This window comes from Paraburkholderia sp. FW306-2-2C-D06C, from assembly GCF_058781505.1.
The window spans coordinates 1-57,671 of record NZ_JBYSWU010000027.1; the positions used below are offsets into that span (position 1 = coordinate 1).

At 64.3% G+C, this 57,671-nt stretch carries 48 protein-coding genes and 1 pseudogene (1 of these 49 running past the window's edge); 17 read left to right on the forward strand and 32 right to left on the reverse strand.

Going from position 1 to position 57,671, the window contains the following annotated elements:
* Positions 1-73: 73 nt before the first annotated feature.
* The 7 genes and pseudogenes from AC3WLT_RS20685 to AC3WLT_RS20715 all read right to left on the reverse strand — a co-directional run.
* Positions 74-700: a HupE/UreJ family protein gene (locus tag AC3WLT_RS20685; protein WP_492593550.1), complete on the reverse strand. Its 627-nt coding sequence runs from the start codon at positions 698-700 to the stop codon at positions 74-76.
* A 3-nt stretch (positions 701-703) separates the two neighbouring features.
* On the reverse strand, positions 704-1,318 hold the full coding sequence (locus AC3WLT_RS20690) for a HupE/UreJ family protein (RefSeq protein ID WP_492593551.1): 615 nt from the start codon (positions 1,316-1,318) through the stop codon (positions 704-706).
* Positions 1,319-1,735: 417 nt separating this feature from the next.
* Positions 1,736-2,239, reverse strand: coding sequence for a hypothetical protein (locus AC3WLT_RS20695; RefSeq protein WP_492593552.1), 504 nt, complete (start codon positions 2,237-2,239; stop codon positions 1,736-1,738).
* 521 nt (positions 2,240-2,760) lie between these two features.
* Positions 2,761-3,231, reverse strand: coding sequence for a hypothetical protein (locus tag AC3WLT_RS20700; RefSeq protein WP_492593553.1), 471 nt, complete (start codon positions 3,229-3,231; stop codon positions 2,761-2,763).
* A 523-nt stretch (positions 3,232-3,754) separates the two neighbouring features.
* Positions 3,755-3,973: a hypothetical protein gene (locus tag AC3WLT_RS20705; RefSeq protein ID WP_492593554.1), complete on the reverse strand. Its 219-nt coding sequence runs from the start codon at positions 3,971-3,973 to the stop codon at positions 3,755-3,757.
* Positions 3,970-4,410 carry an SET domain-containing protein gene (locus AC3WLT_RS20710; RefSeq protein ID WP_492593555.1) on the reverse strand — a complete coding sequence of 147 codons (441 nt, stop codon included), beginning with the start codon at positions 4,408-4,410 and terminating at the stop codon, positions 3,970-3,972. The genes AC3WLT_RS20705 and AC3WLT_RS20710 overlap by 4 nt, the downstream gene beginning before the upstream one ends.
* 213 nt (positions 4,411-4,623) lie before the next feature.
* Positions 4,624-4,911 (reverse strand): annotated as a pseudogene (locus AC3WLT_RS20715) (HU family DNA-binding protein); the annotation flags it as partial.
* Positions 4,912-5,202: 291 nt separating this feature from the next.
* On the opposite strand from AC3WLT_RS20715, the gene AC3WLT_RS20720 reads away from it, so the two are divergent.
* The 5 genes from AC3WLT_RS20720 (at position 5,203) to AC3WLT_RS20740 (ending at position 15,089) form a co-directional block, all read left to right on the forward strand.
* Complete coding sequence (locus AC3WLT_RS20720; protein ID WP_492593628.1) at positions 5,203-5,346, forward strand: DUF2442 domain-containing protein; 144 nt, start codon at positions 5,203-5,205, stop codon at positions 5,344-5,346.
* A 509-nt stretch (positions 5,347-5,855) separates the two neighbouring features.
* Positions 5,856-6,692 (forward strand): IclR family transcriptional regulator, encoded by an 837-nt coding sequence (locus AC3WLT_RS20725; protein ID WP_492593556.1) that lies wholly within the window; start codon positions 5,856-5,858, stop codon positions 6,690-6,692.
* 486 nt (positions 6,693-7,178) lie between these two features.
* A complete protein-coding gene (locus AC3WLT_RS20730; RefSeq protein WP_492593557.1) occupies positions 7,179-8,633 on the forward strand; it encodes an MdtA/MuxA family multidrug efflux RND transporter periplasmic adaptor subunit in 1,455 nt (484 codons plus the stop codon).
* 18 nt (positions 8,634-8,651) lie between these two features.
* Complete coding sequence (locus tag AC3WLT_RS20735; RefSeq protein ID WP_492593558.1) at positions 8,652-11,774, forward strand: MdtB/MuxB family multidrug efflux RND transporter permease subunit; 3,123 nt, start codon at positions 8,652-8,654, stop codon at positions 11,772-11,774.
* A gap of 3 nt (positions 11,775-11,777) precedes the next feature.
* Positions 11,778-15,089, forward strand: a complete 3,312-nt coding sequence (locus tag AC3WLT_RS20740; protein WP_492593559.1) for an efflux RND transporter permease subunit — start codon at positions 11,778-11,780, stop codon at positions 15,087-15,089.
* Between the two features lie 867 nt (positions 15,090-15,956).
* Here the strand turns inward: AC3WLT_RS20740 and AC3WLT_RS20745 are convergent.
* Together AC3WLT_RS20745 and AC3WLT_RS20750 are read right to left on the reverse strand one after the other, a co-directional pair.
* A complete protein-coding gene (locus AC3WLT_RS20745; protein ID WP_492593560.1) occupies positions 15,957-16,520 on the reverse strand; it encodes a peroxiredoxin in 564 nt (187 codons plus the stop codon).
* A 171-nt stretch (positions 16,521-16,691) separates the two neighbouring features.
* A complete protein-coding gene (locus AC3WLT_RS20750) occupies positions 16,692-18,041 on the reverse strand; it encodes an EAL and HDOD domain-containing protein (RefSeq protein WP_492593561.1) in 1,350 nt (449 codons plus the stop codon).
* A gap of 428 nt (positions 18,042-18,469) precedes the next feature.
* Here AC3WLT_RS20750 and AC3WLT_RS20755 point away from each other — a divergent pair, with 428 nt between their 5' ends.
* Positions 18,470-20,284, forward strand: coding sequence for a putative bifunctional diguanylate cyclase/phosphodiesterase (locus AC3WLT_RS20755; protein WP_492593562.1), 1,815 nt, complete (start codon positions 18,470-18,472; stop codon positions 20,282-20,284).
* A gap of 88 nt (positions 20,285-20,372) precedes the next feature.
* The gene (locus AC3WLT_RS20760; protein WP_492593563.1) at positions 20,373-21,830 is read left to right on the forward strand and encodes an HDOD domain-containing protein; all 1,458 of its coding nucleotides are present in this window, start codon (positions 20,373-20,375) and stop codon (positions 21,828-21,830) included.
* A gap of 129 nt (positions 21,831-21,959) precedes the next feature.
* On the opposite strand, the gene AC3WLT_RS20765 is transcribed toward AC3WLT_RS20760, so the two are convergent.
* Positions 21,960-23,360 carry an EAL and HDOD domain-containing protein gene (locus tag AC3WLT_RS20765; RefSeq protein WP_492593564.1) on the reverse strand — a complete coding sequence of 467 codons (1,401 nt, stop codon included), beginning with the start codon at positions 23,358-23,360 and terminating at the stop codon, positions 21,960-21,962.
* A 282-nt stretch (positions 23,361-23,642) separates the two neighbouring features.
* On the opposite strand from AC3WLT_RS20765, the gene AC3WLT_RS20770 reads away from it, so the two are divergent.
* Positions 23,643-24,380, forward strand: coding sequence for an acetoacetate decarboxylase (locus AC3WLT_RS20770; protein ID WP_492593565.1), 738 nt, complete (start codon positions 23,643-23,645; stop codon positions 24,378-24,380).
* A gap of 156 nt (positions 24,381-24,536) precedes the next feature.
* On the opposite strand, the gene AC3WLT_RS20775 is transcribed toward AC3WLT_RS20770, so the two are convergent.
* Both AC3WLT_RS20775 and AC3WLT_RS20780 read right to left on the reverse strand, forming a co-directional pair.
* Positions 24,537-25,331 (reverse strand): ABC transporter substrate-binding protein, encoded by a 795-nt coding sequence (locus AC3WLT_RS20775; protein ID WP_492593566.1) that lies wholly within the window; start codon positions 25,329-25,331, stop codon positions 24,537-24,539.
* Positions 25,332-25,689: 358 nt separating this feature from the next.
* Positions 25,690-26,598 (reverse strand): LysR family transcriptional regulator, encoded by a 909-nt coding sequence (locus AC3WLT_RS20780; RefSeq protein WP_492593567.1) that lies wholly within the window; start codon positions 26,596-26,598, stop codon positions 25,690-25,692.
* Between the two features lie 126 nt (positions 26,599-26,724).
* Here AC3WLT_RS20780 and gstA point away from each other — a divergent pair, with 126 nt between their 5' ends.
* Entirely contained in the window at positions 26,725-27,345 is a 621-nt protein-coding gene (gene gstA / locus AC3WLT_RS20785; RefSeq protein ID WP_492593568.1) for a glutathione transferase GstA, read from the forward strand.
* A 71-nt stretch (positions 27,346-27,416) separates the two neighbouring features.
* Here the strand turns inward: gstA and astE are convergent, their stop codons facing one another.
* The 19 genes from astE to AC3WLT_RS20880 form a co-directional block, all read right to left on the reverse strand.
* Positions 27,417-28,454, reverse strand: coding sequence for a succinylglutamate desuccinylase (gene astE / locus AC3WLT_RS20790; protein ID WP_492593569.1), 1,038 nt, complete (start codon positions 28,452-28,454; stop codon positions 27,417-27,419).
* 7 nt (positions 28,455-28,461) lie between these two features.
* Positions 28,462-29,802 carry an N-succinylarginine dihydrolase gene (gene astB, locus AC3WLT_RS20795; RefSeq protein WP_492593570.1) on the reverse strand — a complete coding sequence of 447 codons (1,341 nt, stop codon included), beginning with the start codon at positions 29,800-29,802 and terminating at the stop codon, positions 28,462-28,464.
* A gap of 9 nt (positions 29,803-29,811) precedes the next feature.
* Positions 29,812-31,275, reverse strand: a complete 1,464-nt coding sequence (astD, locus tag AC3WLT_RS20800) for a succinylglutamate-semialdehyde dehydrogenase (protein WP_492593571.1) — start codon at positions 31,273-31,275, stop codon at positions 29,812-29,814.
* 2 nt (positions 31,276-31,277) lie between these two features.
* On the reverse strand, positions 31,278-32,309 hold the full coding sequence (gene astA, locus AC3WLT_RS20805; RefSeq protein ID WP_492593572.1) for an arginine N-succinyltransferase: 1,032 nt from the start codon (positions 32,307-32,309) through the stop codon (positions 31,278-31,280).
* Complete coding sequence (gene aruF / locus AC3WLT_RS20810; protein WP_492593573.1) at positions 32,306-33,364, reverse strand: arginine/ornithine succinyltransferase subunit alpha; 1,059 nt, start codon at positions 33,362-33,364, stop codon at positions 32,306-32,308. Before aruF ends, astA begins: the two co-directional genes overlap by 4 nt.
* Before the next feature lie 55 nt (positions 33,365-33,419).
* Positions 33,420-34,655 (reverse strand): aspartate aminotransferase family protein, encoded by a 1,236-nt coding sequence (locus AC3WLT_RS20815; RefSeq protein ID WP_492593574.1) that lies wholly within the window; start codon positions 34,653-34,655, stop codon positions 33,420-33,422.
* Between the two features lie 216 nt (positions 34,656-34,871).
* Entirely contained in the window at positions 34,872-35,921 is a 1,050-nt protein-coding gene (locus AC3WLT_RS20820; protein WP_492593575.1) for a GlxA family transcriptional regulator, read from the reverse strand.
* A gap of 37 nt (positions 35,922-35,958) precedes the next feature.
* Positions 35,959-36,750: an ABC transporter ATP-binding protein gene (locus AC3WLT_RS20825; RefSeq protein ID WP_492593576.1), complete on the reverse strand. Its 792-nt coding sequence runs from the start codon at positions 36,748-36,750 to the stop codon at positions 35,959-35,961.
* A 99-nt stretch (positions 36,751-36,849) separates the two neighbouring features.
* Positions 36,850-37,563, reverse strand: a complete 714-nt coding sequence (locus AC3WLT_RS20830; RefSeq protein ID WP_492593577.1) for an ABC transporter permease — start codon at positions 37,561-37,563, stop codon at positions 36,850-36,852.
* 4 nt (positions 37,564-37,567) lie between these two features.
* Positions 37,568-38,257, reverse strand: a complete 690-nt coding sequence (locus AC3WLT_RS20835; RefSeq protein ID WP_492593578.1) for an ABC transporter permease — start codon at positions 38,255-38,257, stop codon at positions 37,568-37,570.
* A gap of 315 nt (positions 38,258-38,572) precedes the next feature.
* The gene (locus AC3WLT_RS20840) at positions 38,573-39,526 is read right to left on the reverse strand and encodes a patatin-like phospholipase family protein (RefSeq protein WP_492593579.1); all 954 of its coding nucleotides are present in this window, start codon (positions 39,524-39,526) and stop codon (positions 38,573-38,575) included.
* Positions 39,527-39,573: 47 nt separating this feature from the next.
* Positions 39,574-40,125: an outer membrane protein assembly factor BamE domain-containing protein gene (gene bamE / locus AC3WLT_RS20845; RefSeq protein WP_492593580.1), complete on the reverse strand. Its 552-nt coding sequence runs from the start codon at positions 40,123-40,125 to the stop codon at positions 39,574-39,576.
* Positions 40,126-40,795: 670 nt separating this feature from the next.
* Positions 40,796-41,986, reverse strand: coding sequence for an acyl-CoA dehydrogenase family protein (locus AC3WLT_RS20850; RefSeq protein WP_492593581.1), 1,191 nt, complete (start codon positions 41,984-41,986; stop codon positions 40,796-40,798).
* A 20-nt stretch (positions 41,987-42,006) separates the two neighbouring features.
* Positions 42,007-43,005: an ABC transporter substrate-binding protein gene (locus tag AC3WLT_RS20855; protein ID WP_492593582.1), complete on the reverse strand. Its 999-nt coding sequence runs from the start codon at positions 43,003-43,005 to the stop codon at positions 42,007-42,009.
* A 166-nt stretch (positions 43,006-43,171) separates the two neighbouring features.
* The gene (locus AC3WLT_RS20860) at positions 43,172-44,773 is read right to left on the reverse strand and encodes a rhodanese-related sulfurtransferase (protein ID WP_492593583.1); all 1,602 of its coding nucleotides are present in this window, start codon (positions 44,771-44,773) and stop codon (positions 43,172-43,174) included.
* On the reverse strand, positions 44,770-45,390 hold the full coding sequence (locus AC3WLT_RS20865; RefSeq protein ID WP_492593584.1) for a cysteine dioxygenase family protein: 621 nt from the start codon (positions 45,388-45,390) through the stop codon (positions 44,770-44,772). Before AC3WLT_RS20865 ends, AC3WLT_RS20860 begins: the two co-directional genes overlap by 4 nt.
* 40 nt (positions 45,391-45,430) lie before the next feature.
* Positions 45,431-46,513, reverse strand: coding sequence for an ABC transporter substrate-binding protein (locus AC3WLT_RS20870; RefSeq protein WP_492593585.1), 1,083 nt, complete (start codon positions 46,511-46,513; stop codon positions 45,431-45,433).
* Between the two features lie 12 nt (positions 46,514-46,525).
* Positions 46,526-47,359 carry a class II aldolase/adducin family protein gene (locus AC3WLT_RS20875; RefSeq protein ID WP_492593586.1) on the reverse strand — a complete coding sequence of 278 codons (834 nt, stop codon included), beginning with the start codon at positions 47,357-47,359 and terminating at the stop codon, positions 46,526-46,528.
* 11 nt (positions 47,360-47,370) lie between these two features.
* The gene (locus tag AC3WLT_RS20880; RefSeq protein ID WP_492593587.1) at positions 47,371-48,450 is read right to left on the reverse strand and encodes an LLM class flavin-dependent oxidoreductase; all 1,080 of its coding nucleotides are present in this window, start codon (positions 48,448-48,450) and stop codon (positions 47,371-47,373) included.
* On the opposite strand from AC3WLT_RS20880, the gene AC3WLT_RS20885 reads away from it, so the two are divergent.
* Positions 48,434-48,577 carry a hypothetical protein gene (locus AC3WLT_RS20885; protein WP_492593588.1) on the forward strand — a complete coding sequence of 48 codons (144 nt, stop codon included), beginning with the start codon at positions 48,434-48,436 and terminating at the stop codon, positions 48,575-48,577. The genes AC3WLT_RS20880 and AC3WLT_RS20885 overlap by 17 nt on opposite strands.
* Positions 48,578-48,756: 179 nt before the next feature.
* A complete protein-coding gene (locus AC3WLT_RS20890) occupies positions 48,757-49,752 on the forward strand; it encodes an LLM class flavin-dependent oxidoreductase (protein WP_492593589.1) in 996 nt (331 codons plus the stop codon).
* 60 nt (positions 49,753-49,812) lie between these two features.
* Here the strand turns inward: AC3WLT_RS20890 and AC3WLT_RS20895 are convergent, their stop codons facing one another.
* Positions 49,813-50,820: an alpha/beta fold hydrolase gene (locus tag AC3WLT_RS20895; protein WP_492593590.1), complete on the reverse strand. Its 1,008-nt coding sequence runs from the start codon at positions 50,818-50,820 to the stop codon at positions 49,813-49,815.
* Here AC3WLT_RS20895 and AC3WLT_RS20900 point away from each other — a divergent pair.
* The 6 genes from AC3WLT_RS20900 to AC3WLT_RS20925 all read left to right on the forward strand — a co-directional run.
* The gene (locus tag AC3WLT_RS20900) at positions 50,792-51,514 is read left to right on the forward strand and encodes a hypothetical protein (protein WP_492593591.1); all 723 of its coding nucleotides are present in this window, start codon (positions 50,792-50,794) and stop codon (positions 51,512-51,514) included. The genes AC3WLT_RS20895 and AC3WLT_RS20900 overlap by 29 nt on opposite strands.
* A gap of 78 nt (positions 51,515-51,592) precedes the next feature.
* Positions 51,593-52,858 (forward strand): glucose-1-phosphate adenylyltransferase, encoded by a 1,266-nt coding sequence (gene glgC, locus AC3WLT_RS20905; protein ID WP_492593592.1) that lies wholly within the window; start codon positions 51,593-51,595, stop codon positions 52,856-52,858.
* A gap of 89 nt (positions 52,859-52,947) precedes the next feature.
* On the forward strand, positions 52,948-54,408 hold the full coding sequence (gene glgA / locus AC3WLT_RS20910; protein WP_492593593.1) for a glycogen synthase GlgA: 1,461 nt from the start codon (positions 52,948-52,950) through the stop codon (positions 54,406-54,408).
* A gap of 243 nt (positions 54,409-54,651) precedes the next feature.
* Positions 54,652-55,518: a pyridoxal kinase PdxY gene (gene pdxY, locus AC3WLT_RS20915; protein WP_492593594.1), complete on the forward strand. Its 867-nt coding sequence runs from the start codon at positions 54,652-54,654 to the stop codon at positions 55,516-55,518.
* Between the two features lie 273 nt (positions 55,519-55,791).
* Entirely contained in the window at positions 55,792-56,253 is a 462-nt protein-coding gene (locus AC3WLT_RS20920; RefSeq protein ID WP_492593595.1) for a hypothetical protein, read from the forward strand.
* 431 nt (positions 56,254-56,684) lie between these two features.
* Positions 56,685-57,671, forward strand: the 5' portion of a protein-coding gene (locus AC3WLT_RS20925) for a branched-chain amino acid ABC transporter substrate-binding protein (RefSeq protein WP_492593596.1). 165 nt of this gene lie beyond the right edge of the window; only the first 987 of its 1,152 coding nucleotides appear in the window; it begins with the start codon at positions 56,685-56,687; its stop codon lies off the right edge, out of view.

Here is a 57,671-nt window from a genome sequence, read left to right on the forward strand (position 1 = left end):
TCCCGTATCAAGTGCCATACAAGACACTTTAGTACGGGATTGACATCTTTCAATGAATTTCTAACTCAGAACACTAGGAGAGGAGCAACGCACGTTGAGTGATACTGAGAACGAGAAGCCCGATTGCCGCGGCCCAACTGCCCGCGACGCGCACGGCAATGGCGATCCAGGTGGGTCGTAGCCGCAGCAGGAACGAGGTCGCCGCAACCGTGTAGGCGATCAGGATGAAGCTCGCGAACACCATGCCCGCTATGAAAACGCCTGGGCGGATTTGACCCACGATGGCTGATCCGTTTGCGTACCCATGGGTCAGGCCAAACCCGACCGATAGAATCAAGATCAGCCATGACGGCAGCGTCAAGGCAGCCGCAAGGAGGGAACCCAGCAATACGGCTGAGACCACGTTGAGCAGGAGAACGCCACGCAGATCCGGAACTGAAAGGGCAGTGCACGCGCCGGCCGCCATGGCGGCCGGAAATGCCCAAAGCACGAATTCACATCGTTTCAGGCCGTTCTGCCCCGCCAGCGCGCCGAGTACCAGCATGGGCAATACATGTTCCGGCGACGTCAACGGATGTAGCATCCCGGCGTAAAAGTCGCCCGCGCCCTGGTACACCGCGTGTGCTTCGGCTGATGCAAGCAACATCAGCGCACTCAGACCGGCAGCGGCTTGCCGGACCACCCGGTGCAATGTGCGCATGCGTCACGCTCCCCGAATCGCATACGTGAGGAAATAGACACCGCAGCCGGAGATGAGGGCCCCGCCTGCCCGCAGTGCATAGCCGCCCGCCTTCCAGCGATTGACTGTGCCGGTCAGGATGCCGAGTGCATGAAGTGTGCCGGTGGCCGCGACGAAGCCGATCGCGTAGGTCATTGGGTTCGCGGACCCGGGCAGTTCCGCCCCGTGTGCGTGTCCATGGCAGATGGCGAACAGGGCAACCAGCAGACCCGCAATCCAGAGCGGCGGCGTCAACGCAAGTGCCACCGCCGCACCGAGCGCCAGTGCCGATAGCGCAATGCCGACCTCGATCCCCGGAATCGGGACGCCCAGGCCGCCGAGAACAGCGCCGAAGGCCATGACGATCGGGAACGTGACCGGCAGCACCCAAATCGCCGGCCTCCCCAGCTGGGCACCCCACAATCCAACTGCAACCATCGCGACGACATGATCCAGGCCGGAAATCGGGTGTCTGAAACCGGCGAGCAGGCCGCCGGATATGTCGCCTTGGCCGATATGCGCGAATGCGATGAGCGGAAAAAGACACCCATACCCGAATACAAGTCCCGCGTGGATCGCGCGTCGCATTCCGAAAGTCATGATGTTCCTGTCGAGGTGTCTGCACCCGTCTGACACCGGACTGAGTACGCATCGGAGCTGGCTTTTCCAGGCTTCGTCAAGTCATCTGCAGGGGCGTCATCCGTCGACTATCCGGCGTTCCCCAACACTATAGGTCGCCTGCAGCGAGTCGCCAACGGCGTTGGTGCGCGGATCGGAGTCCGGGAAGGCTGTGAGGCAAACTTCCGGCTTGCCAGCACCTGCCGGAATTCAATGCCGAACAAACGCAACGCTGCGCGCCGGCACCGCATGCCGACGATATCGTTCGGGGTGACGATCTGGCGTGTTTCCGTAGCTTTGTCGACGGAAGGGCGTAGAGGCGAGCGTGAGCGCGATGTGAGGCGACGCTACGCTGTACATCAACAAGAACTACATTGCAACGGACGGCGCGTGTCAGCCTTAACTTGCCGGAGGTGGCGGTGGCGGGAAGCCTCGGGGCGGCGGTGCATAGGGCCGTGTGCCCGGCGCGATCATCATGCGTCCGCGGACCGGAATGCGATCACCGGCGGCATACATGCACTGGAGGTACGCATAGTCGTAGCGGCGCTGCACGTCGTAGGCCGAGCCTTGCGCGGCGCCCGCGCCAAACGCGCTCCCGACAAGCAGGCCGGCACCGGCGCCCACGGCCGCGCCGGAGCCTCCGTTGAACGCCGCACCCGCAGCCGCGCCGAGTGCCGTTCCAACGGCGGCGCTGCCCACCGCGCTTGCGGTTGCCGCCTGGTTGGCTGACACTCCGCCCACCTGTTCGAACGCAAATTGCCGGCACGAGGCGTCGTCCGCGCGGAACTGATCAAACGTTTTTCCGGTACCGGGCAACGCCATCACGCTCGGGGCAGTCGGCAGGACGGAGCACGCGCTGACCCAGGTCAGCGCGGCGATCAGGGCAAGCCTTGAATAGTTCATGTCGCTTTGAAAATCCGTTTGATCGTCAACGGGACGGTGCTGGCTGTGGCGACACTTCACGCCACCCGCCAGGGCACTGGTTCACGTACGGGTAATAGGCCCTGGACGCTTCGCAGTAATACCAGGATCCGCTCGACTGACCCGGTCCGGCTGACGGTTGCCCCTGTTCGACGTAGTTTGTCGGAGCAGCCGGCACGACGACGACGGGCTGGTAGTAGTACGGGAGCGGAGCGACCGGATAGTAGAAAGGAACGCCCATTCCGACAAAGACGCGGACGCGCGCGGCATCTGCTGACCCGCATGCGCACGCTGCGGCAACGACCGACAGCGTGACGCAAATTTTCAGGCGCTTCACGACGAACTCCTCACAGGACGTTTTTCTCCATCAACTTGACGCCGACATCGTCTCCGGCTAACAGCGACCGGCAGTACCGCTGAACCCCTTGCCGGCTTGCGTTGTTCACTCTTCAGTGGCGCCCTCGCTCTATCCCGGATGCAAAGTGCGAACAGGAAACGTTGAATTAGTGCCGTCGCATTCCACCGAACCCGCGCATGCCACCGCCGGGGAATGGTGTGCGGTGAAAGCCTCCTCCCATTGGCGCACCGAAGCGGTTATGGCCCATCTGATGAAAATGGCCGAAACGATCGAAACGATGGAAACGATGGAAACGATCGACAAAGATAAAGCTCGCTCCTGCGCCGACGAAAAACGGGGGCCCCCAATACCAGGGGTCGGGATACGGGTAGGCCGCGACCGGATACCACAACACGCTATCAACCGGGCTTTGCACGATCTGCCATGTTCCGTCACTTTGCAGGCATGCACGTCCAACGATCTGCTGCGTCGTGCCGTCGATTTGTGCCTGCCCGACGACCGCCCGACAATTGGTGACGTCGGCCAATACAGGTAGATCATCATATGTTTGCGCGAGTGCAGGCGCAGAAAAGGCGAGACAGACGAGTAATGTCCCAAAAGGAAGTAATTTGTCCATGATGGGGTCCCGAAATGGATCCCCGACGTTTCGACGCGCCGCTTCACCGGCGTCACCCAGCACATCGGTTTGCTTGCGCAAATTCACGCCGCGGTGGTAGAGGCTTGCCGCTCGGGGCGTGATTGCCTGATGGGTAAACGATGGAATACACCGGGTTATTCCAGGGCGTGAAGGAGTCAGTCGATCGCCGAGGCGATCACCATGCGATTCCACAGTCTGCGTGCCCGGATCGCGGTTGTCGTCATGCTATTGATGCTGGCAGCGCAGGGGGCTGCATACATCGTCATCTGCTCGGTCATCCGTTCGAATGCCCGCAGCAATTCTGAGGAGCAGCTCTCGGTCGCTGAGCGCGTGTTCAGGCAGGTACTGCGGAGCAAACGGGTTACATCAAGGCGATCTCGCACTGGGTCGCCGAGAAAGCGATCCAGCAATGCGCGGCATGGCATGCGAAAGGGATCGAAACTTCCGCTTCGGCATAAGGCCGCTCCCCTGTATCTGTCGACGACACGCGCTGGCGTCGACGTCACCGCAAATCGTCAAGATCCGGCGACATCTGTTTCTTCGTGTTTGCGCCAGGAGCACGGCCGGATGCATCGCCCTCTGGCAACGATGCCTTCAGCACATCGAGATGAAAAACCACAGCCTCGCCGATCCTCACAATGCAGGCATCCCTCTGCTTCGGGACGTGGCCGCTTTCCGGGGTAGCACCGCTGCCTTCGATCGCCTGCGCCACCCTGTTCACACTGCATCCGCCAGCATCGACTGACGACAGTCCGCCGCGGCGCACCGGCACGCGTACTGCGCCCGAACGTCTTCATCCAGCGGATCGTCCGTGGCGAGCAGATATTCAATAAACAGTTCTTCACCGGCCTCGATCGGCCGGAGCGTGTGGATGAAAACGCGACCGGCGTCTTCGATGGTCTCGCAGTTTGGCGCGCAGGCGTGGTTCAGCCATCGTGCGCTACTGCCGCCGCGGCTGCCGTCGATCACGCGCCCGTCTGACAGGCCAAAAAGAAACGTATGCCCGGCGACGCCTTCACGCCGATGCCGGCGCACTGCTTCCCGCCACGCCGTGACTTCACCCTTGTACTCGAGCACGCGTTCGCCCGCTGCGAGCGGCCGCATCGCGAACACACCCTTCCCATGAACTGACGACCGCCGGACGATCACGCGCCGCATACTGCTCCCCTGAGACTGATACCCGCACCAGTATAAAAGCGGCCAATTTCCGCATTCACTGCGACGTGATGCGTGACTCGTCGCAGCTCAGCGGGGCCGGTCGTCATATTGAAGCTGGAGAGCCGGAGTGTCCCGCGGTGCACCCAACCCTGGCGGCGACATTTCCGCAAATCTCGACACCCGACTGTCCGCGGCCGGCGGCTGTCGCTGCGGTCAGGCCCCGTTCACGGCATCCTTGAACGCCTTGCCCGCCGTGAACTTGACAGTCTTCGCGGCCGGGATCTGGATTTCGGCGCCGGTCGCCGGATTGCGGCCGACCCGCGCGGCGCGCGCGCCCGTCGAAAACGACCCGAAGCCGATCAGCTGCACGGTGTCGCCTTTTTTGACGGCCGCCGTGACCGCGCCGATGAACGCATCGATCGCCTCGCCCGTTGCCGCCTTGCTCGCGCCCGTCGTCGCGGCGACCGCATCCACCAGTTCCTGCTTGTTCATTATCGATTCCGCGTTGTGGTTGGGATGTCGCCACCCTACCCGATGCCCGCGCCTTCACGCAATCACCGCCTGCAGGCAGACCGGTTCCGCGACGACCGGCTCAACGGCAGGTGCATTGACTGCACCACGCGCCGTCCGGGGCGGCCGGACGCGCGCGAACACGCTTGATCGGCTGCGAATTTATCGGGGACACGGTCCATTTCTGCGACTCGTTCCCGCAGACGAAATGCAGGCAGAAGCATTTCCCCTGGCCCCGCGGGCAACGCCTATCACGGGTGAAGGTCAACGCTCGCTGGAAGACTGAGGCGGCCTGCGGCGACGCCTGGACAACGCGACGCATTCCGCATCTCTGCCTCAGGCGCGGGTCTGCAGTGGGACACCCTCGACGAAGACATCAGTGTCGCCGGATTACTTCGCGGCCAGATGGATGCGACTGTCCGGTGAATCGTCTTTCGCCGTTCGAGCAGACTTTGTTGTCTGCTAACGCGTCGGTAGCGATTGGTGCAGACTTTTTTGTGCGCCCATGCCGGGCGCACAAAAAAAAGGCGTCACGTTGCCGTGACGCCTTAAAAGTTCTAGCCATTCCGAGGGCCGTGCTAGAACCTGAGAGACGGTATTTCGAAAGTTTTGCCCGGCGACGCGGGCGTGAACAGCGCGGACAACTGGCAAATTCCATGTGAACAGCAGCGCAGACCAAGTTTGGTTCAAAAACTTCAAATTCTCGAACACCAAACCGTCTTTCGAAATGAGATTCCATTTTTTATGGTTATGCTGACTAAGTCAAGCAAAATCTGGCGAGTCTTCATTCGTTTCGGCAAAATATTCCGATACAATGAATCTTCAGAAGAAAAATGGACTACATGCCCCACCAAGGGTCCGTCGGAAGAACATTGCCGGACGGTCGCCATCAGCATGTGAACAGATAAATTGAAATATAGTTCCAAAAAAACGAGATGACCCAACCCACGCCTTCCCGGACTGCTGCTGACCTCCCCAGAGAGAAAGAGGGCTCGGGAGACGAAGTTACCGCGCTGGCACGCGGCTTGACCGTGCTGCGCTCGATCGCCTCGGCCGACGCGCCGCTCAGCAATCGCGATCTGACCGAACTCACCGGCATTCCGAAGCCGACCGTCTCGCGGATCACGGCCACGCTGGTCGGCGCGGGTTTCCTGTTCCGCCTGCCGGACAGCGAACGTTTCGTGCTGACCTCGTCCGTTCTGGAACTGAGCAACGGTTTTCTGCGCAATTTCGACATCCGGGCCCGCGCGCGGCCGTTCCTGATCGAACTTGCCGAACGCACCGCCCTGTCCGTGCATCTGGCCGTGCGCGACCGCCTCGACATGGTGGTGATCGACGCAATCCGGCCGCGTTCGGCGGTGCTGGTGTCGCGCCTCGAAATCGGCTCGCGGATGAATCTGAGCCGCACCGCCATCGGCCGCGCCTATCTCGCGACGCTCGGCGAACCGGAACGGGAAAAGCTGCTGATCGGCTTGCAGGCCGCCGAAGGCGACGACTGGGGGCCTACCAGCAACCGGCTCGTCAGCGCACTGCAAGAAACCGCCGAACAAGGCTTCGCCATCGCGACAGGCGAATGGTACGACGGCCTGAATGCGATCGCGGCGGGTTTCATCGGACCGTCGGGCGAACGCTATGCGGTCAACTGCGGCGGTTCAGCGGACCAGTGTCCGCGCGACTGGCTGGTATCGCGCGCGGCGCCGGCGCTGCTCGAATGCATCTCGAAAATCACGCTCGAAATCGGCGGCACGCCTGGGCGCCGTCTCGATAACTAAACCGCGCCGAAGCGTCCCCCGTCAACGCCGGGTGCATCCTGTAACCTTCGTAATCAAAAGAAAAATACACGGGTGGACTGTTACCGAGCGTGCGACGTACGATCATGCTTTCCCGTTGCGGGGCGCTGCCGGGATTGCCGTTATGAAGTGTGCGCGCGGCTCGCTTGCAGCTGCGTCCGGCACGGCGCCTTGCTGGCATCGTTGCCGCGCATCGTCGCGGTGCACCGCGCTGTGCACCGCGCTGTGCACCGAATTCGCTGCGGCAATCCGGCTCACAGCACAGCTCCATAACGGCCCAGCCGACCTGTCATGATGGCGCACTGCATTAACATCTTTGTCCCGCGCCTCGGGTAGCATCGCGCTGAACAAGCGCGGCGCCCCGCTGCCGAAACCGCCTGTTACGCCGAGTGCGTGCCGAGCCGCCGAACTGTCGAGGCGGCCCCTCGCGCAGCGGCTCACATCCAAGCCAGCCACCTGACCGAACCGATGGACGAACTACAAAAGCATTCGGAAACCTCACGCCCTGCCGCTCCGGCTTCAAAGCCGGGTTCACAGCCGGCTGCACAACCGGCCGCACAACCGGGCTCGCAACCGTCCACCCCCGGCACGCAGGCAGGCGGTCCCGCGAACGCGCCAGGCGAGGTGCGGCGGCATCGCGGCCGCAACATCGCCTTGATCGTCGCGGCGCTGGTGATCCTCGGGTTCGTGCTGTGGCGCTGGCATCCTTGGGGCGGACCGGCCGGCGGCGCCAGCGCGGCTGCCGGTGCGAGCGGCGCAAGCGGCGCCCGCCCGGGCCGCGGCGGTCCCGGCGGCATGGCCAACATGCCGCAACCGGTCCATGTCGCAAGCGCCACGCAAGGCGAAATGCCGGTCGTGCTGACCGCGCTCGGCACGGTCACGCCGCTCGCCAACGTGACGGTGCTGCCGCAGTTGAGCGGCGTGCTGCAGGACGTGTATTTCAAGGAAGGTCAAATGGTCCAGAAGGGCGATGTGCTCGCGCAGATCGACCCGCGTCCGTATCAGATCTCGCTCGACAACGCGCAAGGCACGCTGGCGCGCGACGAGGCGCTGCTGCAAACCGCCCGCCTCGACCTGAAGCGCTATCAGACGCTGCTCGCGCAAGACTCGATCGCGAGCCAGCAGGTCGATACGCAGGCCTCGCTCGTCAGACAGTACGAAGGCACGGTGAAATCCGACCGGGCCAACATCGACACCTTCAAGCTCGACCTCGTCTACGCGCGCATCACCGCGCCGGTGTCGGGGCGCGTCGGTCTGCGCCAGGTCGATCCGGGCAACTACGTGACGCCGAGCCTGACCAACGGCATCGTCGTGATCACGCAGTTGCAGCCGATCAGCGTGATCTTCACGACCTCCGAAGACAACCTCCAGCAGATTCTCCAGCAGACCCAAACCGGCGCGAAGCTTTCGGTCACCGCGTATGACCGCAGCAATACCACGTCGCTCGAAAGTGGCACGCTCGAAACGCTCGACAACCAGATCGACACCACCACCGGCACGGTCAAGCTGCGCGCGATCTTCCAGAACACGAAGAGCCTGCTGTACCCAAATCAGTTCGTCAACACGCGCCTGCTGGTGAATACGATCAAGGACGCGGTGATCGTGCCGACAACGGCCGTGCTGAACGGCTCGATGGGCCAGTTCGTGTACATCGTGAAGCCGGACAACTCCGTCACGGTGCGGCCGGTCAAGATCGGTCCGGTCGACGGTGAACGCACCAGCATCAAATCCGGCCTGCAAGTCGGCGAGCGTGTGGTGATCGACGGTTCGGACCGGCTGCGCGAAGGCGCGAAGATCACGATTCCGGCCGACAAGCCGAGCGCCGCCTCGGGTGCCCGTGGCGCGAGCGGCGCGGCCGCAGCGTCGGGCGCATCCGGCGCACGCGGACATCACGGCAAACACCCGGCGCAAGCCTCGCAATAAAGGCATGGCAATTACCGCATGAATCCCTCCCGCGCCTTTATTCTGCGTCCCGTCGGCACCGCCCTGCTGATGGCGGCGATCATGCTGGTCGGTCTCGTCGCGTTGCGCTTCCTGCCGCTGTCCGCGCTGCCCGAGGTCGACTACCCGACGATCCAGGTGCAGACCTTCTATCCGGGCGCGAGCCCGGACGTGATGACGTCCTCCGTCACCGCGCCGCTCGAACGGCAGTTCGGGCAGATGCCGTCGTTGAATCAGATGTCGTCGCAAAGCTCGGCCGGCTCCTCGATCATCACGCTGCAGTTCAGCCTCGATCTGCCGCTCGACATCGCCGAGCAGGAAGTCCAGGCGGCGATCAACGCAGCCGGCAACCTGCTGCCGTCCGATCTGCCCGCGCCGCCGATCTACGCCAAGGTCAATCCGGCCGACGCGCCGATCCTCTCGCTCGCGATCACGTCGAAAACGCTGCCGCTCACGCAGGTGCAGGATCTCGCCGACACGCGCCTCGCGCAGAAGATTTCGCAGGTGGCGGGCGTGGGTCTGGTGAGCCTGTCGGGCGGTCAGCGCCCGGCCGTGCGGATTCAGGCGAACCCGCGCGCGCTCGCCGCCTATGGACTGAATCTCGACGATCTGCGCACCACGATTTCGAACCTGAACGTCAACACGCCGAAGGGCAACTTCGACGGCCCCACGCGTAACTACACGATCAACGCGAACGATCAGCTGACCGACGCCGACGCATACAGGAGCGCGGTGGTCGCCTACAAGAACGGCCGCGCGGTGATGCTGACGGACGTCGCCACCATCGTGCAAGGCGCGGAGAACACCAAGCTCGGCGCGTGGGTCAACAACACGCCGGCGATCATCCTGAACGTGCAGCGCCAGCCGGGCGCGAACGTGATCCAGCTGGTGGACAGCATCAAGACGCTCCTGCCGCAGTTGCAACAGGCGCTGCCCGCCGCGCTCGACGTCCAGATCGTCACCGACCGCACCACCACGATCCGCGCATCGGTGCGCGACGTGCAGTTCGAACTGCTGATGTCCGTGGTGCTGGTGGTGCTGGTGATGTACCTGTTCCTCGCCAACATCTACGCCACGATCATCCCGAGCCTGTCGGTGCCGCTGTCGCTGATCGGCACGCTCGCCGTGATGTACCTGTGCGGCTTCTCGCTCGACAATCTGTCGCTGATGGCGTTGACCATCGCGACCGGTTTCGTGGTCGACGACGCGATCGTGATGATCGAGAACATCGCGCGTTATGTCGAAGAAGGCGACTCGGCATTGGAGGCCGCGCTGAAAGGCTCGAAACAGATCGGCTTCACGATCATTTCGCTGACGGTTTCGCTGATCGCCGTGCTGATTCCGCTGCTGTTCATGGGCGACGTGGTCGGGCGCCTGTTCCACGAATTCGCGATCACGCTGGCGGTGACGATCGTGATCTCGGCGATCGTTTCGCTGACGCTCGTGCCGATGATGTGCGCGAAACTCCTGCGCCACACGCCGCCGCCCGAAAGCCACCGCTTCGAAGCGAAGGCGCATGCGTTCGTCGACTACGTGATCGCCCGTTATGCCGTCGCGCTCACGTGGGTGCTGAACCGGCAACGCTCGACGCTGTTCGTCGCGGTGCTGACGCTGGTGCTGACCGGCGTGCTGTATGTCTTCATTCCGAAGGGCTTTTTCCCGGTGCAGGATACCGGCGTGATCCAGGCGATCACGCAGGCGCCGCAGTCGGTGTCGTATGCGTCGATGGCCGAGCGGCAGCAGGAACTCGCCGCGCAGATCCTGAAGAACCCGGACGTCGACAGCCTGACCTCGTTCATCGGCGTGGACGGCAGCAATATCACGCTGAACAGCGGCCGCATGCTGATCAACCTGAAGCCGCGCGACGACCGCAAGAACACCGCGAGCGAAGTGATCCGCCAGTTGCAGCAGGACGTCGCGCATATTCCCGGCGCGTCGCTGTATATGCAGCCGGTGCAGGATCTGACGATCGACTCGACAGTCAGCCCGACACAGTACCAGTTCATGCTGACCGATCCGAACATCGGCGAATTCACCACGTGGGTGCCGAAGCTGGTCGAGCGGTTGAAGCAGGCGCCGGAACTGGCGGACGTGGCCACCGACTTGCAGGACAACGGCCAGTCGGTCTACATCGAGATCGACCGCGCCACCGCGTCGCGTTACGGCATCACGCCCGCCACCGTCGACAACGCGCTGTACGACGCGTTCGGCCAGCGCATCATCTCGACCATCTTCACGCAGTCGAACCAGTACCGCGTGATTCTGGAAGCGCAGCCGCAGGTCCAGCACTACACCGAATCGCTGAATGCGATCTATCTGCCCTCTTCCACGTCGTCGGGCGGCCAGGTGCCGCTGTCGGCCATCGCGCGCTTCGTCGAGAAGCCCGCGCCGCTGCTGGTCACGCACCTGAGCCAATTCCCCGCCACCACCGTCTCGTTCAATCTCGCGCCCGGTTCGTCGCTCGGCGCGGCCGTAAAAGCGATCGCCCAGGCGGAGAAAGATATCGGCTTGCCGGCTTCGTTCCAGACGCGCTTCCAGGGCGCGGCGCTGGCGTTCCAGGCGTCGCTGTCGAACGAACTGTTCCTGATTCTGGCGGCGATCGTCACGATGTATATCGTGCTCGGCGTGCTGTACGAGAGCTTCATCCACCCGATCACGATTCTGTCGACGCTGCCGTCGGCCGGGGTCGGCGCATTGCTCGCGCTGGTGATGACGGGGCATGATCTCGACATCATCGGCATCATCGGCATCGTGCTGCTGATCGGTATCGTGAAGAAGAACGCGATCATGATGATCGACTTCGCGCTCTACGCCGAGCGCGAGGAAGGCAAGGCGCCGCGCGAGGCGATCTATCAGGCGTGTCTGCTGCGCTTCCGGCCGATTCTGATGACCACGCTCGCCGCGCTGCTTGGCGCGCTGCCGCTGATGCTCGGCACCGGCGCCGGCTCCGAATTGCGCCGGCCGCTCGGTATTGCGATTGCCGGCGGCCTGGTCGTCAGCCAGTTGCTGACGCTGTTCACAACGCCGGTGATCTATCTCGCATTCGACTCGCTCGCCCGCCGCGCGCGCGAGCGCTTCAATCGCGGCAGGCCTACGCCGCCCGCCACCGATGCAGGGAACTGACCGATGAACCTGTCGCGTCCGTTTATCTCCCGCCCGGTCGCCACCACCTTGCTGGCGATCGGCATCGCGCTGTCCGGCATTTTCGCGTTCACCAGGCTGCCGGTCGCGCCGCTGCCGCAGGTCGATTTCCCGACCATTTCGGTGCAGGCGACGCTGCCGGGCGCGAGCCCGGACACGGTGGCGACGAGTGTCGCCAGTCCGCTCGAACGGCATCTCGGCTCGATTGCCGACGTGACCGAAATGACCTCGCAGAGCTCGGTCGGCTCGACGCGGATCACGCTGCAGTTCGGCCTGAACCGCGACATCGACGGCGCCGCGCGCGACGTGCAGGCGGCCATCAATGCCGCGCGCGCCGATCTGCCGGCGAGCCTGCGCAGCAACCCGACGTATCACAAGGTGAATCCGGCCGACGCGCCGATCCTGATTCTCGCGCTCACCTCGAAGACGCTGACCGCCGGCCAGTTGTACGACTCCGCGGCCACCGTGCTGCAGCAGTCGCTGTCGCAGGTGGACGGGGTTGGCGAAGTGGATGTGAGCGGCTCGGCCAACCCGGCGGTGCGCGTCGAACTGGAACCGCAGGCGCTGTTCCACTACGGCATCGGTCTCGAAGACGTGCGCGCGGCGCTCGCCGCGGCCAACGCGAACAGTCCGAAAGGCTCGATCGAGTTCGGCCCGAACCGCGTGCAGATCTATACCAACGACCAGGCGAGCAAGGCGGCGCAGTATCGCGACCTCGTGATCGCGTATCGCAACGGCGCGGCGGTGAAACTGTCCGATGTCTCGGAAGTGGCCGATTCGGTCGAGGACCTGCGCAACCTCGGCCTCTTCAACGGCAAGCGTTCAGTGCTGGTGATTCTGTACCGCCAGCCGGGCGCGAACATCATTGAAACGATCGACCGCGTGACCGCGATGCTGCCGCAGTTGCATGCGTCGCTGCCCGCCGACGTCGACATCGCGCCGGCCGCCGACCGTTCCACCACGATCCGGTCGTCGCTGAAAGACACCGAGCGCACGCTGATGATCGCGGTGGCGCTGGTGGTGATGGTGGTGTTCCTGTTCCTGCGCAACTGGCGCGCCACGCTGATTCCGAGCGTCGCCGTGCCGATCTCGATCATCGGCACGTTCGCCGCGATGTACCTGCTCGGCTTTTCGATCGACAACCTGTCATTGATGGCGTTGACGATCGCAACCGGCTTCGTGGTCGACGACGCGATCGTGGTGCTGGAGAACATTTCACGGCACATCGAGAACGGCGTGCCGCGCATGCAGGCGGCGTTTCTCGGCGCACGCGAAGTCGGCTTCACGGTGCTGTCGATCAGCATCTCGCTGGTCGCCGTGTTCCTGCCGATTCTGCTGATGGGCGGCATTGTCGGGCGGCTGTTCCGCGAGTTCGCGCTGACGCTCTCGCTGGCGATCGCCGTGTCGCTGCTCGTCTCCCTCACCCTCACGCCGATGATGTGTTCGCGCCTCCTGCGCGAACCGCACGAGCAGGAGGAAGAAGGACGTTTCGGACGCTGGCTCGAACGCGGCTTCGCGACGATGCATCGCGGCTATGAACGCACGCTCGGCTGGGCGCTGCTGCATCCGCGTCTGATCGTGGCGATTCTGCTCGCGACCATCGGACTGAACATCTGGCTGTACATCATCGTGCCGAAGGGTTTCTTCCCGCAGCAGGACACGGGCCGGCTAATCGGCGGCATCCAGGCCGACCAGAGCACGTCGTTTCAGGCGATGAAGGGCAAGTTCTCGGAAATGATGGAGATCGTCGGCAAGAATCCGGCGGTGGACAGCGTGGCCGGTTTCACCGGCGGCCGGCAGACCAACTTCGGCTTCATGTTCGTTTCGCTGAAACCGAAGAGCGAGCGCAAGATATCCGCTGACCAGGTGATCCAGCAACTTCGCGCGCCGCTCGGCGACGTGGCCGGCGCGCGGACTTTCCTGCAAGCGGTGCAGGACATTCGCGTCGGCGGGCGGCAATCGAATGCGCAGTATCAGTTCACGCTGCTGGCCGATTCGACCACCGATCTGTATCTGTGGGTGCCCAAACTCACCGAGGCGCTGCAAGCGCGCCCCGAACTCGCCGATGTGAATTCCGACCAGCAGCAAGGCGGTCTCGAATCGATGGTGACGATTGACCGGGCGAGCGCCGCACGCCTCGGCATCAAGCCGGCGCAGATCGACAACACACTGTACGACGCGTTTGGCCAACGCCAGGTGTCGACGATTTACAACCCGCTGAACCAGTATCACGTCGTGATGGAAGTCGCGCCGAAGTACTGGCAGAGCCCGGATATGCTGAAACAGATTTACGTCAGCACGTCGGGGGGCAGCGCGAGCGGCGCGCAGACCACCAATGCGCCGGCCGGCACCGTGACCGCGAAGGCAACGGCATCGAGCACGAGTGCGTCGACGGGCGGCACGGCGGGCACGACCGCATCGAGCGCGGCGAGCATTGCGGCCGATTCCGCGCGCAACCAGGCGATCAATTCGATTGCGGCGAGCGGCAAGTCGAGTGCTTCGTCGGGCGCGGCGGTGTCGACCTCGAAGGAAACGATGGTGCCGTTGTCGGCGATAGCGAAATTCGGACCGGGGAATACGCCGTTGTCGGTGAATCACCAGAGCCAGTTCGTGGCGTCGACAATTTCGTTCAATCTGCCGCCTGGCGTGTCCTTATCGACGGCAACGCAAGCGATCTACGACACGATGGCGCAGCTCGGCATGCCGGGGACGATCCACGGCAGTTTCCAGGGGACTGCCCAGGCGTTCCAGCAGTCGCTGTCGGACCAGCCGATTCTGATTCTGGCCGCGCTCGCGGCGGTGTATATCGTGCTGGGGATCCTGTATGAGAGCTATATCCATCCGCTGACGATTTTGTCCACTTTGCCTTCGGCCGGGGTTGGAGCGTTGCTGGCTTTGTTGTTGTTCAAGACCGAGTTCAGCATCATCGCTTTGATCGGCGTGATCCTGCTGATCGGGATCGTGAAGAAGAACGCGATCATGATGGTGGACTTTGCTATTGAAGCCTCCCGGCGGGGGCTGTCGTCGCGGGATGCGATTTTTCAGGCTTGTTTGCTGCGGTTCCGGCCGATCATGATGACGACTTTTGCCGCCATGCTGGGGGCGTTGCCGTTGGCTTTTGGCCGGGGGGAAGGGGCTGAGCTTCGAGCTCCGCTGGGGATCGCTATTGTCGGTGGACTGATTGTCAGTCAGATGCTGACCCTGTATACCACGCCGGTGGTTTATCTCTACATGGACCGGATTCGGGTTCGGTGGGAAGCGAGGAAGGCTCGGAGAACCGGAATAGCGCCTTCCTGATTTTTTCTGCCTGCGCGGCGCTTATGTTCGTGCTGCCTGCGGCAGTGGCTTTCCCTGGTCTGGCTTCTTTGGCCTTTCCTTGTTCTGACTTCTTTGGCCTTTCCTTGATTTCTTTGTGGTTTATTAGCTTTCCCCCTGTGCGGGGGAGCACCTACTTTTCTTTGCCGGCCGCAAAGAAAAGTAGGCAAAAGAAAGCGGCTTCACACCGCAAGTACTAAGCGGGCCCCCCTGTCATCAACGGGGAGTGGAGGCCACCTGATCTGTGCCAGTGCAGCTTCACGCCCTGGTGACAAGGCAGTCATCCGCCCCTTCTCGCGCTACGCGCTCGCCGGAACGGTACTTCATCCAACCACCCACTACGTATTGGCGCCTGGGTTTTGCGCGGGGCGTAGCTCGCCAGTTCACGCGTGCGCGCGCCGTTACGCCCAGGTTCTGCTCAGCAATCCAGATCTGTACCTCACCGAGGCGAAGCCGATGGCCCCTGCTCGCGCAAAACGAAGTAGGTGGTTTGGGATGGACCTTGCCGGCGAGCGCGTAGCGCGAGAAGGGGTGGATGACTGCCTTGTCACGAACGGTGGTGGACCACGGTGTCGTCCGGCAGGTTTCCACTACCGGTGGTTGACCGAGGTGCCCGCTTCAGAACTAGCGGTGTGAAGCCGCTTTCTTTTGCCTACTTTTCTTTGCGGCCGGCAAAGAAAAGTAGGTGCTCCCCCGCACAGGGGGAAAGCTAATAAACCACAAAGAAATCAAAGAAAGGCCAAAGAAGTCAGAACAAGGAAAGACCAACGCCGCAGGCAGCACCACCATAAGCGCCGCGAAGGCAAATAAAAAACTATTGCGAAAAATGCACCGCGGCGCGGCAAAAATCTATGGCTGCTTGTGCGCCGCCGCCCAATCCTTCACCGCCTTGAGCGTGTTCTCGACATGCTTCTCTGGCGACAGACTCGTGTACTCATAGATGATCTTGCCGTCCGGCGCGATCACGTACGACACGCGATTGGCCATCGAACTATGCATCGGCAAACCGGCGTCGTATTCGCCGATCACCTTCGAGTCGGCGTCGGCGGCCACCGGGAATTTGCTGCGGCACTCGCTGACCGAAAACTTCGTCAACGTGCCGATGTTGTCGTGCGACACGCCGATCACCGTCGCGCCATATTTCTTGTACTCGTCGACCGCTTCGGCAAACTCGTGCGCCTCGATCGTGCAGCCCTGCGTGAAAGCCGCCGGATAGAAATACACCACCACCGGCCCTTTCTTCAATTCGTTGGCGAGCGAATAGGTGTAGGTCTTGCCGCCCAGCGATGCCTGCGCGGTAAAGGGCGGCGCCGCGTCGCCCGGCTTGAGCGTTGCCGACGCAGTCAGCGAATGCATGGCGAACCCCATCGACATGACAGCAGCAAGCGCTGCCGGTATGAATTTCCTCTTCATCTACAGTCCCTCGAAGCGTTAAAAGCGTTAATACACGCAGTGCACGCAGTTCGTGCAATGAGCCAGGGGCGCAACGTTCATCCGAACGCCGCGCAGCCCTCCTTCGCTATTGGACCACGTCCGGAGCAATCCAGCGAAGCCCAACCGCGCGGCATGCGCATCGTGCACGCGTCAGGTAGCCGCCTCTTCGATATGCGCGCCGAACCACGCAGCCGCCGACAGGTTCAGTTCGGCCAGCACTTCCGGCGTAAGCGCGGCGAAGCCGGCCGGCACATCGGGACCGGCTGCGATCGACGCGGCATCGGCGCCCTCGCCCGCCGCTTCGGCAATGCGCAACAAGGTGCCGAGCGGACCGCTGCGCGAGACGATCGCGTCGCGGATCTGCGGCGCGAGGCCGAGCTTCTCGAGCACAGCCGCGGGCGTGCTGCCGAGCACCACGTGGACCAGAGAAAAAATACCGGTCATGAAAGCGGCATCGGCAAAATCGTCGTCGGCCGGGCGCAGCCAGCTTGCGGCCAGCTCCATGAAGCGCGAACGCGTGCCCGCCAGTTGCACCAGCGGATCGGCGCGCCACGGCAGCTCGCCGCCGTCGGCGTAGAGCAGCAGTTGTGCCCAGCGCGCAATCTGCCGCGTGCCGGTGGCGATGATAGCCTCGCGCAACGACGCAATGTCGCGCCCCAAGCCGAACGCACTCGAATTGACGAGGCGCAGCAACTGCATCACCACGCTCGGATTGAGCTTCAGTTCCGCTTCGAGCTCGACAATGCCGGCATCGCACGAGAGCAACGCGAGCAGACGCAGCAAGGCCGGCCGCGGCGAGCGGTTGCACGGCGCGGCCAGCACCTGCGGCCGCGCGAAGAAGTATCCCTGGAACAGGTCGAAGCCGAGCTCGCGCGCCAACATGAAATCGTCGCGCGTCTCGACCTTCTCGGCGATCAATGTCTTGCCGTGGCCGCGCACGACCGAGGCCAGCCTGGCCAGTGCCGCCCGCTCGGTGAGCAGGAAATCGATCTTGACGATGTCGGCATAGGGCAGCACGGCGATCAGCTCGTTCGACAGTTCGCTGACATCGTCGAGCGCCACCTGGAAGCCGGCGCGGCGCAACTCGGTCAGCCGGCGCACCAGTTGCGCGTCGAACGTCACGGTCTCGAGAATCTCGAGCACGAAGCGCTCGGGCGGCATCAGATGGACGATGTCGTTGAACAGCAGCGCGCGGTCGATATTGACGAAGCCGCGGTGCGGGCCCAGCACCGCCGGCACACCGATTCCGCCGATCGTGCGCGCCACCACCTGCGCCGTCGCCTGGGCGTCGTCGCTGACTTCGGCGTAGTTATGCGCGCCGGATCGAAACAATAATTCGTAAGCATTGAGGGCGCCGTCGCGATCGAGAATCGGCTGGCGGCCCAGATAGACGAACTGCGAGACAAACTGCGCCTGAGCGGCCGGATCGACGCTGTCGGCGCATTGAGCAAGCACCTCGACGTGCCCGGGCTCGGCCCTGACAGGGTGACGTTCAGACATGGATCATCGGTGCGTGGATTCGGAAACGCTATGCAGCGGCGTGACGCGCCGATGCTGCATAGCGGCTTGCCGCAGGGGTTTGCCGCCGTCGGGTTGGCCCTCAGATCGGCCCTTGGGTTGGCCCTTGGGTTGGCCCTTGGGTTGGCCCTTGCGTCGGCCCTTGCGTCGGCCCTTGCGTTGGCCGCCCTTAGGTCTGTCCCTGTTAACGGATACAACGAGCCCGCACTTTAACCGAATCAATCCCGCCGCGGCGGCGGCTCGCGCAGCCATTCCTTACCAATGGTTTTTTGCAGCCGGCGCGCTAAAGATTTCCCGCCGCGGGTCGTTATCCTGTTCTGATGGGGCGGCCTGATACCCCTCGACCGCCCGGGCCCGGCGGCCAGCGAGCCGCCCCGCCTGCAGACGAACACAGGTTCCAAGCGACAAACATGGAAGCGAACAGGATCACCGCGCCCCGCCGGGGCTCCTTGCGCACGGTCATCGACCGGTTTCGTGCGTTCGGCCGGCGCGCGGAGCACAAACCGCAGTTGGGCGCAAGCCGCACTGCGCAACTGGAACAGGTGGTCGGCGCCGTCGACCTGCTGGCGCACGTCGATCACGAACTGCGCTTTCTCTACGTTTCCGACGCCAGCCTGCGCTTCATCGGTTATCACCGCGAGTATCTCGAGACCATCACGCTGCACGATCTGGTGGCGCCCGCCGACGTCCAGCGCCTCGACGCGCTGCTCGCCCGCGCCACCGCGACGGGCAACGTTGAGAAAGCCACGCTCGGCCTCATCAAGTCGCTGACCTACCCGATCACGGTCGAGTTGCGCGCGGTGCGCAATAGCCACGACGGCCTCGACGGCTATGCGATCGCCGGCTTCGACGTCTCGGCCTGGCGCGCCACCGAGGAACGCTTGACCCAGGCGCTGCATCACGACCGTCTGACCAACCTCGCCAATCAGTCGGCGCTGATCCCCATGCTGCTCGAAGCACAGCAGCAAGCCGATGTGCACGGCACGCCGGCCGCGCTGCTGCTGCTCGACATCGACGACTATCAGCGCGTGAACCGCGCGCTCGGCTACGATGCCGGCGACGAGATGCTGCGTGACACCGCACGGCGTCTATTGAACATGACGAGCCCGGGCGAGACGGTCGCGCGCGTGGCCAGCGACGAATTCGCGATCCTCGTGAAGGCGGCGGCGAACCGCACCCACGCGGCAGCCGCCGCCGAAGCACTGGCCCGGCGCTTGTTGACGGCGATCCAGCAGCCGTATGTATACAGCGGCCAGCAGGTGCATCTGTCGGCGAGCATCGGTATTGCGCTCTATCCCGACGTGCGCCACGCCAACGACACCGCCGCGCACGACACCCATTTGCTGCGCTGGGCCGACCATGCGCTGCAGCAGGCCAAGGCGGCCGGCGGCAACACGCTCGCCTTCTACGTGCCGGACGACAATCCCGCCGACGCCGAACGTCTGAAGCTCGAGGCCGATCTGTACGACGGCGTGCGCAACGGCGAATTCTCGCTGCACTTCCAGCCGATCACCAGCAGCCGCACGCATGGCGTGGTCGGCGTCGAGGCGCTGATCCGCTGGCTGCATCCCGTGCATGGCCTGGTGCCCCCTTCGATGTTCATTCCGCTCGCAGAGTCGGTCGGCCTGATCAACTTCCTCGGCAACTGGGTGCTGAAGGTGGCCTGCATGCAGCTGATCCAGTGGGACGCACAGGGCATCTCGCTGCAGTATGTGGCCGTCAACGTGTCGCCGCAGCAGTTCCGCGATCCGCGTTTCAAGGACGCCGTGCACGAAGCCATCGAGCTGACCGGCATCGACCCGCGCCGCCTCGTGTTCGAGATCACCGAAAGCCTGCTGATGCACGACCCGGCGCACGCCAAGGGCCTGCTCGAGGATTTCACCGCGATGGGCATTCGCTTCGCCGTCGACGATTTCGGCACCGGCTATTCGAGTCTCGCCTACCTGCAACGATTTCCCTTGGCGAAGCTCAAGATCGACAGGAGTTTTGTCGAGAATCTGCTAACCTCGCGAAACGATCAGGCAATCGTTAGCGCGGTCGTGGGTCTTGCGCAAACACTCGATCTCGAACTGGTCGCCGAGGGCGTCGAAACGGAAGCACAACGCGCCCTTCTGACCGAAATGGGATGCGACCATATTCAGGGTTGGCTCGTCTGCAAGGCGTTGCCCTCCGACGAACTCGCGCGGCGTTTCGAAACGCGCTCGCTTCACTTGCACGCTGCGTAGCGATGCAGGCCAGACGCTTGCGCAGCAGAAGCCGGCTCAACGCCGGCGTGGCACTCATTGGAACATGTATGGCTTTTGCGGGAATCACATGGTAAAGGCGGCGGTGCTCGACAGGCTCTGGACGCGGATGAGCGAGCGCGGCGATTTCCCTATGCTGTCGCAGTCGCTGCGCACCACCATGGCGGCAATGAACAATGACGACCTCGACTTCACCGGCCTCGTGCAAGTCGTGTTGTCGGATTTCGCATTGACGCAAAAAGTGCTGCGCCTTGCCAACTCGGCCATGTACATGGCGTTCGGCGGCAACATCACGACTGTGTCGCGCGCGCTGATGGTGCTCGGCATGGATGCGGTCGGCCACCTCGTCGTCGGGCTGAAGATCGTCGATCACTTTCATCACAGCGCGCCGCGCCGCATCGACGCGAAGCTCGAACTCAACCGTACGCTGCTGTCGGGCTGCGTCGCGCGCAAGCTGACTGAGCGCGGCGATCTGCGCGCCGGCGAAGAGGCCGTGGTCTGCACGCTGATGCGCCAGATCGGCAAGCTGCTGGTGGTGTTCTACCTCGACGCCGAATGGGATCAGATCCGCTGCCACATCGATGCCGGTGCGCTCGAAGCCGACGCCTGCGTGCTGGTGCTCGGCGTGACGTTCGACGAAATCGGCATGGAAGCGGCCACGCGCTGGCGTTTGCCGGACATGATCCGCTCGGGCATGGGCGAGTTCGATCCGCAGGATACCGAGCAGCCGCGCCAGGTGCAGTGGCTGCGCGCCATCACCAACTATTCGACGGCCGTGGCGGACGTGCTGACGCAGCAGAACATGCCGGACTGGGAACGCGAATCCCGCATGAGCGAGTTGGCCCACGACTACAGCCGCACGCTGAACACCGACCCGGACGTGCTGCTCGAAATGAGCGTCGCGCTCGCCCGTGAAGAAGGCGGCGACGGCGTGATGCGCGAGATCGTCGAGTTGCGCGCCAATGCGGACGCGATTGCGCGCGAGGCGCTCAATCCGGAGACGCGCATCACAGCGGGGGTCGAAGATCTGCGCGCGCTGCCCGCCGACAGCCCGCTCGCACCCGCGCTGGCGATGGCCTCCGAAACCGTGCTGGCCGGGCTCGGCTTTGCGCGCACGGTCGTGTTCGTCAAGCACAGCAACGGCACTTTCCGTGCGCGCCTGGGTCTCGGTCCGAAGATCGACGCGGCGCTGCCGAAGCTGTCATTCAGCACCGCCTTCGAGCCCGATGTATTTCATCTCGCGATCGCGAACTCGGTGGGCATCTTCATCGAGAACGCGCGCGATCCGAAGATGGTCGCGCGGCTGCCCGAGTGGTTCCGCCGCTCGTTCGACGACACGCGAGCGTTCGTGCTGCTGCCGGTGGTCGACGGAACCGGGAAAACAGTCGCGCTGCTGTACGGAGACTGGACCGATACCCAGGAGGCGCGCCGAATATCACAGAAAGAGATGGGCGCGCTGAACGAACTAGCCAGGGAGTTAGGACGTTTTTTCGCCCAGGGGCAAATGCGGGAAATGGAGATGATGTGAAGACGTGGCGTGACGGTTGATCACGCTGCGTTACTCTTCCCGGATTTGCCCTGATTCAAGCGGCAACGAAAAGCAAAACGACGTGCCGCGGCCCCCACCTGGTTCGCTGCGTCGGCAAATGCGCCGAACTCAGTCCTCGATCCGCTCCAACCCCTCCGCGCTCCGGTCCGCGACTCCGGCCCATGCCCCTGCCGCGAGGCCAAGCTGCGCGACCTCTTCCACCGTCAACGGCTGCAAGCGCGCGCAAACGGCGCCGAGCTCATCCCAGGCGCCCCGCTCCAGCGCTTCGACCGCGCTCAGCAACGCCCCCAGCACGCCCTCGCGATGCAGGATCGCCGCCTGGATCGGCCGCGACAGCGTCAGCACATTCAAGGTGCTCTCGAGCGAGCCGCCGAACACCGCGTCGACAAACGAAAACACGCCGGTCAGAAAGGCCGCGTCGGCTTCATCGCGCCCGGCTTCGGGCAAGCGCGCGATCGCCAGTTCCATGAAGCGCGCGCGGGTCGCCGCCAGTTGCAACAGCGGATCGTCTTCCAGTGCGACCTTGCGGCCGTCCGCATACAGCAGCAACTGCGTCCAGCGCGCGATCCGGTCGGTGCCGGTCGCGTTGATCGCTTCGCGCAGCGTCGTCACCTTGTGCCCGACCGCCAGCCCGCTCGAATTCGCGAGCTTCATCAGATGCATCACCAGCACCGGATTCAGCTTGAGTTCCGCTTCGAGTTGCGCGACGGTCGGATCGCCCGCCAGCAGTTGCAGCAGGTTCAGCAAGGCGTGCCGCGGCGCGCTGACACGCCGCGTCGACGAGGACTGGGCACGCGCGAAGAAGTAGCCCTGGAAACGGTCGAAGCCGAGACCATGCGCCGTTTCGAAATCGGCCTGCGCATCGACGCCCGATGCGATCAGCAGCTTGCCTGCGGACTTGAGTACGCTGCCCAGCTTGGGCAACAGCGCGCCCGAGGCACGTGTGAAATCGATCTTGACGACGTCCGCGTAAGGCAGGAGCCGCGCGAATGTGTCGTTGGGCTGGGCCACTTCATCGAGCACGAAGCGATAGCGCCGCCCATGCAGCTGAACGATCCGCGCGATCAACGCCTCGTCGACCTCGATCGAAGACGACAGTTCGAACATGAAACGGTCGGCGGGCAGGTGCATGATCGAGTCGTCGAACAGCATCTCGCGGCTCACGTCGACGTAGGCGGGATGCCCGGTGAGCGCGCCGCGCACATTGCCTTGCATCAGGCCGCGAAGCACGGCTCGCGCCACTAGTTGCGCCGGCTCGGGCCGGCGGCCCGGCAACGCGCCAACGTTTGCGCTCGGGTCCGCATCAGCGGCCTGAGTTGCCGCAGCCGCGGCCGGGTCAGGGTCCGCGGCCGGCAACGCCGGCGCGCGCACCTTGAGCTCATAGCCGCAGAGCATGCCGTCCCGATTCAGGATCGGCTGACGGGCAAAACTGGCGTTCAATTGCGCGTCGTCTGCGCCGTCCGGCGCACCGCCCGTCCGGCGCGGATTCTCGATTGCGATGGTGGTCATTCCGGTCCCCCGCTAAGCGCCGCCCTGGCGCTTCCTGCTGTATTTTGGTTTCCGCTGACGGCGCGTCCAAACCCCCGCGGCTCGCGGCACCGTACGGCGCCGGCTATCGGCGCCCGGCGATTTTAGCGCAGGCCGCCGCGCTCGGACACGGCCATACCGCAATATCTTGAAATAATTGGATGCCGGCTTCGCTGAACGTCGGAAAGGAATCGACGATACTGTCGTGCAGCGCAAAAGCGCGCCCCCCGCGCTACCCCGTCGCTCACCACCGAAAGGAAAACTATGGACGTCAAAAGCGTGCTGTCAAATGCTTTCGCGATGCCGATTACCAGCCCGGCGTTTCCAATGGGACCGTATCGTTTCACCGATCGGGAATTTCTGATCATCACCTACCGCACCGATCCGGACAAACTGCGGGCCGTGGTACCGGAGCCGCTGCAAATCGGCGAGCCGCTCGTACATTACGAATTCATTCGCATGCCGGATTCGACCGGTTTCGGCGACTACACGGAAAGCGGCCAGGTGATTCCGGTGTCGTACAACGGCGTGGCGGGCGGCTACACGCTGGCGATGTATCTGGACGACCACCCGCCGATTGCCGGCGGCCGTGAGTTGTGGGGTTTTCCGAAGAAGCTCGCCAAGCCGGTGCTCGAAGTTCACACCGACACCCTGGTCGGCACGCTCGACTACGGCCCGGTGCGTATCGCCACCGGCACGATGGGCTACAAGCATCGGCAGCTCGATCTCGCGCAACAGAAAAAACGCCTGGAAGCGCCGAACTTCCTGTTGAAAGTGATTCCGCACGTGGACGGCACGCCGCGCATTTGCGAACTGGTGCGTTACTACCTGCAAGACATCGACCTGAAAGGCGCATGGACCGGCCCGGCCGCGCTCGAACTGGCGCCGCACGCGCTGGCGCCGGTCGCCGCCTTGCCGGTGCTCGAAGTCGTCGAGGCGCGGCATCTGATCGCCGACCTCACGCTCGGTCTCGGCGAGGTCGTGTTCGATTACCTGAGGTAATACAGGCGGCGATGGACGCGTGCGGCCGTTCCCTGTTTTCTTGTTGACCTGGCCATACCGATCAGATTGCCGCCACCATGCAAACCGGCCGCATAAGCGGCCGGTTTGCATGCAGCGAATAACGACAACCCACGACAACTCACGACAACCCACGCTTTACTTCAACACGACCTTCACGTCGAAGTACTTCGCGGCGAAGCGGTCGATCGTGCCGTCCGCCTTCAGTTCCTTGAGCGCCTGGTTCAGCGCATCCTCCAGCGCCTTGTCGCCCTTGCGGATACCGTAGCCCACGCCTGCGCCGAGCAGTTTCTCGTCGGTGACCGTCGGACCGGCGAATTCAAAGCCGGCGCCTTGCGGCTTTTTCAGAAATCCCTTCGACGCGGCTTCCGCGTCCTGGAATGCGGCGTCGAGACGCCCCGAGGCGAGGTCGGCGTAGATCTGATCCTGCGTCTGATACGGCACGACGTCGACGCCGGCCGACGCCCAGCGCGCCTTCGCGTACGCTTCCTGAATCGTGCCTTGCAGCACGCCGACGTGCTTGCCCTTCAGCGATGCCGGCGTCGGCAGCAGGCCGCTGCCCTTCTTCGCGATCATCTGATTCGGGATCGTGTAGATCGGATCGGTGAAGTCGACCGCCTGACGGCGCTGCTCGGTGATCGTCATGTCCGAGTTGATCGCGTTGAACTTGCGCGCCTGCAACGCCGGAATCAGGCCGTCGAACGAATTCTCGACCCACACGCATTTCGCCTTCAGCTTTGCGCACACGGCGTTGCCAACATCGATATCGAAACCTTGCAGTTCGCCCGACGCCGACTTCGATTCGAACGGCGCGTACGACGCCTCGACGCCGAAGCGTACTTCCTTGATATCCGCTGCGGACGCGGCGCCTGCCGCTACCGTTGCCGCCGCGAACAGCGCGAGCGCAACCGTGTTTCGCCAATTCATCTTCATTACGGGTGTTCCTCTACGGTATTGAATAAGACGGAGCCGAATCCAGCAGGCATGATTGCCGCGCCAAAATTGCGATTCAAACTCGTGCGGCCGGCGTGGTGCAGCGCAACAGCCGCGAGGCCGCGATTGTACAGACTTCGCAGCGCACGCCTGGCGGGCGCGTCCGCGTGTGCCTCGTTCGGCCCAGCCGGCATGGCGCACGAAAAGGTGCAATTGCGTGTCGCGCTCAGACAAGCACCGGGCGACCCAGCACCGGGCAAACCGCCGTCAAAGCGCAAACAGGCGACGAACAAAGGGCAAACGAACGGATACCAGGCAGTGAACAAGCAGCGAACCGGCGCGCGCGTTCCCGCGCACATCAGAGCGCGCCGTCACCGGCGGCGAAATCGCTGCCGAGCCGCTGCGACAGATGCGTATAGACCGCCGCGACATGCGGCAGATGACGCGATTCCGGATGCGCGAGCACCCAGACTTGCGATTCCGCTTCGTCGAGCGGCGGCGTTAACTGCACGAGATCGTCGCGGCCGCGCGCAAGGAAGGTCGGAAAGATGCCGACGCCGAAGCCGCGCGCCACCAGTTCGAACACCGCCATCACGCTATTGGTCCTGTAGCGCGGCTCGACAGTCGGGCAATGGCGCTTGCGCCACAGGACCGAAGGATGATCGCCGAGCGAGCTATCCGGCGCCGCCCAGTCGCAGCGAGACAGCGCATCGGTATCGCTCGCGCGAATGCCGCTCCCCTTCGCGGCAAACACCGCGATACGCAGCGGGCCCACATGTTTGCCGACCAGATGATCCGGCGCGCGGCGCGTGGCGCGCACGGCGATATCGGCGTCGCGTTTGGTCAGGCTCGCCAGGCTGTTGGTGGCGGTCAGCTCGAACGACAACGCCGGATGCAGCGCCGCGAATTCATGCAGCGCGGGCAGCACGAGGCCGTACAGCACGGTGTCGGTGGTCGTGACATGAACGCGGCCGGATACGCGGTCGCTGCTCGCCTGCACCGTCGAGCGCGCCGCCGCCAGTTCGCTTTCGATGCGCTCGGCGTGGCGCGCCAGTTGCGCGCCGAGCGGCGTCGCGCGATAGCCGCTGCGCGAGCGTTCGAACAGACGCTGCCCGAGCCCGCGTTCGATCCGCTGCACGGAGCGGAAAATCGTCGACGCGTCGATGCCCAGGCGCTGCGCCGCTTCCGCCAGCGTGCCGGCGCGCACCAGCGCGAGGATGGTCTGGGTATCCGCCGAAGTCAGTTCGTATTGCGTTTTTGCACGCATGGTTTGGCAAGCCGCCTGTTTATCCGGAATGCGATCCGGGCTACTTTTACCACATCGACTTGTCGGCCGACGAGCCTTGCCACCGGCGCCTGCCGGGATTTCACTTTCGTTTATAGCGGTGACACCATGAAACTCTATTACTCGCCGGGCGCCTGCTCGCTGGCCGTTCACATTGCCTTGCGCGAAGCGGAGCTCGACTTCGAAACCATCAAGGTCAACCTGCAAACGCACAAGCTCGCCAACGGCGACGACTACTACGCGATCTCGCCGCGCGGCTATGTGCCGCTCGTCGAGTTCGCCGACGGCTCACGGCACACCGAAGGCGCCGCGCTGCTGCAATACATCGCCGATCTCGCGCCGGAGTATGCGTTGTTGCCACCCGCCGGATCGCCGCAACGGCTCGCAGCGGTCGCATGGCTCACCTACATCAGCACGGAATTGCACAAGACGTTCAGCCCGTGGCTTTGGCATCAGGAGACAGCGGAATCGACGAAGGCCGAATGCCGCGCGAAACTCGCCGCGCGGTTCAGCGAACTCGATCGCGTGCTGACTGACCGCGATTATCTGACCGGACAGTACTCGGTCGCCGATGCGTATGCGTTCACGGTGTTGAGCTGGGCGCGGATGCTGTCGGTGGATCTGAGCGCGTATCCGTATCTGAGCGCGTATCTGGAGCGCGTCGCGGCGCGGCCGACGGTGCGTGAAGCGATGGTGGCGGAGGGCCTGCTGAAGGCGAACGCGGCTTAAGCTGCACGAAGCGCGCATGGTGTGAGACGTTGCGGGTCAAGGCGCGCGACGTCTCACCACCAACGGCGCGACTACACGAGTCTGGACAGCGTGTGCTGAGTCGTCTCGACCACCATCAAGCCGGCGCGCAAGCCCGGCTTGACCGTCGCGTTCGGGAACACGATGCGTTCTTCGTCGCGACGCACGACATAGCGATAGTCGCCGTCACAGGCGAGCACCGTATCCTTCACGAACGGCGTAAAGTTCGGCACGTCCGCTGCAACCCGCAATTCGAATGCATCGCTTTGCTTGGTGATCTGATCGATCACAGTGAATGCACGCGGCAGCGCTGCCTTTGCACCACCGCTGGTACCGCTGGTACCGGCCAGCAAATGGCGCAACGCTTCGTCCGCGCCTGCAAACCGCTTCAGATCGTTCTGGCCGAACGGACGCACTTTGCCGAGTTCCAGCGTACACGCCTCGGCGCCGCACGCTTGCGCGGTGAAATGCGAAAACGTATGGCCCTTGGTCGTGTGGAGCAGTACCGCACTGATGTGCGCCTCGCCGAGCCACTCGAACATCGCGCGCGAAAACGGCGTGCCTGTATGCGGCAGCAGCGCAAACTGCTCGAACGCGGAGGCGCGGATCGCCGTATGCATGTCGATATGCCAACGCGCGCCGCGTTCAGCCGATGCCGCGGCGAAGAACTGCGTCGCCGTGCGTTCCAACGCTGCGGCGCGCGGGGCTTCGTGACTGTGCGGCACTTGCGCATGACGTCCGCTGAAGAGGCGGTTCAGGTCGTCGTCGCGATAACGGCACGCGTCGCGCATCGCATCGACGTTGCCGAGAATCACCAGCAAGCGGCACGTCAGCGCGGCGTCGCCCCTCGCGATATCGCGCACGAGAAACGACAGCAGTTCGATCGGCGCAGTCTCATCGCCATGCACGCCGGCCGATGCGAGCACGCTGCGTGTGCCCTCTGCCTGCGATGCGGGCTCCATTTGCAGAACACCGTCATCGAGCCAACGCCAGCGCACGCCGTTCGCGCACGTGCCCTCGGCTTCATGCGCGGCGGGCCGCTGGCCCGCCAGCGTGTACGCCAGAAAGTCGCCGAGCATCGAATCGCTCATGCCCGGCTCAGCGCTGGAAGTCATACAGCGAACCCAGACCGAGAATCTGCGTCAGCTCGTCGAGCGCGGTACGCGACTCGGAGAGCAATTGCGGATCGGTCAGGTCGGCTGGCGCGAGACGGTCGCGATAGTGCTTTTCGATCCACGTATCGAGGCGGCCGAACAGCTTGTCGTTGATCCACACGCCGGGCGTCACCGCTGCGCGCTCCGCGTCGTTCAGCACCACGCGCAAACGCAAACACGCCGGACCGCCGCCGTTCTTCATGCTTTCGCGCAGATCGAACACGAGCACGTCGTCGATCGGGCCGGTGTGCGAAGCCAGGTCGTCCAGATACGCGGCCACGCGCGCGTTCTCGCGGCATTCCTGCGGCACCACCAGCACCTGCTTGCCGTCCGGGCGCGTCAGCAACTGGCTGTTGAACAGATACGACGTGACGGCATCGGACACGCTCACCTGTGCGTCCGGCACCTCGATCACGTTGAACCCGGCTTTCAGCGCTGAGAGCTTCGAGCGCAGTTCGTCGTACACCGCGTTCTGTTCGACAAACGCGAGTTGATGGCAGAACAGCGTGTTGCGATTGCCGACCGCGATCACGTCGTTATGGAATACGCCCGCGTCGATCACATCGGGGTTTTGCTGCGCGTACACAGTGGCCGCTTCTTCAAGACCATGACGGTGTGCGACCGCGCGGCTCGCCTCGAAGGTTTGCCGTGCCGGGAAGCGCTTCGGCTCCGGTCCGCGGCGATACTCGCTGCGGCCGTACACGAAGAATTCGACGCCACGTATGCCGTATTCCGCGCAAAAACGCGTGTGGTTCGCCGCGCCTTCGTCGCCGAGCGCGGGCGTGCCGGGCAATGCTTCGTGCACCGCGAAACGGTCGGCATCGCTGAAGATCGCGCGCAACGTGCGGCGCGTCGATTCATGTTCGATCGCGCGATGCAGCTTGCTGCACAGATTGGCCGGCGTGAAATGCACGCGGCCGTCGTGCGTATCGGACGATGGACTCACGGTCGCGGCATTCGCGGTCCACATCGCCGACGCGGAACTCGCGGCGGCCAGCAACTCGGGCGCGTCTTTAGCAACGCGAGCAATCACCGTCGCGTCGTCGCCGGAAAAACCGAGTTCGCGCAACAGGCGCATCGACGGACGTTCCTGCGGCGGCAGCACGCCTTGATGAAAACCGAGGTCGGCCAGCTGCTTCATCTTGCGCAGGCCCTGTTTGGCCGCCGCTTTCGGATTCGCAATCGACTTCTCGTTGTTCTGCGACGCGACGTTGCCGAACGAGAGCCCTGCGTAATTGTGGGTCGGGCCGACCAGGCCGTCGAAATTGGCTTCAGTGGCTTGCATCGTCGATCCTCAGAATTGAAGGCCCGGCGAGACGCTCGCGGGCATTTGCAGTTGCGCGCTTTCGACGGAAGCCATCGGATACGCGCAGTAGTCGGCGGCGTAGTACGCGCTCGGCCGGTGATTGCCGGAACGGCCCGGACCGCCGAACGGCGCACCCGACGACGCACCGTTGGTCGGCCGGTTCCAGTTGACGATGCCAGCGCGGATGGTGCGCTGGAAATGCGTCCACAGTGCTTCGTCGTCGGCGAGCAGACCCGCGGACAGGCCGAAGTCGGTGTCGTTGGCTTGTTCCAGCGCTTCGTCGAAGCTGCCGTAGCGGATGATCTGCGCCAACGGCCCGAAATGCTCTTCGTCCGGCAAGTCCTGCACGCCGGTCACGTCGAGAATCGCCGGCGTCACGAAACCGAGTTTCGGATCGCGCTGCTCCATCGTCAGCAACGACTTCGCGCCGTCGGCCAGCAGACGTTGCTGGGCCGCGACCAGCCGCGAAGCGGCGCGCGCCGAGATCACCGCGCCCATGAACGGCTGCGGATCGGCGTTGTATTCCCCGACGCTGATCCGCGACGTGACCTCGGTGAGGCGTTCGATAAAGCGGTCGCCGAACGCATCGTTCGGCACGAAAATGCGCCGCGCGCAGGTGCAACGCTGCCCCGCCGACAGAAACGCCGACTGGATCGTGTGATGCACGGCGGCGTCGAGATCGGCCACCGGCCCGATCACGAGCGGATTATTGCCGCCCATTTCCAGCGCCAGCACGATTTCCGGACGGCCGCCGAACTGCTTGTGCAGCAATGTTCCGGTATCCGAACTACCCGTGAAGAACAGGCCGTCGATCTGCCGATGGTTCGCGAGCGCAATGCCGGTTTCCTTCTCGCCTTGCACGAGGTTCAGCACGCCCGCGGGCAACCCGGCATCGCGCCAGATCTGCACTGTGAGCGCGGCCACGCCCGGTGCGAGTTCGGACGGCTTGAAGACCACGGCGTTACCGGCGATCAGCGCCGGCACGATATGCCCGTTCGGCAAGTGCCCAGGGAAGTTATACGGCCCGAACACCGCGACTACGCCATGCGGACGATGCCGCAACACGGCCGTGCCGTCCGCCATCGCCGAGCGCTTTTCGCCGGTGCGTTCGTTGTACGCCTGAATCGAGATCTCGACCTTCGCCGCCATCGAAGCCGCTTCAGTGCGTGCTTCCCACAGCGGCTTGCCGGTCTCGCGGCCGATCGCTTCGGCCAGCGCTTCCTTGCGCTCGGTCACGAGCGCGGCGAAGCGGCGCATCACGGCGCAACGCTCGTCGAGGCTCAACGCCGACCACGCCGCGAACCCGCGGCGGGCGCTGCGCACCGCCCGGCCGACGTCATCCGCCGACGCGCTATTGCCTTGCCAAACCGTCGCGCCAGTGCCCGGGTTGCGCGACGCGAATGCGGGTCCTGTGCCGGCGGCCCATTCGCCGTCGATGAAAAGCTCGCTCATGATCATCCTTGTTTGTGTTTCAGCGGCAGCACCCGCACCGGGTCGCCTGCCTTGACGCCGAGTGCGGCTGCCTCCGCGGCGCTCAACCGGAACACGCCGTTTTCCGGCACACCCGCGGTCACGCCCACGCGAAAATCGCCCAGCGACGTATTCGACACCATCGATTTCGGTCCATCCGCCGGCGCATTCGACGCGCCGATCTCGACCGGCGCCACCACGCTTTCGCGCACGGTGCGCAAGTCGGCGATATGGCATTCGAGCACCGGACCCGCGTCGAAGATATCGACGTGATTCTCGTAGCGCAGCCCTTCCGCTTCGAGCATGCGGCGCGCCGGAATCGTGTCGCTATGCGTGAGGCCCACGCATTGCTGCGCCTCTTCCGGCAACAGCTCCACATACACCGGATAGCGCGGCATCAGCTCGGCGAGAAACGCTTTGCGGCCATGCGAACTCAAATAGTCCGCCGCGTTGAAATCGATCTGGTAGAAATGCGAGCCGACCGCGCGCCAGAACGGCGAAGTGCCGTCCGCGTCGAAATGGCCGCGCAGTTCCGCGCAGAGACGCTCCGGAAAGCGCTCGCGAAACTGCGCGAGAAACATGAAGCGCGAACGCGACAGCAAGCCGCCGACGCCGCTCGCACGGTAACGCGGGCTCAGGAACAGCGAGCACACTTCGGCATAACCCGTCAGGTCGTGCGAGATGTTCAGCGCGCGCATGCGCGTCCAGATGCCGAGGTCCTGGCTCGCGTGCACCACGGTGCTCACGCGATAGTTGTAAAACGGTTGCTCGAGGCCGACCGAGGTTTCGATGCCGCATACGCCCGCCACGTCGCCGGTCCCGGTGTCTTCCATCACGAAGAAGTAACCCGCTTCGTGCGGCGCGGCCTTGTCTTCCATCGTGCGGCGCGCGCGTTCGATGCGTGCCGCGAGCGCCTCGCGATCCGGCTTGAAGGTGGTGAGACCGGGGCCGGTCTCCTGGGCGAGCGCCATCAGCGCGTCCACATCGCCCCGTTGCACAACGCGAACGACGATCATTGTGCGTCTCCCGAAGAGTCTTCCTGATACGGCTGGTGCAGCGGCACGCAGCGCACCGCGTCGCCCTCCTGCACGCCGAGCGCAGCGCGCGCCGCGTGCGGCAACGGTGCGCCGGCTTCCTTGCCGGCCGCCAGCTCGCCCAGCACGCAGCGGAATTCGCCGCCGGCGGCATTATGCGCGATCAGATACGTCGAACCGGCTGCTGCCGCGCCGGCTTCATGCACCACACGCGTTTCGTTGCGTGTCACGCAGGCGCTGCGATCCACCTGTGCGGTCAGCACCGGACCGGCGTCGAAGATATCGACGTAGCGGTCGGTCTCGAAGCCTTCCTCGAGGTGAATCTCATAGGCGAGCAAGGCCTTCGAATCCGGTTCGCCGAGCACGCGCTGCGCCGCTTCCGGCAGCAACGGCACGTACACCGGATAGGTCGGCATGACTTCGGCGATAAAGGTGCGGCTGCGGCCGCCCGATTCGATTTCGATGTCGGCGAAATTACGGCCGAAGAACTTGCGCCCCACCGCTTCCCAGAACGGCGACACGCCCGCGTCATCGGTGACGCCGAGCAGCAGCGAGAACACCTCGGACGTGAAGCGCTTGCGATTGGCGGCGATGTACATCATCCGCGCCCGCGACAGCAGATGCGCGGCCGCATCGCCACGCAGCGAAGGATCGATGTAGTAGCCCGCAAGGCGGCTCTTGCCGGTCAATTCATGCGACATGGTCAGCGCGTGAATCTTGCGGTTCACGTGCAACTCGCGCGACGCATGAATCAGCGCGTCGTTGCGAAACGCGTAGAACGGGTCCGAATAGCCGGCCGCCGCGACGATGCTCGCCGTGCCCATCAGCTTGCCGCTTTCCGCGTCCTCGAGCACGAACAGATAGAACTCCTCGCCCGGAAAATCGACGTCCGCGCGAAACGAGTCTTCCGACAACGCGACGCGCGCTTCGAGCGCACTGCGGTCGTGCGGCAGCGAATGCAGCACCGGTTGCGCGGTGCGCGCCATGTGTTCGAGCGCATCGAGATCGGCGAGGCGGCCGGGGCGTACGAAGAGCATCATCGTTCCTGTTGAATGTGGCGCATGAATCGGTGCTGCAACTCGATGCAGCAACTCACTTCGACGCCGCTTCGGCCTGCGCGCCGACGATCTCTTCGATCGCCTTCGCCAGACGCTCGAAGCCTTCGTTCATATCGTCGAGCGGCATGATCAGCGACGGCACGAAACGCAGCACGTCCGGACCCGCCATCAGCATGATCACGCCGTGCGTGCCCGCAGCGGTGACGAAATCTTTCGCGCGGCCCTTGTAAGCGTCGGTCAATTCGGCGCCGATCAGCAGACCCTTGCCGCGCACTTCCCTGAACAGACCAAAGCGTTCGTTGAGCTTCGCGAGGTGGCCCTTCAGCGCTTCGCTGCGTGCATGGACGCCCTCGAGCAGCTTCGGATCGCTGATCAACTCGACCACCTTCTCGGCGATCGCCGAGGCGAGCGGATTGCCGCCGTAGGTCGTGCCATGCACGCCGACCTTGAAATGCGCGGCCAGTTCGTGGGTGGTCAGCATCGCGCCGATCGGGAAACCGTTGCCGAGCGCCTTCGCGGTGGTCAGGATGTCCGGCGTCACGCCCGTTTCCTGATACGCGTAGAAATAGCCGCTGCGGCCCACCCCCGTTTGTACCTCGTCAAAAATCAGCAGTGCGCCGTGCTGATCGCAGGCTTCGCGCAGCGCCTTCAGGAACGCCGGATCGGCGGGAATCACGCCGCCCTCGCCCTGGATCGGCTCGACGATCACCGCGCAGGTCTTCGCGCCGATGGTCTTCTTTGCCGCTTCGATATCGTTGTACGGCAGGTGGATGATGCCGGCCGGCACCGGGCCGAAGCCTTCCGAATACTTTGGCTGGCCGCCCACGCTCACGGTGAAGAAGGTGCGGCCATGGAACGACTGCGTGAACGAGACGATTTCGAATTTGTCCGCGCCATGACGCTCGAACGCGACGCGGCGCGCCAGCTTCAGCGCCGCTTCGTTGGCTTCCGCGCCCGAATTGGCGAAGAACGCGCGGTCGGCGAAGGTCAGGTCTTCGAGGCGCTTCGCGAGGCGCAGCACCGGTTCGTTGGTGTAGCCGTTACCGATGTGCCACAGCTTGCTGCCCTGCTCATGCAGCACTTTCAGCAGTTCAGGATGCGCATGACCGAGCGCGGTGACGGCGATACCGCCGGCGAAGTCGATATAGTCGCGGCCTTGCGTATCCCAGACGCGCGAGCCGAGACCGCGATCCGGTACGAAGGCGGCGGGCGAAAACACCGGCACCATGACTTCGTCGAAGGTCTGGCGTGTCACAGTCAGGTCGTTCATGGCAAATCCTCGTTACAGGTGAGAGGTAATACACGTAGTGTAGGAAACCGCACGCGATACGTCTTGCGCATACGCGACGCTTTCTATGAGCTTCCGGGCGGGCATGCGCGGTGCGGCGCTTATTTGCCCGCTTATTCGGCTGCTTATTGGGCTGCTTATTGGGCTGCCAATTCGGCCGCTCATTCGACCGCTTTTTCGGCCAGCCTATCCGCTTGCTTATTCAGCCCGGTCAGGCCGTTCGATCAACGCGCCGGGGCGCGGCTCGCTCGCCGCGGCGCCCGTCGCGCCGGTCTGCTTGTCGATCCAGTTACGGCGATCCTCGCGCGGTGTGACACCAAAGCGTTCGCGATACGCATTCGAAAAGTGCGCCGCCGATGAAAATCCGCACGCGAGACTGATCTGCACCACCGACTTGCTGGTGCGCTGCAATTGCGTACGCGCTTTCGAAAGCCGCAGCCCCAGGTAGTATTTGGACGGCATCGAACCGAGATACTGGCGAAACAGGCGCTCCAGTTGCCGCCGCGAGACGCCCACCAGACCGGCGATTTCATCGGTGGTGAGCGGGTCCTCGATATTCGCTTCCATCAGCAGGAGCGCATCGTTCAGGCGCGGATGGCGTTCGCCCGGCGCGGTCACGAACGGAATGCGCTGCCGCTCCTCGCCCGCGCGCAATACGCCGACACCCAGCGTATCGGCGATCCGGTCGGCGAGTTCCGGGCCATGATCGCGGCCGATCATCGCCAGCATGAAGTCGACCGTTGCCTGACCGCCCGCACAAGTCGCGCGATCACGGTCGATTTCGAAAATCTGTTGAGTGACGATCGAGCGCTCGAACTGCTCGGAGAACTGCTGATAGGTTTCCCAGTTGACACTCACGCGATAGCCGGACAATTGCCCCGCCATCGCGAGCCACCAGACGCCGTGATGAATGCCCGTGACGAGCGGCGTGCGCTGTCCGACGCGCGACAGGCTCGCGAGAAAGAGCCGATAATCGGCGAATTGCTGAAACCGTTCGCTGACGATGATCAGCCAGTCGCACGAGATCGCATCGCCGAAGGCGGCATCGGCCGGCCATTGCGCGCCGCCCGAGAGCGGCACCGGGCGGCCGTCCCACGAGCAGACCTGCACGCGGTACAGCGCGCGGCCGTCGATTTCGTTGGCGAGATTGAGCGCGTCGACAATCGGCCCGACGCCCGACATCGACACAGGCGGCAATGCGACGATTGCAACCTGAGTGGTGCGTGCCGGGCCGGACGTGCGAGCCATCGCTGATGAGTGAAACGCGGAAAGCGCGAGGCGCGCGTTACTTCAGGCTGCCGGACAGGAACTGCTTGAGCCGTTCGCTGCGCGGTGCGGTCAACACCTCGGCGGGCAAGCCCTCTTCTTCGGTGCGGCCCTGATGCAGGAACATCACATGGTTCGACACGTTGCGCGCGAAACCCATTTCGTGCGTGACGACGATCATCGTGCGGCCCTCTTCGGCGAGCTTCTGCATTACCTTCAGCACTTCGCCGACCAGTTCGGGATCGAGCGCGGAAGTCGGCTCGTCGAACAGCATCACGTCCGGGTTCATCGCCAGCGCGCGGGCAATCGCGACGCGCTGCTGCTGACCGCCGGACAGATGCGACGGATACTGTTTTTCCAGGCGCGGCGCGAGACCGACTTTCTCGAGATATTCACGCGCGCGATCTTCCGCTTCGCGACGCGACAAACCGAGCACATGAATCGGCGCTTCGACGATGTTCTCGATCACATTCATGTGCGCCCACAAGTTGAAGTGCTGGAACACCATCGCGAGCTTGGTGCGGATGCGTTGCAGCTGCTTGTGATCGGCGACTTCGAGGTTGCCGTGACGGTCGGCTTTCGTCTTCACCGTTTCGCCGTCGACGACGATCTGGCCGGCGTTCGGCCGCTCGAGGAAATTGATGCAGCGCAGGAAGGTGCTCTTGCCCGATCCGCTCGCGCCGATGATGCTGATCACGTCGCCCTTGTTCGCGTTGAGCGACACGCCCTTGAGCACTTCGTTGTCGCCATAGCGCTTGTGGATGTCCTGCACGGCAAGCTTGCAAGCTTCGGTTTGAGTCGTGTGGAGCAAGATGCTCTCCCAATGAAATACAGATCGATCTTCGTGACGGCGCGCGCACCGGTCACACCCGCCGCGCCGCTCGATGCCAACGCGCCCGCTCAGTGCGTGTCAATGCGAGCGCACCGCCAGGTAACCCAGCCAGTGACGCTCGGCGCGCCGGAACAGCGCGACCAGCGCGAACGACACCACCAGGTAAATCAGTGCCGCGAGTCCGAATGCATCGAACGACTGGTACGTGGCCGAATTCGCGTCGCGCGCCACCTTCAGGATGTCCGGCACCGTGGCCGTGAACGCGACCGTGGTGGCGTGCAGCATCAGGATCACTTCGTTACTGTACAACGGCAGCGCACGCCGCAGCGCGGACGGTATCACAATGCGCCGGTACATCGTGAACCAGCTCATGCCGTAGGCGCGCGCCGCTTCCACTTCGCCGTGCGAGGTCGAACGGATCGCGCCGGCGAAAATCTCGGTGGTGTACGCGCAGGTGTTCAGCGCGAAGGCGAGAATCGCGCAGTGAAAACCGCTGCGGAAAAATGCGTCCAGCAGTTGATGCGAGCGCACGAATTCGAGGCTGTACATGCCGGTGTAGATCAGCAGCAGCTGCACGTACAGCGGCGTGCCGCGAAACACGTAAGTGTAGAGGCGCACCGGCGTCGACAGCCAGCGCTTCTTCGAAACGCGCGCCACCGCCAGAGGAATCGCCGCCACGAAGCCGATCCCGATCGAGGTCACCAGCAGCCACAGCGTGACCGCGAGACCGGAAATCCGCTGACCGTCCCAGTACAGGAACGCGCGCCAGAACTGGTTGAGAATGTCGATCATGGTCTTAGAGCTCCGCGTGCCGCACGCCAATCGAATAGCGCCGTTCCAGCCAGATCAGCACGAGATTCGAAGCGGTGGTGATCGCCAGGTAGATCAGCGCGGCGACCAGAATGAAGAAGAACATGTTGAACGTGCTCTTGCCGGCGTCCTGCGCGGCCTTGACGACATCGGCGAGACCGATGATCGACACCAGCGCGGTGGCCTTCACCAGCACCTGCCAGTTGTTGCCGATGCCAGGCAGCGCGAAGCGCATCATCTGCGGAAACAGGATGCGCGTGAACACGCGCAGGCCGCTCATGCCGTACGCCGCGCCCGCTTCGAGCTGACCGCGCGGCACCGCGAGAAACGCGCCGCGGAAGGTCTCGGTGAAATACGCGCCGTAGATGAAGCCGAGCGTCAGCACGCCGGCCACGAACGGATCGATGTCGAACTGCGGCAGATCGAGCGCATCAGTCAGATTGTTGACCGCGATCTGAATGCTGTAGAACAGCAGCAGCATCAGCACCAGATCGGGCACCGAGCGAATCAGCGTCGTATAGCCGGTCGCGATCGCCCGCAGCGGGCGGTTGAACGAGAGTTTCGCCGCCGCGCCCGCGAGGCCGAGCAGCACGGAGGCTGCCAGCGAGAGGACGGACAGCTCGATCGTCTGGATCGTACCGGCCAGCAGCACCGGACCAAAGCCGTAAAGGAACACGCGCGTCTCCATCCAGGTTCATGAGGATGTCACGGACGGCGCCGGCAGCTCTCTTTGCCTGGCTCGTCCGACATGGCGCGGAGTCTCGCAAGCGAAAATTAATTGCTCAAATAGAGGGCGGGAGGTTTGCTGCGTCGCAGCATGACGCGGTTTTCCGCCGCTGAAGGCTCCTGGGGCTTGGTTTTGCGGGGGATATCGGTTTGTAAGCCCGCTCGCGGGCGGCTTGGGCCGCCGCGATTTAGCAAGTTTCGGGTCGCTTTTTCGATAGACGGAGCGGCTGCACAAACCGCAGCGGCGCGCAGGCAACAGAAAACCTCAATCAATCCCCAAGCGAGCGCGAATCGCCGGCAACATGTACTCAACCGCCGCGCGCCCCTCTTCAATCGCCGGTGCCGCGCGATGAAAATCAAAAATCCCCATGCCGCCAAGGCGCGGCTGAATCAGGATATCCGCCGGTTCGCCTGCAAGGCGGCTGCGCGTAATCCGCACTTGCATGATGTCGATGCTCTGCGCGATCGAGCTCAGCATGGAAGGCACCCGCGCACTCGGTGCAGGGGGCACCCGCACGTCGTCGCTAGCGCGCACCTCGGCAGGCGCAAGCCAGCGCGGCCAAGGTTTGCCGTTGCGGCGTAACGCGACCGGCGGCGGCGCCGTCGGATCAATCGCAGGCGTATCGACCACCGCACCGCCGAAATCGCGGCCGTTGAGAATATCGTTGTTCAGATCGACAGCGATCACGCAGTCCGCCCGCATGCCGCGCGCCACCGAAACCGGCACCGGATTGCTCAGGCCGCCATCCACCAGCCACACGCCGTTATGCCAAACCGGCGTGAAAATCCCCGGAATCGCAATCGACGCGCGCACGGCATCGACCACGCTGCCGTCCTGCAACCAGCTTTCGCGCCCCGTGTCGAGCTCGGTCGCGACCGCGGCGAACGGCATGTTCAACTGCGCAATCGAGCGTCCGTCGAATTTGTCCGCGAACAACTGGATCACTTTACGCCCGCCCAGCAAGCCGCCCGACAGACGCAGATCGAGCAGACGCACCACCGTCTGCCAGGTGAGCCGGGAGACCCATTCTTCAAGCCAGTCGAGGTCGCCGTTCGCATAGACCGCGCCGACCAGCGCCCCGATCGATGTGCCGCACACCACATCCGGCTTGATGCCCGCATCGAGCAACGCGCGAATCGCGCCGATATGCGCCCAGCCGCGCGCGGCGCCCCCACCCAACACCAGCCCGATACGGCTATATCGACGTCGACGTATCATTTTTTCCCGCCTGTTCTCTGTTCCCGACTTTTCTCGTCGTTCCTCATCTATCGCCCGCGCACCACGTCCGAGCGCGATGTGGTGTACACCTTCTGAAACTGGTCGAAATGCACGTTGAAAATGCCCTCTTCCGTCACGCCGCCCTCGCGCCACTTCCAGCTCCACACGGTTTCCGGCTTCAACGGAAACACGGCGACTTCGCCTGGCTTGCCGAGCAGGCGGCGCACTTCGTCCTCGGTCATGCCGATGCGAACCTTCGCGAAGTTGGCGGCAGTGAGCACCTGCGTGATGGCTTGCAGTTTGCCGTCGCGGTCGATGTCGACCATGTAGGTGTTCAGCCCTTGCGGGCCGCGCGGATATTCGAGGCGCTTCGAGCCGTCGGTAAACGTCCGTTCGGTTTCCGGTTTGCCCATCTGGTCGCGGACCTGCGCTTCGCTCGTGACGCCGGGCGTCATATTCTTGAGCAGTAACGCGTCCGGTTTGACAGCGTTGAAAAATTCCTTGAGTTTTTGCACGGCGCGGTCGCTCTGTTGGTCGTCACAACCGGCAAGCGCTACGCACGCGCTCAGCATGGCGACGGTAAGCAGTTTGAGGCTCACAGCAAGTTTCCTGTACGGATGCGGGCGCGTCATGCGCACGCATCCCGTTGTGTAGGGCGTCCACCAAGGGGACTTCCTCCGGGCGTGCTACAGGATAACCGCGTGTGGAAAAAACCGCGAGCGCCGCCTGCAGGAAGGCTGTCGGCCCTCTTGCGGCGCAGTCGGCGGCGGCGTGATATGCCGCGGGTCGACGCAGATGGACAAGGCGGGAAAAATGCGGCGCACGAGTACTCAGAAGCATGCGGAAAAGCGCGCACAAACAGGCACAAGCAGACACAAACAGGCACAGGCACGCACAAGCCCAGGCTCGCACAGGCATGCACAAACGGCGCACAAGCAAAAAGGCGACGCTGTGCTACGCGTCGCCAGACCGGTCGGTACGGTCACCGAGCGGTGGAGGCGGCAGAACGGCCGCCCGAAACGAAGCACCATGGACGACGCGCAGCGGCCCGATTCGGGGCGAGGCGGCGAGAGACCTTGGCCTCTGACCTTACACCATCGCCGCAATAGCGGACCGCTGCTTGTCTGGCCGCCCTGGTCCCTCGATAAGCCTTCCAAGTGCAGCTAATCTAAACGCATTGGCGGTATTAGACGAGAGCGCGTTTACACCGAATCGGCAGATGATTTGCAGCTGAACGGCGCAGGCGCGGTGCCGGTCCGCATCGCCCCCTCATACGGGCAAGAACGAAGCGAAACCCGCCCGCCCCGCGCCCAGCAGCACCGAATCGTTTTGCGGCGTATGGATCCGCGCGCACAGCACATCGCGATAGTGGCGCTCGAGAGGATTGTCGCGGCTCAAGCCGGGATTGCCGCTTGCCTCGACGGCGAGTTGCACGGCCTCGATCGAATGATTCGTCACCGTGTATTTGACGAGCGGCGCTTCGTCGAGCGTCACGTGCTCGCCGCGCGCACTCGCGTCGAGCAACACACGATTGTCGAACAACAGCGCATCGATGCGGCCGAGCGTCTGCGCAAACGCCGGCAGGCTCGCGAGCGGCGCGCCGAGATTGCCGGGTGTGCGATGCGCGGCCCACTGCGCGAACCAGTCGCGCGCGGCCCGCGCCACGCCGTCGTAGACCGCCGACAGCAGCACGCTCATCCACGCGAATCCGAGCGGATCGAGCCCGGCGCCGGGCTCCCCCGGCGGATGCACATCGACCGCATGCGTAGCCGGCACGAACACGTCGTCGAACACCAGTTCGTGACTGCCGGTGGCGCGCATGCCGAGGTGATTCCATTCGCTGCCGACCCGCACGCCCGGCGTATCGCGATGCACCAGCCACACGCCGACGCGCGGCGGCGTCTCGTCGCTGCGCGCCCACACCGCGAGCCACGTGAGACCGGGGCTGCCGGTCGAATACAGTTTGCTGCCGTCGATGCGCCAGCCGTCGCCGCTGCGCTTCGCGACGGTCGACGGCAAGCCGCCGCGCGCCGGCGTGCCGAGTTCGGGTTCGACGCGCAGCGAGTTGATCAGCGCGCCGTCGCGCACCGCTTCGCGCGCGACGCGTTCGCGCAGCGCCACAGGCCAATGCGGATTGCCCTGCAAGCGGTGGTGAAACAGGTACTGCATGACCAGCACCAGCGCCGTGGACGGCTCGCCGCGCGCCACCGCGCGGATCACTTTCAACGCCTGCGGCAAGCTCGCGTCCGCGCCGCCGAGCGATGCAGGCACCGTCAGCGAGAGCAGATCGAACGCGTGCAGGCGCGCCAGATTGGCGTGCGGAAATTCGGCAGTGCGGTCATAGTGCGCGGCGCTCGCGGCGAACTCGGCGGTGAGCTGCGCGAGCAGCGCGTCGAACGCATCGCTATCGAGCCGCGGATGACGGCGTGTCACCGCGCTGTCGGCAATCGGGGCATTCATGCGGGAACTCCGGCGCCGCGTTACGGCAGAGGGAAACTGCGATCGAAGCTCGTGCGCACATCGAGATGCGCGCGGATCACGTTGGCGGCTTCGTAGATATCGGCGGTGCGCTGCTGCGCGGCGACGACGCTGTCGTCGATCGCGACCGGATGCACCTGGCCGCGCTGATAGACAGTTTTCAGCACGTCGGTCGGCAGGCCAGTCACGCGCGATTGCATCGCCGCGACTTCGTCCGGATGCGAGAGCGCCCAACGTTGCCCGATCGCGACGCGCCGCAGGAAGTCGGCGAGCTGCGCGCGCTTGTCCGCGATCGCGCGTTCGGTGGCGACCTGGTAGCTGAGTCCTTCCGACAAGCCGACGCCGTTGGCGATGATACGGTTGTGGTCGCGCGCTTCGCCCAGCGCCGTGTACGGGTCCCACACCGACCACGCGTCGACGCTGCCCGAAGCGAGTGCCGCCTTCGCATCCGCGGGTGCGAGAAACACGAGCTTGACGTCGGCTAGCGGCACGTTGGCCTTCTTCAACGCGGCGAGCGCGAGATAGTGGCCGATCGAACCGCGCGTCGTCGCGATACGCTTGCCCTTCAGACTCGCCGCATCGTTCAGCGGCGAATGAGCGCCGACGACGATCGCCAGATCGAGCGGCGTCGAACGCGTTGCCGCGACCGCTCGCACGCGCGCGCCGGCAGCGAGCGCGAACACGAGCGGCGCATCGCCGAGTCCGCCGACATCCACCGCGCCCGCATTCAACGCTTCGCCGAGCGGTTGCGCGGCGGGAAAGTTGAACCATTCGATCTTGTACGGCAGGTCTTTCAATTGCCCGGATGCTTCGAGAATGCCGCGCGTTTGCAAGGACTGGTCGCCGACTTTCAGCACCGGCAAATCGGCGGCATACGCGGACACTGGCGAGGACGCGGCGCACACGGCCAGCAGCGCGGCAACGACTGGTCTGAACCACAACGCGCGGCGCACGCGTCGCACGGCGGATGAGACTGCAAAAGAAAAGCGGGTGATCGTCATATCGGCGCTTACGCGATGCATGCGGTGAAAGTTGGAAGCGACGATAAGGCACGCATCTGCATAAGGCAAACGCATTATTCTTCTAAGCAAATATGCGAATTTTCCTGGCACCCGCTTCGTGCGCACAGACTTGTGCAGGTATCGTCGTGCGCACGAAATGCCCGCGTCAGATCACATGAAAACCGTGCGTGCCGTCGCGCCTGAGTTGCGCGACGAGGCCGTATTCCCACTCCAGATACGCGTTCATCGCTTCACGCCCGTTATCGGTGCCTTCATACGGACGCCGGTAACGGTCGATGCGCGGCGAAGCGAGCCTCGTCTCGCCGCTTTCGACCGGCAAGCCCGCTTCGATCCATGCGCTCGTGCCGCCGCTCAGCACCTGCACCGGTTTGCCCGTCAAGGCGGCCACCTCGGGCGCGGCGAAACGCGCCAGCAAACTGCTGCCGCAGGTCACCACATAGCGTTGCGCGGTGGGCAGCTTGCGCACGGCGGCGTCGAGCAGCGAGCGAATCGCGTACCACGCGCCCGGAATATGGCGCTTCACATAGTTCGCGCTCGTCGTGAAATCAAGCACGGCGGTGCCGGGCGCTTGCAGCAGCGCCGCCAGTTCGGCGGGCGAAATCTCATCGGCGTCTGGCGGCGTGGGCGCGTTCCGCGCAGCGGGCGCCGCCCCTCGTTCGCTGAAGTCGGCGGCGCTCAGGCCATCCACCACGTACACCTCGACGTTCATCTGCGCGAGCCACGATGCGCTCATGTTCGCGCGCACGCCGTCGTTGTCCGCGAGGATCACGCGCGCGCCGCGCACCGGCGCGAACATGTCGGTCTCCTGCACGAGCTGGCCGCCCGGCGCGCTGCGAAAACCGGGCACGTGGCCCGCTTCATATTCTTCCGGCGTGCGCACGTCGAAGCGATAGACGGTGCGTACCGCTTCGTCGGCCCAACGGCGCGCTTCGTCACGCGACGTGCGGCCCACTTGCGCGCGATCCGCCACCTTGCGCGCGGCGTCGGCGGCGGCCAGACGGACTTCGTCGTCGAGATTCGGATCGAAGCGGCGCGAGCTGCCATGCGCGAGCGGCTGCCCGGCGAGCGTCCAGCCGATTGTGCCGTTGCGCAGCGCCGCAACCGGATTGGGCACGCCCGCATTGATCAGCGACTGCGCGCCGATGATGCTGCGGGTGCGGCCCGCGCAATTGACGATGATGCGCGTGGCCGGATCGGGTGCAAGCTGCCTGGCGCGCAGCACCAGTTCGGCGCCCGGCACGCTGATGCTGCCGGGAATGTTCATGGTCTGGTATTCGTCGAAGCGGCGCGCGTCGAGCACCACCACGCCGGCCTCGCGATCGAGCAGCGCCTGCACGTGCGGCGCGTCGAGCGACGGCGTATGCCGCTCGCTTTCGACCAGTTCGCCGAATGCCTTGCTCGGCACGTTGACATCCTGGAACAGCTCGCCGCCGGCCCTACGCCAGCCTTGCAGGCCGCCTTCGAGCAAGGCGACATCGGTATAGCCCAACTCGCTCAAACGGCGCGCGGCGCGTTCGGCGAGTCCTTCGCCGTCATCGAATACGACGATCGGCACGGTGAGACACGGCAGGCGCAGCGGCGCGTCCAGTTCGAGCCGCGACAGCGGCAGGTTGGCGGCAAAGAGCGGATGACTGCGTGCATGCGGATCTTCCTCGCGTACGTCGACGAGCGCGATTTCCTGGCGCTCCAGCAGCGCGCGGCGCACGTCCTTGAATGAAAGGGTACGGAACTCTGTAGCGAAACTCATGGGATCGGGAACTCCTTCGAAACATTCCAGATATTCGGCAACACGTCGTTCGAGTAGCCGGAGATGAAATTTTTACGACCACCGCCGGCCGGGTACACCGAGCGCGTCACCGCACCGATATTTGCACCGTACACGTGAATGCTGATCGATGTACGGTCATCGTATGCATTGCTCACGCGATGAATGTCGCCGATGCGCGGCGACACGGCATCCACTGCGCCAGCGGCGAGGCGCCGCGGCGCGCCCTCTTCCGCCAGCGTGCCGGTCGGCGTGACGCGATAATTCTGAGCAATTTCCGCGCCACGCAGCACGCCGATCAAACCCCATACGGTGTGGTCGTGCACCGGCGTCGCTTGCCCCGGTCCCCAGACAAAACTGACAACGGAGAAACGCTGCCGCGCATCCGCGTGCAACAGGAATTGCTGATAGCGCTCGGGATCGGGCTGCGCGAAAGCGTCGGGCAACCAGTCGTCGTGGGCGACCAGTTCGCTCAGATGCGCGCCGCCGGCTTCGAGGAGCCGCGCTTCGGGCACGGCGTCGTCGACAAGGGACGCGATCCGGCTGACGAACGTGCGCAGCCGGTCCGCTCTTAAGGCGGCGCTTAAGGTTTGAGTCATCGAAAGTTCAAGGAAGGGGTGACGGGAATCCGGAATCGGCTCAGGCGCCGTGGGCGAGCGCAGCGTTGAAGGTGTCGGTCCACAACGGCGCGACGTCGACGCGCCGCTCGATCACGGCCGCACGCGCAAAGGTATCGGCAACCTGCTGCTCGCTCGCGATGTCCGCCGCCGTGACGCCGGTGATGCGGCGCGCCTGGCTCTGGTTGCGGTACAGGGACAGAATCGCTTCTTCCGGCACGCGCAGTTCGGCGGACAACACCTTCGCATACGCATCCTGATGCTGGCTGAACCACGTGCATGCGCGTTGCAGCCTCACCAGCAGATCCGCGGCAGCGGCGCGCCGCAGCGGGTCAGCCAGGGCCGCCGGGTGACCGTAGTACAGATAGTTGCCGGACAGGTAGCCGTTGGCGTTTTTCAGCACGCGTGCGCCCGCCTGCGAGATCGCGAGCGGCACGTTGTAGCCGTAGATCGCCCATGCGTCGAGCGAGCCGGCGTTGAAGGCGGCGAAGCCGTCGCGCGGTGCGAGCGACGTCGCCTGGATATCGCTGAACGACAGCCCCGCTTCTTCGAGCATGCGCAGCAAGTAGTAATGCGTGGTGGTCGCGCGCAGATAGCCTACGCGCTTGCCCTTCAGATCGGCGATCGAGCGGATCGACGAGCCCTTCGGCACCAGCACCACCTGGTTGTTGACGTCGTCCTTGTAGACGGCGATCACGCGTACCTGGGCGTTTTGCAACCGCGCGAAGATCGGCGGAATCTCGCTGCCCGAGGCGATATCGAGCGAGCCGCCGTTCATCGCCTCGACCATCGCGTTGCCGGACTGGAACTCGGACCAGTCGATCGCGTAAGGGGTGTCCGCGAGGCCGGCTGTTTTCAGCAGCGTGGCGTCGCCGCCTTTGTAGGTCGCGACACGCAGATGGACTTTGCTGAGGTCGAGGCGCGGGTCGTTCCGGCCCGCTCCCGCCCATGCAGCCGATGCAGCCGACGCGGCTTGCGCCGCTGCCGAAACGAGGCTCGTGCCTGCGCCGGCTAGTGTCACGGCGGCCACGGCCGCAGCGGGCGGCAACGCGGACATGAGCCGGCGGCGCCGGAGCGAAACCGGCGGATCGAAACGTTGGGTCATATCGGGAGTCGCTCAGGTCAGTACGTCGGGCTCGGCTTCGACGAGCCCTTCCAGCAGGCTCTCGAACGCAAACAGCGCGCCGCCGGGACGGCCCACCTGCTCATGCGTGAGCGTGGCGACGTCGTGCGGGATGGCTTGTGGCGTGCCGGCGGCTTCGGCGAGCAATTGCGCGTGGCAGGCGCTATCGAGCGCGATGTACCACCATGCGGCGGCCTCGACGCTCGGGCCGGCCGTGAGGATGCCGTGATTCTTCAGGATCACTGCGCGTCGCTCGCCGAGCGCCGCCGCGATGCGCGCGCCTTCGCCGGTGTCGAGCACGACGCCGCGAAAATCGTCGAACAGCGCGTGGTCCTGATAGAACGCGCACGCGTCCTGCGTCAGCGGATCGAGCGTGCGGCCGAGCGTCGACCACGCTTTGCCATAGAGCGAATGCGTATGCGCCGCCGCGACCACATCGGGGCGCGCCTCGTGAATCGCAGCGTGAATCGCGAAGGCCGCCTGATTCACCGGCCCCTCGCCGACGACGATCTCGCCCTGCGCATTCACCAGCAGCAGATCGGACACGCGAATACGGCTGAAGTGCTTGCCGAACGGATTGACCCAGAAGTGATCGGGCCACTCGGGGTCGCGCGCGGTGATGTGTCCGGCGAGCCCCTGGTCGAAGCCATAGCGCGCGAACAGACGAAACGCCACGGCGAGGCGTTCTTGCCGATGGCGGCGTTCATCCGCGATGCTTTCACGCGGCGGCACGTCGTCGAACCAGAACTTGCGGAGGGGTTCGTGACGCTGTAGCGCCGTTGCATTGCCCGCAGGCGTGTTCCTGAAGGCGGCAGACAGATCGGTCATTGGGGCTCCGTTCAGGCGGCTACGCGCTCGACGCGCGCGATCCGTTCGCGGGTGGCCGGAATCAGTTCACGGCCGTAGTCGATGGCGTCTTCGAGCGGATCGAAGCCGCGCACGAGGAAGGTCGAGACGCCGAGCGCGTAATAGTCGGCGAGCGTATCGGCGACCTGTTCGGGCGTGCCGACGAGAGCGGTCGAATTCGAGCGCCCGCCGATTTCCCTGGCGATGCCGGTCCACAGGCGTTCGTCGACGCGGTCCGATTCACCGGACGCCGCCAGCAGACGCCGCGCGCCTTCGCTTTGCGCCGGGCCGCCGACGCCGAGCCCTTGAGCCGCGCGCAGCCGGCGGGTTTCTTCGAGGATGCGATCCGCGCGCTCCCAGGCGGCGGCTTCGGTGGCGGCGAGGATGGGCCGGAACGACACCGAGAAGCGCACCGTACGGCCATGTTTGGCTGCTTCGGCGCGCACGCGGGCGACCTGCTCGCGCACTTGCGCCTTCGATTCGCCCCACAGCGCGTAGACATCCGCGTGACGGCCGGCGATTTCGAGCGCGGGCGCCGACGCGCCGCCGAAGTACACCGGGATATGCGGTTGCTGGAGCGGCTTGACTTCGGAGAAACCTTGTTCGAAGCGGTAGTACTGGCCCGCGTGATCGAAGGGTGTGTCTTCGGTCCAGATGCGGCGCAGGACGTGCAGATATTCGTCGGTGCGCGCGTAGCGTTCGTCATGCGAGAGGTAGTCGCCGTCGCGGCGTTGTTCTGCATCGTCGCCGCCGGAGATGATGTGGACTGCCAAGCGGCCGCGCGAATAGTGGTCGAGCGTTGCCAGCTGACGCGCGGCCAGCGTGGGTGCGACGAAGCCCGGGCGGTGAGCCAGCATGAAGTGCACGTTTTCCGTGACGCTGGCCGCGTGGGCTACGGTCAGGAGTGCGTCGGGGCTCGTCGAATGATGCGGCACGAGGATGCGGTCGAAGCCCGCGGCTTCGTGGGCGCGGGCGAATTGTCCGATGTAGTCGAGGTCGATGCTCGGGCCTTGCGGCGCGTGAGTTTCAGACACCTTGCGGGTCTGGATCATGCCGATGAATTCGATTGACACGGTGGTGTCTCCCAATCATGTTGGTTTTGCCCGGCGGGGCGGTGGCTCTTCTTTTTCCGCAACGGCGGTTGCTGCCGCGTTCGAGGGGTTTAAGGTAGCAGCGCTACATGCGGTTGTTAAATATTGATCAGCCATATCTATATCGGCTTTGCATGTATTGGGTTTTGGTTTCTTGCCTTTGGCAGCCCCCTTGCCGCAAACCCCCTTCGACGAACGTGGACATCCCCGTGCCGTCAGCAGGAAAACAAAACCTTTGCCACAATGCCCCGTCGCGCGAAAGCGCAAAAAGCAGCCATTGAACAGACAATGATCCCCTTCTCGGTCCTGGACCTATCGCCCGTCACCGCAGGCGCCACCCCGGCACAAGCCTTCAGGAACACGCTAGACCTGGCGCAGCATGCGGAAGCCTGGAACTATCGCCGCTACTGGCTGGCGGAACACCACAACATGACCGGCATCGCCAGCGCCGCCACCTCGGTGGTGATTGGCTACGTCGCTGGCGGCACAACGAAAATTCGCGTCGGCTCGGGCGGCATCATGCTGCCCAACCATGCTCCGCTAGTCATCGCGGAACAATTCGGCACCCTCGCCTCGCTCTATCCGGATCGCATCGACCTGGGCCTCGGCCGCGCACCCGGCACCGATCAAACCACCGCCCGCGCGCTGCGCCGCGATCCGCAAAACAGTGCTGAGTCGTTCCCCGACGACGTCGTCGAGCTGCTACGCTATTTCGCCGATCCCGTGCCGGGCCAGCGCATTCGCGCAGTACCCGGCGCAGGTCTCAATGTGCCGCTGTGGCTGCTCGGCTCGTCGCTCTACAGCGCGCAACTCGCCGCGACGCTCGGCCTGCCGTTCGCGTTCGCGTCGCACTTCGCGCCCGATCACATGCTCACCGCGCTGCGGCTCTATCGCGCGCAATTCCGGCCGTCGGCGACGCTCGATAAACCCTACGCGATGGTCGGCATCAATCTGTTCGCCGCCGATACCACCGCCGAAGCGCAGCGTCTCTTCACCTCGCTGCAGCAACAGTTCATCAATCTGCGCCGCGGTACGCCCGGTCAGCTGCAGCCGCCGGTCGAGCGTCTCGAAGCAGCGGAAATGGAGTTGAACAGCGTCGCGCATTCGCTCGCCTGCACCGTGCTCGGCGATCGCGATGCGGTCCGCGAAGGTCTGCTGTCAGTGATCGAACAGACCGGCGCGGACGAGCTGATGCTGACCGCGCAAATCTACGATCACGCGGCGCGCTTGCGATCGTTCGAAATCGCCGCGCAAGTGCGCGAGGAATTGATCGTCGGCAAGTAACAAAAAGGGCGGCTCGCGGCCGCCCTTCTTCTCGCTGACTGTTCGGGCGCGGGTCCGGGCTCAGCGGTTCGCCGGCACCGCCGCCAGGCCGTCGAGCAGCGCCCGATGAAATGCCTGCGGATCCTGCATCTGCGGCGCGTGCCCCAACGCCGCGAATTCGACGAGCGTCGCATGCGGAATCGCCTTGGCCGCGGCCTTGCCCAGTTCCGGGTAACGGCCGATCTTCGCGCGCACCTCGGGCGGCGCTGCGTCCTTGCCGATCGCTGTGGTGTCCTTCTGGCCGATCAGCAGCAGCGTCGGCATCGTCAGCTGGCCCAGCTCGTATACCACCGGCTGCGTGTAAATCATGTCGTACAGCAACGCGGAATTCCACGCGACGATCTGTTTGCCGGGACCACTGTACATCCCCGCCAGCATCTGCACCCACGGTTCATAGTCCGCGCGCCACTGGCCCGCGTAGTAGGTCGACTGCTCGTAGCGGCGAATGCCGTCGGCGGTGGTCTTCAGCTCGCGCTCATACCATTGGTCGACCGATAGCGACGGCACGCCCTTCGCCTTCCAATCCTCGAGCCCGATCGGGTTGACCAGCACCAGTTGCTGCGTCTCATGCGGATACGTCAGCGCATAGCGGATTGCGAGCATGCCGCCAGTGGAATGGCCGATCAGGGTCGCGTCGGTGACGCCGAGCGACTGGAGCAGCGCGTGGGTATTGCGCGCCAGTTGCTGAAAACTGTACTGATAGTGCTCAGGCTTGCTCGATTTGCAGAAACCGATCTGGTCGGGCGCGATCACGCGATAGCCGGCGTCGCTGAGGCGGCGGATCGTCGTCTCCCACGTCGCCGCGCAGAAGTTCTTGCCGTGCAGCAACACCGCCGTGCGGCCGTTGGCGTGCTCCGGCTTGATATCCATGTACGCCATATGCAGCGCCACGCCTTGCGAGGTGAAGTCGTACCGCTCGACCGGCGCCGGATAGTCGAAGCCCTGCAACTCGGGGCCGAACGCGGGACCGACGTGGTCGGCGGCGCTGGCCACGCCCGGGTTGGCGGCGCTGGCCGGCGAGGCGGTCAAAGCGATGGCAGTGGTGGAAGCGGCGCTTGCAGCGGCGCTTGCAGTGACGGTTGCAGTGACGGTTGCAGCGGCGGTTGCAGCGGCGAAGACGGCCGGCGAGGCAGCCAACGCACTGGCGCTCAACATGGCGAGCAAAGAAAAGCGGCGCAAGCTCATCGATAGGTTTTCTTGCAAGGAGAGAGCAACGGAAAACGTGCGGCTCACGCACGAGCAATCGCGCTCGAGCCCCGTTCACGAGCCGACGATTCTACGACGCTCCGCCAGACTCCGCCGCCGCCCGCGCACGCTCATGGCTGCAGTGGCTGCAGTGGCCGTAGTGGCCGTAGTGGTCGTAGTGGTCGCAGTGGTCGCAGTGGTCGCAGCGGTCGCAGTGGTCGCAGTGGTCGCAGCGGTCGCAGTGGTCGCAGTGGTCGCAGCGGTCGCAGCGGTCGGCATGGCACGCATATTGCGGATAATCACCATGCACGCTATGTGTCGTGGCGCACGGATGCATCGTGTGCAAGGGTTGATCGTGCAGATCGTGCACAAAGGCGCAGCGCAAGCGGCATCCGCACAATTCAGACTACGCGCCCGCGGCAAATCGGTGCTAGAACTAGCAGACGGAGCCAAAAACGCGGAGCCACCCGACAGCACGATCCAGAAGCGGACAGGAAAGCGAACTAAAACCATCCGGGGCAAACGCTCGAAACAATAGTTAGAAGCGAGCGCTTGAACCCATGGCGAGAACACATCCAGCATGGCCATCCGGGGTATACCAACCAGGGAGACAGACATGGAAAGTCCGGCACGCCTGAACGATCTGCAACGCACCACCCTCGCCATCGTCCTTGCGGGCGGACGTGGCACGCGGCTCGGGCCGCTCACCAACAAGCGCGTCAAACCGGCAGTGCACTTCGGCGGCAAATACCGGATCATCGACTTCGCGCTGTCCAATTGTCTGAACTCCGGCATCCGCCGCATCGCGGTAGTCACGCAGTACAAGGCGCACTCGCTGCTGCGCCATTTGCAGCGCGGCTGGGGCTTCCTGCGCGGAGAATTCAGCGAATTCATCGACCTGTGGCCCGCGCAGCAACGCGTGGAAGGCGCGCACTGGTACCGCGGCACCGCGGACGCGGTGTTCCAGAACCTCGACATCATCCGCTCGATCCGGCCGAAATACGTGGTGGTGCTCGCGGGCGATCACATCTACAAGATGGATTACACGCGGATGATCGCCGACCACCAGGAAAGCGGCGCGGATTGCACGGTCGGCTGTATCGAGGTGCCGCGCATGGACGCGGTGGCCTTCGGCGTGATGGCGGTGGATGAACACCGCCGCATCACTGGCTTCGTCGAAAAACCGGCCGATCCGCCCGCGATGCCGGGCCGCCCGGATACGGCGCTCGCCAGCATGGGCATCTATGTGTTCAGCGCCGACTACCTGTACGCGCTGCTCGAAGAAAACATCTCCAGCGTCGACACCGATCACGACTTCGGCAAGGACATCCTGCCGCGCGTAGTCACGCAAGGTATGGCGATCGCGCATCCGTTCAGCATGTCGTGCGTGTCGTCGGACCCGAATGTGGAGCCGTACTGGCGCGACGTCGGCACGATCGACGCCTACTGGGCCGCCAACCTCGACCTCGCCTCGACGATCCCGACGCTCGACCTGTACGACCGCAACTGGCCGATCTGGACGTATCAGGAGCAGTTGCCGCCGGCCAAGTTCGTACGCGACATGAAAGGTCTGCAAGGCAGCGCCAACAATCTGATCCTGTGCGGCGGCTGTGTGATCTCCGGCTCGCAGATCGCGCGCTCGGTGTTGTCGTCGAATGTGAAGGTGAATTCGTTCTGTAACATCAATGAGGCAGTCTTGTTGCCGCAAGTCACCGTCGGCGCGAGTTGCCGGCTGCAGAAAGTCGTGATCGACCGCGGCTGCGCGATTCCGGACGGCACGGTGATCGGCGAGGATCCGGTGAGTGACGCCGAACGTTTCTACCGTACCGACGACGGCGTCGTGCTGGTCACGCCCGAGGCGCTCAGGCAGAAGGCCGGCTGATTCTCGCACCGTTGATGAATGCGCCGCCCGCGCGCCGCCCGCGCCGCGGCTGAACGACGTCCCGCACTAACAGGAATGAGACAGAGTCTATGACGATTCGCGCCCTGCACGTCGCAAGCGAGCTGTATCCCCTTCTGAAAACGGGCGGTCTCGCCGACGTCGCGGGCGCATTGCCGCCTGCGCTGATCGAGCTCGGCGCCGACGCGCGGGTGCTGCTGCCCGGCTTTCCCGCGGTTGCCGCCGGCTTGACCGACGTGCGCACGGTGGCGCAACTGGGCCGCCGTTTCGACGCGCCCGCGGTCACGCTCGAACAGGGCACGCTGCCCTCGAACGGCCTCACGGTCTATATGATCCGCGCCGCCACGCTGTACGACCGGCCCGGCAATCCGTATCTGAACGACGAACATGTGCCCTACGGCGACAACGCGCAGCGCTTCGCCCTGCTCGGCTGGGTCGCCGCGCAACTGGCGCAGCAACTCGATCCGGCGTGGTCGGCGCAGATCGTCCACGCGCACGACTGGCATGCGGGGCTCGCGCCCGCCTATCTGAAGGCGGCCGAACGCCAGCATGGCCGCTCGTTCGCGCGCAGCATATTTACGGTGCACAACCTCGCGTATCAGGGCATTTTCCCGGCTCACCAGTTCGGCCTGCTCGGTCTGCCGGACGACTTCTTCAGCATGCACGGCGTCGAGTTCTACGGGCAGTTGTCGTTCCTGAAAGCGGGCCTCTACTACAGCGACCGCATCACCACCGTCAGTCCGACCTACGCACGCGAAATCCAGACGCTCGCCCAGGGCGGCGGCCTCGACGCGCTGCTGCGCCATCGTTCGCACGACCTGAGCGGGATCCTGAACGGTGTCGACTACACGGTGTGGAACCCCGCCACCGATCCGCTGCTCGAGGATCACTACACCGCTACGCGCCTGGCCGGCAAACAGGCGTGCAAAGACGCCTTGCAGAAGCGTTTCGGCCTCGCGCAGAAAAGCGATGCGCTGCTGTTCGGCGTGGTGAGCCGGCTGACCGAGCAGAAAGGCCTCGACCTGCTGCTCGCCGCGTTGCCCGAAATCGTCAAGCGCGGCGGCCAGCTGGCGGTGTTCGGCACCGGCGACCCAGCACTCGAAAACGGCTTGAAACGCGCCGCGCAGGCGCATCCGGAATCGGTCGCGGTCGAACTGGGCTTCGACGAAGCGCTGGCTCATACGATCGTCGCGGGCAGCGACGTGATCGCGGTGCCGTCGCGCTTCGAGCCGTGCGGGCTCACGCAGATGTATGCGCTGGCGTGTGGCTCGCTGCCGCTCGTGCACCGCGTCGGCGGTCTGGCGGATACGGTGGTCGACGCGTCGCTCGAAAATCTCGCCGACGATCTCGCCACCGGCTTCGTATTCGAACGCTTCGAACCGCAGGGCCTTGCCGCCGCGATCCGCCGCGCGTTTGCGCTCCATGAGCGGCGCACCGAATGGAAAGCGACGCAGCGGCGCGCGATGCGCCAGGACTTCGGCTGGGGCGCATCGGCCGAGCGTTATCTCGCGCTGTATCGCGAACTCGCGTGAGCCGCCAGGCCCCGCTGCCCCGCTGCCGATACGTTTGATGGTTCGGCGCAACAACACGGGGACGGACCAACTCGGGCGCGGCAAACTCATGTATTGTTTCCTGACTACGCAGACGGTACATTTTTCTTGCATAGTCTGAAACAGTCATGCCGCAACAGCCGCCCGGCCAAGGCCGGTGCACCGCCGTCGCGCATCCTCCCCGTTCTCACTTTTCGCGCATCAGGGCTTGCGCGAGCCGACACCATGACGAAAAACGTTCTGAGCATCCAGTCACATGTCGTGTTTGGGCACGCCGGCAACAGCGCGGCCGTGTTCCCGATGCGCCGGCTCGGCGTCAACGTCTGGCCGCTCAATACCGTGCAGTTCTCGAATCACACGCAATACGGCCATTGGAGCGGCAGCGCGATCGATGCATCGCAGATGGAAGACCTCGTCGAAGGGATCGGCGCCATCGGCATGCTGCCGCGCTGCGACGCCGTGCTGTCCGGCTATCTGGGCACGCCCGAGCAAGCGCAATCCGTACTGGAAATCGTCAAGGCCGTGAAGGCCGCCAATCCACGGGCGTGGTATTTCTGCGATCCGGTGATGGGCGCGGCGAGCGGCTACAAGGTCGAGCCGGGCATTCAGGAATTCCTCGTGCGCACGATGCCGGAAATGGCCGACGCAATGGCGCCGAACCATACCGAGTTGCAACGCCTGGTGGGCCGCGAGATCGAGACGCTCGAAGAGGCCGTGACGGCCTGCCGCGAACTCATCGCCCGCGGGCCGAAGCTCGTGCTGGTCAAGCACCTGCTCGACCGCGACAGTCCCGCCGACCGTTTCAACATGCTGGTCGTCACCGAGCGCGAGGCATGGATGAGTCAGCGCCCGCTCTATCCGTTCGCGCGGCAGCCGGTGGGTGTCGGCGATCTGACGAGCGCGGTGTTCGTCGCGCGCACGCTGCTCGGCGACTCGATTCGCGCGGCTTTCGAGCACACGCAGGCCGCCGTGAATGCGGTGGTCAAGGCGACCTGGCAGGCGGGACGCTACGAGCTGGAGCTGGTTGCCGCGCAGAACGAAATCGCGCAGCCGCGCGAATGGTTCGACGCGTGGGTGGCCGAGACGGCGTAGACCATTGAGATTGCGGTTGCGTCAGTGGCTGGCCGAACCCGCGCCCGGCTGATTGGCCACGTCGGCGGTGCTGGCCGCGGCGGTCGCCGGTAAGAAAATCCCACCCGCGCGGAAGGCACTGTTCCGCGCTGCGTGGGCAATCCGCGGCGAGCGCCGTGGGGCATACGGTCCGCGATTGTCATCCGGGCGTCCTATAATGCCTGCCGCGTGGACGAAGCAGCCGCCCGTCCACAGCGCATTTTCAGCATCCGGCATTCAGCAGACGAGGCATCGATGGACGGTTATATCCGCAGCGAGCGGGAAGAATATTTTGAGCAGTTGTGCCTCAGCGTCGACGCTGACGAAACTCACGAGCAGGAAGCGATCGAGTACTTCGAGAACCAGTTCGACGAAGCCGACTTCGATCCGGCGCAGTGGCTCGACATCGCGCTCTATTACTCGCCGGCGGTGGCGCGCGGCATCATCGACATGGTGACGCCCGACGACAAGGCGCGCAGCAACATCGCCGCAGTGATCGCCGACAACCTCGACATCTCCTACGGCGAGGACGAATGCCAGCAATTCGCCGAGACCATCGAGTTCGCGCTCAACAACGGCGTGCCGGTCGATCTCGACCTGGTGCTCGACGGCTGCCAGCGCGCGATCGACGACCTCGACACGTGGGCCGACGAAGACACCAAGGCGCCGCTCCTGCGTCTGCGTGAGGAGTTGTTGCGCCAGCAAGGCGAGCACTGAGGGCCTGGCTTTGGCCCGCTGATTTTTCGGCGCAATCGCGGCTTTGCGTCCGTGGGCGCGCTGTTGCGATATAGCCGGCGCGCTCGCGCCGGTTTTCTGAGCCGCCGCGGTTTTCCTTAAGCATGTGCCGCAATCCGCATCTGCGCGTCTGACCTGACAGGCCGCCAGCCAAAGCGCTGTGCGATCTATGCCGAAATGCTCATTCAAAGCGCCGCGAACTGCCAAGACGGCTGCAAATTGGCTTTTTATATTCGCGCCAGATTGACCGACGCGCGCTGGCTACTCCACGTATTCCAGCATTGTTTATGGCGACGGAACATCCGTAGTCTGACGATGCGCGTGAGGCGGGCAGCCGCCGGTTCGCGCGCATCGATCCAGCGTTACCGCCTTGCTGCTTTCACACCTGAAAACTGTCGATGGAAGGAGAGACCATGAGTCTTCGCAACACGCTGAAACCGCTTGCACTGTTCGTTGGCGCCGTCTTCGCGACGGCGCCGCTGGCCAGTTTTGCCGATGACCTGCCGGTCAAGATCGGCTTTGCTGCGCCGATGACGGGGGCCAACGCCGGCTACGGCAAGGATCTGGAAAACGGCGTACGGCTTGCGATCGAGGAAGCCAACGCGCAGAAGGTCAAGATCGGCGACAAGGTCGCGCAATTCCAGCTTGTCTCCGAGGACGACCAGGCCGACCCGCGCATTGGCGTGCAGGCCGCGCAGAAACTGGTTGACCAGAGCGTGTCGGCGATCGTGGGCCACTTCAATTCGGGCACGACGATTCCGGCCTCGCAGATCTACGAGCAGGCCGGCATTCCGGTGATCGACCCGGCCGCGACCAACCCGATCATTACCGGGCGAGGTTTTGCGAACACCTTCATGGTGATTTCCACCGATGCGCAAAACGCCGGCAATGCGGGGATGTATGCCGTCGAGGTGACGAAGGCCAAACGGATTGCGATCATCGACGACCGCACCGCGTTCGGCCAGGGCGAGGCCGACGAGTTCGAGAAAGCGGTGAAGGCGCACGGCGGCAACATCGTGGCGCGCGAGTACACCGACAATCACGCGGTGGATTTCAGCACGCAGCTCACCAAGATCAAGTCGACGAATGCGGATTTGATTTTCTTCGGCGGGCTCGATACGCAGGCTGCCGGGTTTGCGAAGAAGATGAAGCAATTGGGGATGACCGCGCAGTTGGTGGGCGGCGGCGGCGTGGTGGATCCCGAGTTCATCAAACTGGCCGGCGACGCGGCTGAAGGCGTGATGGCATGGGAATATGGCAGGCCGTTGGCCCAGTTGCCTGGCGGCAAGGATTTTTCTGCCAGGTTCAAGAAACGGTTTGGGGTGGATATCCTGTCGTACGCGCCGTTTGGGTATGACGGAGCCTGGGCGGCGATTCACGCGATGCAACAGGCTAAATCC

Bases quoted from the DNA above. Each gene is read 5' to 3' on its own strand.
- AC3WLT_RS20760 (WP_492593563.1), top strand. From the start codon at position 20,373: ATGGTAAAGGCGGCGGTGCTCGACAGGCTCTGGACGCGGATGAGCGAG.
- AC3WLT_RS20695 (WP_492593552.1), bottom strand. From the start codon at position 2,239: ATGAACTATTCAAGGCTTGCCCTGATCGCCGCGCTGACCTGGGTCAGC.
- AC3WLT_RS20850 (WP_492593581.1), bottom strand. From the start codon at position 41,986: ATGAATGCCCCGATTGCCGACAGCGCGGTGACACGCCGTCATCCGCGG.
- glgC (WP_492593592.1), top strand. From the start codon at position 51,593: ATGGAAAGTCCGGCACGCCTGAACGATCTGCAACGCACCACCCTCGCC.
- AC3WLT_RS20710 (WP_492593555.1), bottom strand. From the start codon at position 4,410: ATGCGGCGCGTGATCGTCCGGCGGTCGTCAGTTCATGGGAAGGGTGTG.
- AC3WLT_RS20690 (WP_492593551.1), bottom strand. From the start codon at position 1,318: ATGACTTTCGGAATGCGACGCGCGATCCACGCGGGACTTGTATTCGGG.
- AC3WLT_RS20775 (WP_492593566.1), bottom strand. From the start codon at position 25,331: ATGAAGATGAATTGGCGAAACACGGTTGCGCTCGCGCTGTTCGCGGCG.
- AC3WLT_RS20820 (WP_492593575.1), bottom strand. From the start codon at position 35,921: ATGGCTCGCACGTCCGGCCCGGCACGCACCACTCAGGTTGCAATCGTC.
- AC3WLT_RS20830 (WP_492593577.1), bottom strand. From the start codon at position 37,563: ATGATCGACATTCTCAACCAGTTCTGGCGCGCGTTCCTGTACTGGGAC.
- AC3WLT_RS20875 (WP_492593586.1), bottom strand. From the start codon at position 47,359: ATGACCGATCTGTCTGCCGCCTTCAGGAACACGCCTGCGGGCAATGCA.
- astB (WP_492593570.1), bottom strand. From the start codon at position 29,802: ATGCAAGCCACTGAAGCCAATTTCGACGGCCTGGTCGGCCCGACCCAC.
- AC3WLT_RS20735 (WP_492593558.1), top strand. From the start codon at position 8,652: ATGAATCCCTCCCGCGCCTTTATTCTGCGTCCCGTCGGCACCGCCCTG.
- AC3WLT_RS20855 (WP_492593582.1), bottom strand. From the start codon at position 43,005: ATGACGATCACCCGCTTTTCTTTTGCAGTCTCATCCGCCGTGCGACGC.
- AC3WLT_RS20755 (WP_492593562.1), top strand. From the start codon at position 18,470: ATGGAAGCGAACAGGATCACCGCGCCCCGCCGGGGCTCCTTGCGCACG.
- AC3WLT_RS20860 (WP_492593583.1), bottom strand. From the start codon at position 44,773: ATGAGTTTCGCTACAGAGTTCCGTACCCTTTCATTCAAGGACGTGCGC.
- AC3WLT_RS20750 (WP_492593561.1), bottom strand. From the start codon at position 18,041: ATGTCTGAACGTCACCCTGTCAGGGCCGAGCCCGGGCACGTCGAGGTG.
- astE (WP_492593569.1), bottom strand. From the start codon at position 28,454: ATGAGCGATTCGATGCTCGGCGACTTTCTGGCGTACACGCTGGCGGGC.
- AC3WLT_RS20725 (WP_492593556.1), top strand. From the start codon at position 5,856: ATGACCCAACCCACGCCTTCCCGGACTGCTGCTGACCTCCCCAGAGAG.
- AC3WLT_RS20700 (WP_492593553.1), bottom strand. From the start codon at position 3,231: ATGGACAAATTACTTCCTTTTGGGACATTACTCGTCTGTCTCGCCTTT.
- aruF (WP_492593573.1), bottom strand. From the start codon at position 33,364: ATGCTCTTCGTACGCCCCGGCCGCCTCGCCGATCTCGATGCGCTCGAA.
- AC3WLT_RS20920 (WP_492593595.1), top strand. From the start codon at position 55,792: ATGGACGGTTATATCCGCAGCGAGCGGGAAGAATATTTTGAGCAGTTG.
- AC3WLT_RS20730 (WP_492593557.1), top strand. From the start codon at position 7,179: ATGGACGAACTACAAAAGCATTCGGAAACCTCACGCCCTGCCGCTCCG.
- AC3WLT_RS20685 (WP_492593550.1), bottom strand. From the start codon at position 700: ATGCGCACATTGCACCGGGTGGTCCGGCAAGCCGCTGCCGGTCTGAGT.
- AC3WLT_RS20870 (WP_492593585.1), bottom strand. From the start codon at position 46,513: ATGACCCAACGTTTCGATCCGCCGGTTTCGCTCCGGCGCCGCCGGCTC.
- AC3WLT_RS20865 (WP_492593584.1), bottom strand. From the start codon at position 45,390: ATGACTCAAACCTTAAGCGCCGCCTTAAGAGCGGACCGGCTGCGCACG.
- AC3WLT_RS20770 (WP_492593565.1), top strand. From the start codon at position 23,643: ATGGACGTCAAAAGCGTGCTGTCAAATGCTTTCGCGATGCCGATTACC.
- AC3WLT_RS20815 (WP_492593574.1), bottom strand. From the start codon at position 34,655: ATGAACGACCTGACTGTGACACGCCAGACCTTCGACGAAGTCATGGTG.
- glgA (WP_492593593.1), top strand. From the start codon at position 52,948: ATGACGATTCGCGCCCTGCACGTCGCAAGCGAGCTGTATCCCCTTCTG.
- gstA (WP_492593568.1), top strand. From the start codon at position 26,725: ATGAAACTCTATTACTCGCCGGGCGCCTGCTCGCTGGCCGTTCACATT.
- astD (WP_492593571.1), bottom strand. From the start codon at position 31,275: ATGAGCGAGCTTTTCATCGACGGCGAATGGGCCGCCGGCACAGGACCC.
- AC3WLT_RS20740 (WP_492593559.1), top strand. From the start codon at position 11,778: ATGAACCTGTCGCGTCCGTTTATCTCCCGCCCGGTCGCCACCACCTTG.
- AC3WLT_RS20840 (WP_492593579.1), bottom strand. From the start codon at position 39,526: ATGATACGTCGACGTCGATATAGCCGTATCGGGCTGGTGTTGGGTGGG.
- AC3WLT_RS20745 (WP_492593560.1), bottom strand. From the start codon at position 16,520: ATGAAGAGGAAATTCATACCGGCAGCGCTTGCTGCTGTCATGTCGATG.
- AC3WLT_RS20890 (WP_492593589.1), top strand. From the start codon at position 48,757: ATGATCCCCTTCTCGGTCCTGGACCTATCGCCCGTCACCGCAGGCGCC.
- AC3WLT_RS20780 (WP_492593567.1), bottom strand. From the start codon at position 26,598: ATGCGTGCAAAAACGCAATACGAACTGACTTCGGCGGATACCCAGACC.
- pdxY (WP_492593594.1), top strand. From the start codon at position 54,652: ATGACGAAAAACGTTCTGAGCATCCAGTCACATGTCGTGTTTGGGCAC.
- AC3WLT_RS20765 (WP_492593564.1), bottom strand. From the start codon at position 23,360: ATGACCACCATCGCAATCGAGAATCCGCGCCGGACGGGCGGTGCGCCG.
- AC3WLT_RS20885 (WP_492593588.1), top strand. From the start codon at position 48,434: ATGAATTCGATTGACACGGTGGTGTCTCCCAATCATGTTGGTTTTGCC.
- astA (WP_492593572.1), bottom strand. From the start codon at position 32,309: ATGATCGTCGTTCGCGTTGTGCAACGGGGCGATGTGGACGCGCTGATG.